Annotated in this window: 47 protein-coding genes and 2 tRNA genes (2 of these 49 cut by a window edge); 30 read left to right on the top strand and 19 right to left on the bottom strand. The window is 65.0% G+C overall.

The annotated features are described in order from the left end of the window. Positions 1 to 879: the 3' portion of an FAD-binding oxidoreductase gene (locus tag EEB15_RS12670; protein ID WP_141510213.1), read on the top strand. The gene continues 510 nt to the left of window position 1, outside the view; the window shows 879 of its 1,389 coding nt (coding positions 511-1,389); its start codon lies off the left edge, out of view; it ends in the stop codon at positions 877 to 879. A gap of 27 nt (positions 880 to 906) precedes the next feature. Then, entirely contained in the window at positions 907 to 2,502 is a 1,596-nt protein-coding gene (locus tag EEB15_RS12665) for a GMC family oxidoreductase (protein WP_141510212.1), read from the top strand. A 43-nt stretch (positions 2,503 to 2,545) separates the two neighbouring features. Here the strand turns inward: EEB15_RS12665 and EEB15_RS12660 are convergent, their stop codons facing one another. After that, a complete protein-coding gene (locus tag EEB15_RS12660) occupies positions 2,546 to 3,811 on the bottom strand; it encodes an ABC transporter substrate-binding protein (RefSeq protein ID WP_233259470.1) in 1,266 nt (421 codons plus the stop codon). A 145-nt stretch (positions 3,812 to 3,956) separates the two neighbouring features. Here EEB15_RS12660 and EEB15_RS12655 point away from each other — a divergent pair, with 145 nt between their 5' ends. Genes EEB15_RS12655 through EEB15_RS12645 form a run of 3 tightly spaced genes read left to right on the top strand, consistent with a single transcriptional unit; the run spans position 3,957 to position 6,412 of the window. After that, positions 3,957 to 4,979, top strand: a complete 1,023-nt coding sequence (locus tag EEB15_RS12655) for a LacI family DNA-binding transcriptional regulator (protein ID WP_141510211.1) — start codon at positions 3,957 to 3,959, stop codon at positions 4,977 to 4,979. A 46-nt stretch (positions 4,980 to 5,025) separates the two neighbouring features. After that, positions 5,026 to 6,141 carry an NADH:flavin oxidoreductase/NADH oxidase gene (locus EEB15_RS12650; protein ID WP_141510210.1) on the top strand — a complete coding sequence of 372 codons (1,116 nt, stop codon included), beginning with the start codon at positions 5,026 to 5,028 and terminating at the stop codon, positions 6,139 to 6,141. Positions 6,142 to 6,169: 28 nt separating this feature from the next. Continuing rightward, complete coding sequence (locus EEB15_RS12645; RefSeq protein WP_141510209.1) at positions 6,170 to 6,412, top strand: hypothetical protein; 243 nt, start codon at positions 6,170 to 6,172, stop codon at positions 6,410 to 6,412. Between the two features lie 14 nt (positions 6,413 to 6,426). Here EEB15_RS12645 and EEB15_RS12640 read toward each other — a convergent pair whose 3' ends face one another. Then, positions 6,427 to 7,848 (bottom strand): PLP-dependent aminotransferase family protein, encoded by a 1,422-nt coding sequence (locus EEB15_RS12640; RefSeq protein ID WP_141510208.1) that lies wholly within the window; start codon positions 7,846 to 7,848, stop codon positions 6,427 to 6,429. Between the two features lie 118 nt (positions 7,849 to 7,966). Between EEB15_RS12640 and EEB15_RS12635 the strand changes: the two genes are divergently transcribed. The 6 genes from EEB15_RS12635 to EEB15_RS12610 all read left to right on the top strand — a co-directional run bounded on the left by EEB15_RS12635 (position 7,967) and on the right by EEB15_RS12610 (position 15,585). Continuing rightward, a complete protein-coding gene (locus EEB15_RS12635) occupies positions 7,967 to 8,836 on the top strand; it encodes a CoA ester lyase (RefSeq protein ID WP_141510207.1) in 870 nt (289 codons plus the stop codon). Then, positions 8,833 to 9,591: a glutathione S-transferase N-terminal domain-containing protein gene (locus tag EEB15_RS12630; protein ID WP_141510206.1), complete on the top strand. Its 759-nt coding sequence runs from the start codon at positions 8,833 to 8,835 to the stop codon at positions 9,589 to 9,591. Before EEB15_RS12635 ends, EEB15_RS12630 begins: the two co-directional genes overlap by 4 nt. 97 nt (positions 9,592 to 9,688) lie before the next feature. Further along, positions 9,689 to 10,657, top strand: coding sequence for a tripartite tricarboxylate transporter substrate binding protein (locus EEB15_RS12625; RefSeq protein WP_141510205.1), 969 nt, complete (start codon positions 9,689 to 9,691; stop codon positions 10,655 to 10,657). Next, the gene (locus tag EEB15_RS12620) at positions 10,654 to 12,951 is read left to right on the top strand and encodes a molybdopterin guanine dinucleotide-containing S/N-oxide reductase (RefSeq protein ID WP_158290091.1); all 2,298 of its coding nucleotides are present in this window, start codon (positions 10,654 to 10,656) and stop codon (positions 12,949 to 12,951) included. Before EEB15_RS12625 ends, EEB15_RS12620 begins: the two co-directional genes overlap by 4 nt. A 13-nt stretch (positions 12,952 to 12,964) precedes the next feature. After that, positions 12,965 to 14,161, top strand: a complete 1,197-nt coding sequence (locus tag EEB15_RS12615; RefSeq protein WP_141510204.1) for a mandelate racemase/muconate lactonizing enzyme family protein — start codon at positions 12,965 to 12,967, stop codon at positions 14,159 to 14,161. 17 nt (positions 14,162 to 14,178) lie between these two features. Next, positions 14,179 to 15,585: an FAD-binding oxidoreductase gene (locus EEB15_RS12610; RefSeq protein WP_141510203.1), complete on the top strand. Its 1,407-nt coding sequence runs from the start codon at positions 14,179 to 14,181 to the stop codon at positions 15,583 to 15,585. A gap of 88 nt (positions 15,586 to 15,673) precedes the next feature. Here the strand turns inward: EEB15_RS12610 and EEB15_RS12605 are convergent, their stop codons facing one another. Both EEB15_RS12605 and EEB15_RS12600 read right to left on the bottom strand, forming a co-directional pair. Beyond that, positions 15,674 to 16,453 (bottom strand): GntR family transcriptional regulator, encoded by a 780-nt coding sequence (locus tag EEB15_RS12605; protein WP_141510202.1) that lies wholly within the window; start codon positions 16,451 to 16,453, stop codon positions 15,674 to 15,676. Between the two features lie 103 nt (positions 16,454 to 16,556). Further along, entirely contained in the window at positions 16,557 to 17,774 is a 1,218-nt protein-coding gene (locus EEB15_RS12600) for a porin (RefSeq protein ID WP_158290090.1), read from the bottom strand. A 185-nt stretch (positions 17,775 to 17,959) separates the two neighbouring features. On the opposite strand from EEB15_RS12600, the gene EEB15_RS12595 reads away from it, so the two are divergent. From EEB15_RS12595 to EEB15_RS12540, 12 genes are all read left to right on the top strand, one after another. Beyond that, on the top strand, positions 17,960 to 18,937 hold the full coding sequence (locus EEB15_RS12595; protein WP_158290089.1) for a tripartite tricarboxylate transporter substrate binding protein: 978 nt from the start codon (positions 17,960 to 17,962) through the stop codon (positions 18,935 to 18,937). After that, positions 18,934 to 19,662, top strand: coding sequence for a class II aldolase/adducin family protein (locus tag EEB15_RS12590; RefSeq protein ID WP_141510199.1), 729 nt, complete (start codon positions 18,934 to 18,936; stop codon positions 19,660 to 19,662). Before EEB15_RS12595 ends, EEB15_RS12590 begins: the two co-directional genes overlap by 4 nt. Then, complete coding sequence (locus tag EEB15_RS12585; protein WP_199236520.1) at positions 19,659 to 20,456, top strand: 2-keto-4-pentenoate hydratase; 798 nt, start codon at positions 19,659 to 19,661, stop codon at positions 20,454 to 20,456. The genes EEB15_RS12590 and EEB15_RS12585 overlap by 4 nt, the downstream gene beginning before the upstream one ends. After that, positions 20,453 to 21,394 (top strand): acetaldehyde dehydrogenase (acetylating), encoded by a 942-nt coding sequence (locus EEB15_RS12580; RefSeq protein WP_141510198.1) that lies wholly within the window; start codon positions 20,453 to 20,455, stop codon positions 21,392 to 21,394. Before EEB15_RS12585 ends, EEB15_RS12580 begins: the two co-directional genes overlap by 4 nt. 14 nt (positions 21,395 to 21,408) lie before the next feature. Further along, positions 21,409 to 22,434, top strand: coding sequence for a 4-hydroxy-2-oxovalerate aldolase (gene dmpG, locus EEB15_RS12575; protein WP_141510197.1), 1,026 nt, complete (start codon positions 21,409 to 21,411; stop codon positions 22,432 to 22,434). Between the two features lie 202 nt (positions 22,435 to 22,636). After that, a complete protein-coding gene (locus tag EEB15_RS12570; RefSeq protein WP_141510196.1) occupies positions 22,637 to 24,730 on the top strand; it encodes a hydantoinase/oxoprolinase family protein in 2,094 nt (697 codons plus the stop codon). A gap of 13 nt (positions 24,731 to 24,743) precedes the next feature. Continuing rightward, complete coding sequence (locus EEB15_RS12565) at positions 24,744 to 26,933, top strand: hydantoinase B/oxoprolinase family protein (RefSeq protein ID WP_158290088.1); 2,190 nt, start codon at positions 24,744 to 24,746, stop codon at positions 26,931 to 26,933. Continuing rightward, positions 26,930 to 27,694, top strand: a complete 765-nt coding sequence (locus tag EEB15_RS12560; protein WP_141510194.1) for a dienelactone hydrolase family protein — start codon at positions 26,930 to 26,932, stop codon at positions 27,692 to 27,694. Before EEB15_RS12565 ends, EEB15_RS12560 begins: the two co-directional genes overlap by 4 nt. Beyond that, on the top strand, positions 27,691 to 28,518 hold the full coding sequence (locus EEB15_RS12555) for a hypothetical protein (protein ID WP_141510193.1): 828 nt from the start codon (positions 27,691 to 27,693) through the stop codon (positions 28,516 to 28,518). Before EEB15_RS12560 ends, EEB15_RS12555 begins: the two co-directional genes overlap by 4 nt. Then, positions 28,515 to 28,769 (top strand): hypothetical protein, encoded by a 255-nt coding sequence (locus tag EEB15_RS12550; RefSeq protein ID WP_158290086.1) that lies wholly within the window; start codon positions 28,515 to 28,517, stop codon positions 28,767 to 28,769. The genes EEB15_RS12555 and EEB15_RS12550 overlap by 4 nt, the downstream gene beginning before the upstream one ends. A gap of 18 nt (positions 28,770 to 28,787) precedes the next feature. Next, positions 28,788 to 29,651, top strand: a complete 864-nt coding sequence (locus tag EEB15_RS12545; protein ID WP_141510191.1) for an alpha/beta fold hydrolase — start codon at positions 28,788 to 28,790, stop codon at positions 29,649 to 29,651. A gap of 7 nt (positions 29,652 to 29,658) precedes the next feature. Then, on the top strand, positions 29,659 to 30,039 hold the full coding sequence (locus tag EEB15_RS12540) for a RidA family protein (RefSeq protein WP_158290085.1): 381 nt from the start codon (positions 29,659 to 29,661) through the stop codon (positions 30,037 to 30,039). 654 nt (positions 30,040 to 30,693) lie between these two features. Here the strand turns inward: EEB15_RS12540 and EEB15_RS12535 are convergent. The 6 genes from EEB15_RS12535 to EEB15_RS12510 all read right to left on the bottom strand — a co-directional run bounded on the left by EEB15_RS12535 (position 30,694) and on the right by EEB15_RS12510 (position 34,824). Beyond that, positions 30,694 to 30,769, bottom strand: a tRNA-Lys gene (locus tag EEB15_RS12535). A gap of 23 nt (positions 30,770 to 30,792) precedes the next feature. Continuing rightward, positions 30,793 to 30,868 (bottom strand) — tRNA-Ala (locus EEB15_RS12530). Positions 30,869 to 30,959: 91 nt separating this feature from the next. After that, positions 30,960 to 31,829, bottom strand: coding sequence for an NAD(P)-dependent oxidoreductase (locus tag EEB15_RS12525; protein WP_199236519.1), 870 nt, complete (start codon positions 31,827 to 31,829; stop codon positions 30,960 to 30,962). Positions 31,830 to 31,889: 60 nt separating this feature from the next. After that, positions 31,890 to 33,248 (bottom strand): NAD(P)H-dependent oxidoreductase, encoded by a 1,359-nt coding sequence (locus tag EEB15_RS12520; RefSeq protein ID WP_141510189.1) that lies wholly within the window; start codon positions 33,246 to 33,248, stop codon positions 31,890 to 31,892. After that, complete coding sequence (locus EEB15_RS12515; protein WP_141510188.1) at positions 33,245 to 34,141, bottom strand: phytanoyl-CoA dioxygenase family protein; 897 nt, start codon at positions 34,139 to 34,141, stop codon at positions 33,245 to 33,247. The genes EEB15_RS12520 and EEB15_RS12515 overlap by 4 nt, the downstream gene beginning before the upstream one ends. After that, positions 34,138 to 34,824, bottom strand: a complete 687-nt coding sequence (locus EEB15_RS12510; protein ID WP_141510187.1) for a GntR family transcriptional regulator — start codon at positions 34,822 to 34,824, stop codon at positions 34,138 to 34,140. Before EEB15_RS12510 ends, EEB15_RS12515 begins: the two co-directional genes overlap by 4 nt. 101 nt (positions 34,825 to 34,925) lie before the next feature. On the opposite strand from EEB15_RS12510, the gene EEB15_RS12505 reads away from it, so the two are divergent. Both EEB15_RS12505 and EEB15_RS12500 read left to right on the top strand, forming a co-directional pair. Further along, positions 34,926 to 35,795 carry an alpha/beta hydrolase gene (locus EEB15_RS12505; RefSeq protein WP_199236518.1) on the top strand — a complete coding sequence of 290 codons (870 nt, stop codon included), beginning with the start codon at positions 34,926 to 34,928 and terminating at the stop codon, positions 35,793 to 35,795. Positions 35,796 to 35,806: 11 nt separating this feature from the next. Next, a complete protein-coding gene (locus tag EEB15_RS12500; protein ID WP_141510186.1) occupies positions 35,807 to 37,129 on the top strand; it encodes a S41 family peptidase in 1,323 nt (440 codons plus the stop codon). Positions 37,130 to 37,153: 24 nt separating this feature from the next. On the opposite strand, the gene EEB15_RS12495 is transcribed toward EEB15_RS12500, so the two are convergent. Then, positions 37,154 to 38,131: a GMP reductase gene (locus tag EEB15_RS12495; protein WP_141510185.1), complete on the bottom strand. Its 978-nt coding sequence runs from the start codon at positions 38,129 to 38,131 to the stop codon at positions 37,154 to 37,156. Between the two features lie 239 nt (positions 38,132 to 38,370). On the opposite strand from EEB15_RS12495, the gene EEB15_RS12490 reads away from it, so the two are divergent. Both EEB15_RS12490 and EEB15_RS12485 read left to right on the top strand, forming a co-directional pair. Next, on the top strand, positions 38,371 to 38,835 hold the full coding sequence (locus tag EEB15_RS12490; protein WP_158290084.1) for a type II toxin-antitoxin system Phd/YefM family antitoxin: 465 nt from the start codon (positions 38,371 to 38,373) through the stop codon (positions 38,833 to 38,835). Further along, positions 38,832 to 39,377, top strand: coding sequence for a DUF6036 family nucleotidyltransferase (locus EEB15_RS12485; protein ID WP_141510183.1), 546 nt, complete (start codon positions 38,832 to 38,834; stop codon positions 39,375 to 39,377). Before EEB15_RS12490 ends, EEB15_RS12485 begins: the two co-directional genes overlap by 4 nt. Before the next feature lie 33 nt (positions 39,378 to 39,410). Here the strand turns inward: EEB15_RS12485 and EEB15_RS12480 are convergent, their stop codons facing one another. Next, the gene (locus EEB15_RS12480) at positions 39,411 to 42,368 is read right to left on the bottom strand and encodes a VIT domain-containing protein (RefSeq protein WP_141510182.1); all 2,958 of its coding nucleotides are present in this window, start codon (positions 42,366 to 42,368) and stop codon (positions 39,411 to 39,413) included. Between the two features lie 814 nt (positions 42,369 to 43,182). Continuing rightward, positions 43,183 to 43,884 carry a hypothetical protein gene (locus EEB15_RS12475; RefSeq protein ID WP_141510181.1) on the bottom strand — a complete coding sequence of 234 codons (702 nt, stop codon included), beginning with the start codon at positions 43,882 to 43,884 and terminating at the stop codon, positions 43,183 to 43,185. 33 nt (positions 43,885 to 43,917) lie between these two features. Between EEB15_RS12475 and EEB15_RS12470 the strand changes: the two genes are divergently transcribed. The 3 genes from EEB15_RS12470 (at position 43,918) to EEB15_RS12460 (ending at position 49,484) form a co-directional block, all read left to right on the top strand. After that, the gene (locus EEB15_RS12470) at positions 43,918 to 46,305 is read left to right on the top strand and encodes a UvrD-helicase domain-containing protein (protein WP_141510180.1); all 2,388 of its coding nucleotides are present in this window, start codon (positions 43,918 to 43,920) and stop codon (positions 46,303 to 46,305) included. Positions 46,306 to 46,387: 82 nt separating this feature from the next. Further along, complete coding sequence (locus EEB15_RS12465) at positions 46,388 to 48,322, top strand: LodA/GoxA family CTQ-dependent oxidase (RefSeq protein ID WP_158290083.1); 1,935 nt, start codon at positions 46,388 to 46,390, stop codon at positions 48,320 to 48,322. A gap of 16 nt (positions 48,323 to 48,338) precedes the next feature. Beyond that, a complete protein-coding gene (locus tag EEB15_RS12460) occupies positions 48,339 to 49,484 on the top strand; it encodes an FAD-dependent monooxygenase (RefSeq protein ID WP_158290082.1) in 1,146 nt (381 codons plus the stop codon). Between the two features lie 30 nt (positions 49,485 to 49,514). Here EEB15_RS12460 and EEB15_RS12455 read toward each other — a convergent pair whose 3' ends face one another. From EEB15_RS12455 to EEB15_RS12435, 6 genes are all read right to left on the bottom strand, one after another. Next, complete coding sequence (locus tag EEB15_RS12455) at positions 49,515 to 50,633, bottom strand: NAD(P)/FAD-dependent oxidoreductase (RefSeq protein ID WP_158290081.1); 1,119 nt, start codon at positions 50,631 to 50,633, stop codon at positions 49,515 to 49,517. Positions 50,634 to 50,656: 23 nt separating this feature from the next. After that, the gene (locus EEB15_RS33650; RefSeq protein WP_158290080.1) at positions 50,657 to 52,495 is read right to left on the bottom strand and encodes a LodA/GoxA family CTQ-dependent oxidase; all 1,839 of its coding nucleotides are present in this window, start codon (positions 52,493 to 52,495) and stop codon (positions 50,657 to 50,659) included. 27 nt (positions 52,496 to 52,522) lie between these two features. Then, positions 52,523 to 53,752 (bottom strand): ferritin-like domain-containing protein, encoded by a 1,230-nt coding sequence (locus tag EEB15_RS12450; RefSeq protein ID WP_141510177.1) that lies wholly within the window; start codon positions 53,750 to 53,752, stop codon positions 52,523 to 52,525. Position 53,753: 1 nt separating this feature from the next. Beyond that, positions 53,754 to 55,118 carry a heme-binding protein gene (locus EEB15_RS12445; RefSeq protein ID WP_199236517.1) on the bottom strand — a complete coding sequence of 455 codons (1,365 nt, stop codon included), beginning with the start codon at positions 55,116 to 55,118 and terminating at the stop codon, positions 53,754 to 53,756. A 105-nt stretch (positions 55,119 to 55,223) separates the two neighbouring features. Beyond that, positions 55,224 to 56,750 (bottom strand): tyrosinase family protein, encoded by a 1,527-nt coding sequence (locus tag EEB15_RS12440; RefSeq protein WP_141510176.1) that lies wholly within the window; start codon positions 56,748 to 56,750, stop codon positions 55,224 to 55,226. 35 nt (positions 56,751 to 56,785) lie between these two features. Beyond that, positions 56,786 to 57,671, bottom strand: the 3' portion of a protein-coding gene (locus EEB15_RS12435) for a multicopper oxidase family protein (protein WP_141510175.1). The gene runs 833 nt beyond the window's last position; only the last 886 of its 1,719 coding nucleotides appear in the window; its start codon lies off the right edge, out of view; its stop codon occupies positions 56,786 to 56,788.

The following is a 57,671-nucleotide window of genomic DNA, read 5'->3' as shown; positions in this document are numbered from 1 at the left end:
GTCGTCACCGCTGACGGGCAGATCGTTGACGGCATGCGCCAACTGCGCAAAGACAACGCCGGCTACGACTGGAAGCAGTGGTTCATCGGCACCGAGGGCACGCTGGGGATCGTCACGCGCGCCGTGCTGCAGCTCGCGCCCATGCCGCGCTATCGCGTGACCGCCTTGTTGGCCGTGCCTGCCACTGCGGCGGCGCTCAACGTACTGCGTGCGGCCCGCCAGGCCATCGGGGACACGCTGACTGCGTTCGAGTTGATGTCGGGCGCGGCACTTGAGCTGGTCGCCCGCCATCAGCAACTTCGCTTGCCGATGGGCGACTCTTCCTGGTTCGTGCTCCTGGAGGCCAGCTCATCTCTTGCGGGCTTGCGCGATGCCGTCGAGGCATTTTTGGGGGAGGTCCTGGAGCGCGGGGAGGTGAGTGATGCGGTCGTGGCCGAATCAGAGCGCCAGGAGGCCGAACTGTGGGCGCTGCGTGAATCCATTACCGAAGCGGAGTCCAAAGAGGGGCCGTCCATCAAGCACGACGTGTCGGTGCCCATCTCCCAGATTCCCGCATTCCTGATGGCCGCCGATTCTGCCGTCGTCCGCGAGTTTCCGGGGACGCGTGTGAACGCCTTCGGGCACGCTGGCGACGGCAACATCCACTACAACCTGCTCGTGCCGCCGGGCACGGACAGCAGCGCTGTCAATGCATTGGTGCACGACGTGGTCGTCGCCCATGGCGGCAGCATCTCCGCCGAGCATGGCGTGGGGCAGTACCGGGTGGGCGAGCTGCTTCGCTGCAAGTCGCCCGCCGAGATCGCGCTGGCCCAACGAATCAAGAAGGCACTGGATCCCCGCAACTTGCTGAATCCCGGCAAGGTGCTGCCGATCCAGTGACTTCGCAGGGAGCATGAGAAATTGAGCATGGATTCATTTGACTACATCATCGTTGGCGGCGGCACCGCGGGCTGCGTCCTGGCGAACCGGCTGACTGCATCCGGAAAGCACCGTGTGCTCATGCTCGAAGCGGGCGGTGAGCCGAACGGCATGTGGATTCCGATACCGGCAGGCTTCAGCAAGCTGCTCACCAACCGCAAATACAACTGGCGATTCGAGACCACGCCCGAGGCCAACACGAACAATCGTGTCATCGCCGTGCCACGCGGCAAAGGCCTGGGCGGCTCTACGCTGATCAACGGCATGGTTTACGTGCGCGGCCAACCGCAAGACTACGACGCCTGGCGCGACGGCGGCGCCAGGGGCTGGGGCTACGCGGACGTCGAGCCCTACTTTCGCAGGCTGGAGCGCTATGCGCCAGGCGGAGCCTTCCGCGGCACCGACGGGCCGATGAATCTTGAGCAAGTGGGCGAGCGATTTCCGATCGCCGAGGGATTTCTGCATGCCGCAATGCAGGATGGCCATGCGCTGATCGATGACTACAACGGGTCCAACCAGGAAGGCTTCGGCTACTACCAGGTCTGCCAGCGCAATGGGCGGCGCTGGAGTGCTTACGACGCCTATCTGGCGCCGGCCAGGACGCGCGAAAACCTGGCGATCGCGACCCATGTCCAAGTGACTTCCCTTGAGCTGGAGGGCAGTCGCTGCGTCGGTGTCACTTACCGGGAGGGTGGGCGCGATGTGATGGTGCGGGCCAATGTCGAAGTGATCCTTGCGGCCGGCGCCATCCAGTCGCCGCAGCTCCTGGAGCTGTCGGGCATTGGCCAGCCCGAGCTGCTGCAATCTGTCGGCATTCCTGTGCGCCACGCGCTCAAGGGTGTGGGCGAGAACTACATCGACCACTTCGCCACGCGCATGAACTGGCGCGTGAAAAACACAGTCACGCTCAATGAGATGTCGCGGGGATGGCGACTCGTTCGGGAGGTGATGAACTACTACACGCGGCGCAAGGGCATCCTGACGCTGGGTACCGGGCTGGTTCACGGCTTCGTCAAGTCACAGCCGGACACGGCAACGCCGGATGCCCAGTACTTCTTTGTCCACGCGAGCTACGCCAACGCGGCCGAGCGCATCCTCGATCGCAAACCGGGCATGACCATCGGCGTCACGCAACTGCGTCCGGAGTCGCTGGGCAGCATTCACGTGCGTTCACGCGATCAGCTGATGGGCCCGGCCATCCGCCCAAACTTTCTCGACAGCCCGGTGGATCAGCTTTGCATGATCAGAAGCATGCAGTTGGCCCGGCGCATCGTCAATCAACCGGCGATGCGTCCGTACATCGACTTCGAGATGAACCCAGGCGAGGGCGTGAGCAGCGATGAGGACTGGCTGAGTTTCGCGCGCCAAAACGGCCAAAGCATCTATCACCCGATCGGTACCTGCCGGATGGGCGAAGATGATTCGGCCGTGGTCGACCTTCGCCTGAAGCTGCGTGGGTTGGCGGGCCTGCGCGTGGTCGATGCGTCTGTGATGCCCAAGATGGTCTCAGGCAACATTCAAGCCGCCGTGATGATGACAGCCGAGCGCGGAGCCGATCTCATCCTGGAAGACGCCAGGTGCTGAATGGCACCACAGCCATCAGCTACGGTGCGCCCCCAGAGACTTGTCAACGGCCAGCAATAGGCTTGCCGGTTGCAACAGAGGGCGGATAGACCGTGACTGGAAGGCCCCTTTGCCACTGCATCAGGTTTGCCGTAGCCAGCTGGTTCTGTCCGTTGTCGGCGAACTGGAAACCCCATCCGGTCGCTGTGGTGCCCGGCGCTTTCTTGTAAGCCAGCACAGCTTCTCGAATCTTTTCCTTGTCGGTGGATTTTGCGTTTGCCAGGATGTCCAGAAATGCCTTGGCGCCAACATAGTTCACAAGGCTATGTCCGGAGCGCGGGGCCATGAAGTACTGCCGCACATACGAGATCACGAAGCTGCGCAGGCCGGGGGCACCGGCCTCACCCATCGTCGCTTGGGGGAAGTCGACGTTGAACACGCCTTCCATGGCTGTACCCAGCGCACTCGCGGTGTCATTGAGCGAGTACCCGCCGCCGGCGCCGATGAAGGCCTTGGGTTTGAATCCAGCCGTGGCCGCCTGGCGAAAGAAAAGGATCGTGTCATTCTTGTACGACGTCTGCAAGACAATGTCTGCGCCGGCGCCCTTCAGCCGCTGGACGAGCGAGGCCAGATCCAGGCTTTTTGCGGAATACGACTGGCTCTCGACAACAGTGAGCCCCAGTCGCTTTGCCTCTTCTTTTTGGTAGCCGCCTACAAGGGTGCCATAGGGCCCATCTTCGTAGATGATGGCCAGTTTCAAGGTCTTCGGGTTAACTCGAAGACCCGGTGCGACCACTTTGACGACGGCCTCGATGGTGCGTTCGGCAAAGTTTTTGGCCGTGGCGTTGCTTCTGAAAACATTCCTGAATCCCCGGCCAGTGACGGTGTCGGCAACCGCGCCCAGCTCGAAGTAGGGCACGCCTGCCGGGTCGGTCACCTGCGTCGCCGCCAGCGAAATGCCGGACGCATAGCTGCCGAACACGGCAGTCACCTTTTCCGTGGAGATGAGGTGTTGAGCTCCGATCGCTGCCTGTTCGGCATCGGCAGCATCCGCCTTCACGAGCACGATCTTGTTGCCGTTGATGCCCCCTGCGGCATTCCTTTCTTCCACGGCAATCTGCAGGCCGCGGAAGCTCTCGTCACCGAGCTGCGCCAGGCCGCCGCTGAAGGGGTATAGCGCGCCGATCTTCACGTCCGCTGCATGCGCCGCCCCTAAACCAAGCGCTGCGGCGCCGAATGCGACAGCGGCAACCCGGAGAAGCCTGAGCATCTGGGTCTTCCTAACGCGTGGGCGTGTCACTTCGGCTTGAGTTTTTGTGAAGCGTTTCATAAATACTTTCCTTGGTGCTAAACTGAGAAAATTGGATTTAAAGAAATGAAGCGCTTCAATTGTGCGGGCGTCGCCCGTGCGTATGACGGGTATTTACCCTGAGATACGATGCCCCGGCGCTTTGCATGACCATCAACTGTTGCCAATGTCCGTAGATTCCCGCCCCACACTGGAAGATGTCGCTCGCCTCGCCGGTGTCTCGTTGGGGAGCGCCTCGCGCGCGCTTTCGATTCCGGACCAGGTCAAGCCCGTCACGTTGGAAAAGGTACAGCGCGCCGTGGAGCAATTGGGTTACGTGCGCAATGGCGCGGCCCAGGCGCTGGCTTCGCGTAGGACCCGAACCGTCGCGGCCGTGTACCCGACGCTGGACAACCCGATCTTCGCGGTCTCGATTCAATCCTTGCAGCGCACACTTTGGACCCTTGGCTACCAGCTGCTGGTGGCCAGCCACGAGTACAAGCCGGAACGCGAGGCCGAGGTTCTGAGGGCGATCCTCGAGCGCGGGGTCGATGGCATTGTGCTTGTCGGCACCGATCACGCCGACGCCGTGTTCGACCTGGCTCGACAGTACCGGTTGCCCTATGTGATGACCTGGTCGACCGACGAGCGTGGAACCCGGGACTGTATTGGGTTCTCTTACTACGACGCCGCCTACGAAATGGCCAGCCTGGTCGCGCAATACGGGCACTCACGCATAGCACTGTGCAGTGGCGTGGCCCAGGGCAACGAGCGGGTGCGGGCCCGTATCGCCGCCACTCGGGCAGCGCTCAAAGCCGCCGGTCTGGAACTGCGTCCTGAGTGGATGGAGGAGCAGCCCTTCACCTTCGATGGGGGCCGGCAGGCTGTGCGAAACCTCATGACTTTCAAGACACCACCGACCGCGCTTATCTGTGGCAACGATATCCAGGCCGTTGGTGCCATGGGCGAGTGTCGGGACCGCGGGCTGCGGGTTCCCGACGACCTGTCTGTGACGGGATCAGACGACGTCGAATTGGCTAATCTGGTGGAGCCTCGGCTTACGACCGTTCATGTTCCGACCGTCGAGATCGGGGTGCGTGCCGCAAGGCGCATCGTGGAGCTGATCGAAGATGTCGAATCGCCCGCTGAGTCCGATCTGGTAACGCGCCTCGTCGTGCGCGAAAGCTTGCGCAGGCTTTCTCCGGGCTAAGGCGACGTTGAACGCTGCGCTTCTGCTCACATAGGAAGTATCAACAATGAGCCGTCTCTTCGAGTCTTGGTCGTTGAACGATCTGCGCATGCCCAACCGGATCGTGATCGCTCCGATGTGCCAGTATTCGGCCACAGAAGGGTCCGCCACCGATTGGCACATGATCCACCTGGGCCACTTGGCACTCTCGGGCGCCGGACTGATGATTCTGGAAGCGACTTCGGTGTCGGCGCGTGGCCGCATTTCGTCGCAGGACCTGGGCCTGTACTCTCATGAGAACGAGGCAGCTCTGGCCCGCGTGCTCGGCGCTATCCGGGCCTATTCACCCATCGCACTGGCTATCCAGCTCTCGCATGCCGGTCGCAAGGCGTCCAGCCAGGCCCCGTGGAACGGTGGCGCCCAAATCGCAGCCGATGAACCGGGCGGCTGGACAACCGAAGCGCCCAGCGCTGTGCCGCACGCGGACGGCGAAGGCGCGCCGATGGCGCTGGATGCGGGAGGACTGCGCCGCGTGCGCGATGACTTCGTTGAGGCGACACACCGCGCCGCGCGCCTGGGATTCGACGGTATCGAAGTGCATGGCGCGCACGGCTATCTGCTGCATCAGTTCTTGTCGCCCATCGCCAACAAGCGCGACGACGCGTACGGCGGCAGCCTGGAGAACCGCATGCGCTTTCCGCTGGAGGTGTTCGACGCCGTGCGTGCGGCGTTCCCGGCCGAGAAGCCGGTCTGGATGCGCATCTCCGCCACCGACTGGGTGCCGGGCGGATGGGACATCGAGGGGACGGTAGCGCTGTCGCACGCCCTGAAGGCGCGCGGCTGCGCCGCCATTCACGTCACCACCGGCGGCGTTTCACCTGCGCAGGCCATCAAGCTCGGCCCGGGGTACCAGGTGCCGTACGCGCAGAAAGTCAAGGCCGAAGTAGGCCTGCCCACCATGGCCGTGGGCCTGATCACCGAGCCCGAGCAGGCCGAAGCGATCATCGCCAACGGCGAGGCGGACGCTGTGTCACTGGCCAGGGCGATGCTGTATGACCCGCGCTGGCCCTGGCACGCGGCCGCGAAGCTTGGCGCGCATGTCCTTGCCCCAAAGCAGTACTGGCGCTCGCAACCCCGCGAGCACAAGGAATTGTTCGACGGGGTGAACTTCGGGCAGCGCTAAGCGCGCGGCGCGGTCCTAAGGAGCTTGGATGATCGATCTTCGTCAGGTACTCGTTCACATGCGCGCGGGCCGGTGGATAGATGCCCACAACCTCGTGCAAAGCGACGATTCCGATTCTCAGCAGGCCGCATGGCTGCACGGCATCCTGCACATCCAAGAGGGTGACCTGGAAGATGCCGAATATTGGTACGGCAAGGCCAACCGTAATTTCCGCAGCCGTGGAACGCTTGATGAAGAGTTGCAGCGTTTCGAGGCGGAGTTGACTGTTTAGCTCATCACCGGTGATCAACGGTCGCGGTGCAGGCCCGCCACGGTCTGCCCGAGCCAAAGCAGGGTGCGGTCGAGTGATGCCGACCACGGGTGGCTGCAATTGAGGCGGATGAAGTTCCGGTAGTCGCGGCGGGCGGAAAAGATGGGCCCCGGGGCGATGCCGATATCGCGCGATGCCGCCTGGTCGAACAGGGCAAACGAATCGACGGATTCCGGCAATTGGACCCACAGGACGTAGCCGCCCTGCGGCCGCGTGAATCGCGTGCCCTCCGGGAAGTGCTGCGTGACGGCTTGGGACATCCGGTTCACTCCGTCCTGCAATCCTTGGCGAAGCCGCCGAAGGTGCCTCTCATACGCATGATGCCGCAGGTAGTGCGCGATGGCGGCCTGTGGCGGCACGGAGGTGCCCAACGTGGTCGCGAACTTGCGATTGACGATGGCTTCCCGAAAGCGCCCGGCAGCGACCCAGCCGATCTTGAAACCCGGTGCAAGGCATTTCGTGAATGATCCGCAATGCAGCACGATGCCTCGCTTGTCGAAAGCCTTCGCGGCCCGGTTGTGCCGAAAGTCGAACTGCAGCTCGGTGTACACGTCGTTCTCGACCATCGGTACGTCGTGGCGCTGGAGCAGCTTGACCAGGGCTCGCTTCTTTTCCTCCGGCATCGAGAATCCCAGGGGGTTCTGGCAATTCGTCATCAAGAGGCAGGCCGCGACCTTGTGGCGGTGCAGCGTCTTGTCCAGCACGCCGAGGTCCAGTCCATGTCCGGCGTCGGTGGGCATCTCGATCGCGCCCAGCCCGAGCTGTTCCATCAATTGCAATCCCGAAAAGAACATCGGAGAGTCGATCAGCACAAGGTCGCCGGGCTTGGTCACGGCCTGCAGCGACAAGCTGATGGCTTCCATGCCGCCGCATGTGATGACGATCTCCTCCATGGGAACCACGTAGCCGAGTTCAAGGTAGCGCTGGGCGATCGCACGGCGCAGTTCGGGCAGCCCCAATTGCAGGTCGGCCACGGTATTCGCGTAGCTGCTGTGCCGGCTGCTCGCTCCCAACGCTCGGTTGAGGGCTTGCAACGGAAACAGGGACGGGTCCGGAAACGACGAGCCCAGCGAGGTCACGCGCGAGCCCACAAGGTCGCCGAGGGTGTCGCGCACGCGTTCGCGAGCGCCGATGCGCACGACCTTTGGTCGCATCAAGCCCGCGCGCGGCAACGGTCCGACGGCGTCGGCACGCGCCCGGACGTAGAAGCCTGACTGTGGTCGTGCTTCGACCAGGCTGCGAGCTTCAAGCACCGAGTACGCCTGGATCACCGTGCCCTTGCTCACCTTGCACTGCGCCGCGGCAACGCGCACCGACGGAAGCGCATCGCCGGGGAGCAGTGACCCGCCGGCGATGAGGTCGGAAATGTCCTCTGCGATCTCGAGGTAACGGGTCATTGAGTTGCTGTTCGTTCGCGCCCAACTGTACCAGTCCGATACTCAACCAACTGTCACTGTACCGTTTCCGGCCCGTTTCCTACAGTTGCCTGGCATTGCCGAATCACCAGGAGACACCATGGAAGTTGCCCACCCTGTTCCCCGCCGCAGCCTGCTGTTCGTCCCTGGTCTGCGGCCCGACAGATACCTCAAGGCCATCGTTTCGGGCGCGGACGCCGTGTGCGTCGATCTGGAAGATGCCGTGGCCATCGACCGCAAGGACGAAGCCCGTGAACTCACGCTGCCGCTGTTCGCCGGCGCCAACCCCAATGGCTGCGAACGGGTCGTGCGCATCAATTCGCTGGACACCGCGCACGGCCTGCGCGACATCGAAGCACTTATCCGCCTCGCTCATGTGCCTGACGCCGTCATGGTGCCCAAGGTCCGCTCCGCGGCCGAGATCAAATTGCTGGACGAGCTGTTGCAAGGGGCGGCGGCATCCATCAGGTTCTACGCGATTGTCGAGACCAACCAGGGCCTGGAGAACGTCTTCGAGATCGCCGGTGCGAGCCGGCGCATGGTATGCCTGCTGTTCGGCGAGGTGGATCTTTCAGCCGATCTGCGCTGCCGGCGCACGTCCACGGCCCTGCTGTACGCGCGCTCGCGGACGGCGCATGCCGCGGCCGCTTTCGAACTCGATGTGATGGATGTCCCGCACATCCACCTCGAAGACAAACAGGGCCTGCACGTCGCGGCCGCGCATGCGGCCGAACTGGGGTTCACGGGAAAGGGTTGCATCCATCCCACCCAGGTTCCCGTCGTGCACGAGTACTTCACGCCCAGCGCCGCGGAAGTCGCCCGTGCCGAGCAGGCCGTGGCCGCGTTCAAGGAAAGCGGCGCTACGGGCCTGGCGATGCTTGACGGGCTGATGCTGCAAAAGCCCGTGCTGCGATCTTCGCAGCGCATCCTGGCCCTGGCGCGCCAGAGCGCCGCAATGGCTACACAATGAGCAGCGACATCATCCTCTACGAACTAGCGGCCGCGGACGATACCCGGTTCAGCCCGTTCTGCTGGCGTACGCGCTGGGGCTTGCGGCACAAAGGCTTGGCGTTCAAGTCGGTCCAGATCGGGTTTCCGGACATCGGCGAGCTCGGGGGCTCACGCCGCACGGTCCCGGCGATTCGCATCGGAGGCACGTTCGTCGAAGACAGCTGGGACATCGCAGAGTTCCTCGACGAGCGTTTCCCGGACCGGCCGCCGCTGTTTGGCTGTCCGCTGGGCAAGGGAACGGCGCGATTCGTGGAGTGTTTCACCGACAAGGTGATGCATCCGGCCATGTTGCGGCTCGTCTCGCGCGACGTGTTTGAGTTGATGAATTCCCATGATCAGGCGTACTTCCGCAAGACGCGCGAAGAGATGCTCGGCTGCACGCTGGAACAAGCGCCGATTGGGCGCGAGCAGCAGGTGCTGGCATTCAGGAAGGCGATCCATCCGATTCGCCTTACCCTGAACAGGCAGCCCTGGTTGGGGGGCAACGCACCAGGCCATGCCGACTACATCGTGCTCGCGGCCTTCCAGTGGGCTCGCCTCGCGAGCCCGTTCAAGGTGCTGGAAGACGGCGATCCAATCGCGCAGTGGTTCCGCCGCGGTCTGGATCTGCATGAGGGCTTTGGCCAGAAGGTCCACCCCGAGCACGGCGGCCCCGGCTTCGCGGGTACCGGCGTATGGAAGCCCGAGATGCTGCTCAGGGCGTGGGGCGGCTGACACAGCGCGGCCAACACGCCCACGACGCGGCTTCTCGCAGTTGTGAATTTCTAGCAGCGGCGCATCCCCGCGCCGCGCGAAAACCATGGAGACAGTCATGACCTCTCGCCATCGCATCTTCGCGCTGCTCGCGTTTTCCGCGGCACCGTTCCTGGTCCACGCGCAAGCCAAGGACTATCCGAACCGGCCCATCACACTTATCGTGCCCTGGACCGCCGGCGGCTCGACGGACGTCGTGATGCGCGCGGTAGCCACTGCCGCGGCCCGCAAGATCGGCCAGCCGTTCGTTGTGGAAAACAAGCCGGGGGTGGCCGGCACGCTGGGGCCCGCCACGATGGCCGCCACGGCCAAGCCGGATGGCTACACGATCGCGCAGGTCTCGATTCCGCTGTTTCGGCTGCCGCTGATCCAGAAGGTGACCTGGAACCCGGAAAAGGACTTCACCTACATCGTCAACCTGATGGGCTACACCTACGGCATCACGGCCGGAGCGCAGACACCGTTCACGACCTGGGGAGACGTCGTCGCCTATGCGAAGAAGAACCCCGGGCGGCTGTCTTACGGCTCGCCCGGCCAGAGCACGACGGCGCACCTCGGAATGGAACAGATCGCGGCCTTGGACGGCATCGAGTTCGTGCACGTTCCGTTCAAGAGCAGCCCCGAGAGCAACGTCGCTCTGGTCGGCGGACACACGGACCTCCAGGTGGACGGGGCCGGATGGAAGCCCATTGTGGAGAGCGGCAAGGCACGGCTGCTGGCGGTGTGGACCGACAAGCGCACCAAGCGGTGGCCGGATGTGCCCACGCTCAAGGAACTGGGTTACCCGCTGGTGATTGACGCACCGATCGGCGTGGCGGGCCCGAGGGGAATGGACCCCAAGATCGCGGCGAAGCTGCACGACGCGTTTCGCGCGGCATTGGACGACCCCGAGGTCCAGCGGGTCATGGCCGACTTCGAGATGGTCCCGAACTACCTGGGGCCTGTGGAATACCGCAAATATCTGCTCGAGCAACAGGCGCGGGAAAAGGTGCTGGTCAAGCGCCTGGGACTGGCGATCGAAAAGTGACGCAGCCCGCATTTCAAACCCACAGCGCGCACTGGGGTGCCTTTCTGGCGCAATGGCGAGATGGCAAGCTGGAGGTGCGGCCTCATCCTGGCGATCCGGATCCCAACCCGCTGATCGACAATTTCCCGGATGCCTTGCAGCATCGCGCAAGAGTCGCGATGCCTGCCGTCCGCCGCGGTTGGCTGGAACGCGGGCCCGGTCCGGATTCGAAGCGGGGCCGAGACGAGTTCGTGCCGATGGCCTGGCCGCAGGTGCTGGACCTGCTCGCCCGCGAACTTCAACGAGTGAAGAGCGAGCATGGTCCGGCCGCCGTTTTTGGCGGCTCCTACGGGTGGTCCAGCGCCGGCCGATTTCATCACACGCAAAGCCAGGTCCACCGTTTCCTCAACACGGTGCTGGGAGGGTATGTGCGTTCGGTGAACAGCTACAGCGCCGGCTGCGCCGAGGTTCTGTTGCCTTACGTGTTCGGCTCATACGAAAAGGTGGTGCGGCGCAACGTGACGTGGGAACAGGTCGTGGACCACACGGATGTCGTCCTGGCCTTCGGGGGCATGGCGCTGAAGAACTCGCGCGTGGCGGGCGGTGGCGTCAGCCGTCACATCGAGCGCGACTCGATGCGCCGCGCGGCCGAGCGCGGCTGCCGATTCGTGTGCGTCTCTCCCTTGCGCTCCGACCTGCCGCAAGAGGCCCGCGCCGAGTGGCTGCCCGTCACGCCCGGCACGGACGCGGCGATGATGCTGGGGCTGGCGCATACCCTCGCGGCCGAGGCGCTGCACGACCGCGATTTCCTGGCGAGCCATTGCGATGGCTGGGACGGGTTCGAGGCCTACCTGAGCGGTCGCAGCGACGGCGTCGCGAAGAGCGCTGACTGGGCGGCCGCGATCTGCGGCATTGCGCCCGACGTCCTGCGTTCCCTGGCGCGTTCGCTGCGCGGACGTCGTGTGCTCATCACGGTCGCGCACTCGCTGCAACGCGCCGAGCACGGCGAGCAGCCTGTGTGGATGGCAGCGGTACTGTCCGCGATGCTCGGCCAGATCGGGCTCCCGGGTGGCGGCTACAACTACGCGCTCGGGGCCCTGGCCCACTATGGCCGCCGTAACAACGCCGTTCCGTCTCCCGCCTTGCCCCAAGGCGCCAACAGCGTGAAGGAATTCATCCCGGTCGCACGCATCGCCGATATGCTGATGAACCCCGGCCAGCCGTTCGACTACAACGGCCAGCGACTGGTGTACCCAGACATCCGGCTTGCCTACTGGGCCGGCGGCAATCCGTTCCACCATCACCAGGACCTGCCGCGGCTGGCGCGAGCCTTCGCGCGGCTGGAAACCTTCGTCGTGCACGAGAGCGTCTGGACCGCGACGGCACGCCACGCCGATATCGTGCTGCCCGCAACCCTGACCCTGGAACGCGAGGACATCGGGACAACGCCCACCGATCCGCTCATGATCGCGATGCATCGGATCGCCGAGCCCCACGCGCAAGCGCGCGACGATTACGAGATCTTCTGCGAGCTCGCACGTCGTTTGGGTGGGCTGGATGCGTTCAGCGAAGGACGCACGGCCCGCGACTGGCTGCGGCATCTGTACGGCAAGACCCGCGATACGCTCGCCGCGCTGGGGCTGGATCCGCCAGATTTCGAGACCTTCTGGCAGCGCGGCGAATTGAAGCTGCCGCAGGCCAGTGACGACGGCGGTATGCTGCGCGCCTTCCGCGAGCAGCCGGAGTTGCACCCGCTGCAAACGCCCAGCGGCAAGATCCAGATCAGTTCGCCCGCCATCGCAAGCTTCGGCTATGCGGATTGCCCCGGGCACCCGGTATGGCTGCCATCGACTGAGGCGCCCGATGCAGACCATCCGCTTCGTCTTATCTCCAACCAGCCCGCGACCCGGCTGCACAGCCAGTTGGATTTCGGCGGCCACAGCCAGGCGCACAAACTGCAGGGGCGCGAGATTTGCACAATGCACCCGGCGACGGCGGCCGAGCGCGGCATCGCCGAGGGCGACGTAGCGCGCCTGTTCAATGCCCGGGGCGCTTGTCTGGCGGCGGTGAGGCTGTCTGGCGACATGCTGCCCGGTGTAGTGCAACTGGCCACCGGGGCCTGGTACGACGCGGTCGATGACGACCATGGCGGCGTCCTGTGCGTCCATGGCAATCCGAATGTCCTGACCCGCGACATTGGCACCTCCCGGTTGACACAGGGCTGCACCGGCCAGCTCACGGTGGTGCAGGTTGAACGTTTCCAGGGGGAATTGCCACCGGTGCGGGCTTATGAGCCGCCGGCCCCAAACAACTGATCCAGAGGTTTCAATGAAAGTCACAAAAATCGAAGTGCTGGAGGCGGACCTGTCGGGCCGCGACGGCACGGCTTCCTGGCGCCACGTGATGGCGCGCGTTCATACCGATGAAGGTGTCAGCGGCCTGGGCGAGGTAGGCATGTCCTACGGCACCGGCGCACCGGCTGCCGCGCCGATGATCCTCACATTGGGCGAACGCTTCATCCTCGGCGCGGACCCGTTCCATACCGAGACGGTGTGGGAGCACATGCTGCGGCGCACCTTCTGGGCCGAAGGTGGCGGAGGGCCCGTGATCTTCGGCGCGATGAGCGCCATCGATACCGCGCTGTGGGACATCAAGGGCCAGGTGCTCGGGCAGCCGATCCATCGGCTGCTGGGGTGTGCCACACCGCCGCCGCTGCGCTGCTATGCCAGCCAGCTGCAACTCGGTTGGGGGCAAGAGGCGGCTTGGCTGTCGGCGCCGGCGCAGTACCGCGAGGTGGCGATTCAGGCGCGCGAAGAGGGTTTCGACTGCATCAAGGTCGATCCGGTCATGCTCGATGCGCAGGGCAAGCGGGCCGTGGACTTGCGCGGCATCTTCACCCCGGCGCAGCGCAAGCTGATCCGCCAACGAATGGAGGCGACACGCGATGGCCTCGGCCCGGACGTCGACATCATCGTCGAGCTGCATTCGCTCACATCCACGGCGGGTGCCTTGCAGATCGCCGAACTGGTGCAGGACCTCGGCATCCTCTTCCTGGAGGAACCGACGCACAACAACAACGCGCACGCCCAATTGAAGATGGCGCGCAAATCGCCGATTCCCCTGGCCACAGGTGAGCGGCTCTATACGCGCTGGGGTTTCCTGCCCTACCTGGAAGCCGGCGCCATCGACATGATTCAGCCCGACGTGGGCTTGGTGGGCGGCATCAGCGAGGCCTGGAAAGTGGCCCAGCTGGCCCATGCCTACGACGTCGGGGTGCAGGCGCATGTGTGTGGCTCACCGCTGGCAACAGCCGTCGCCCTGCAATTCGAGGCGGCCATTCCCAACTTCGAGATCCACGAGCACCACGCCTATGCCCTCAGGCGCTGCAACCGGGAGTTGTTCGAACAGGACCTGCAGCCAAAGGATGGACATTTCGTGGTGCCGACCGCGCCTGGTCTGGGCATGACGCTGCGTCCGGAGGCCGAGCGGCAGATGATCAAGACGAGCGTGAGTCTCTCGAAATAGCAAGCAAGGACCCGAGCATGACAACAGTCACCCGCCAACGCCGCACGGCGCCCGCCGCCCTGATCCAGGACTTGAAGCTTCTCCTGGGCGAGCGTCTGTCCACCGCGGCTGCCGTACGCGAGCAGCATGGGCGCGACGAATCGGCTTTCGATGTGCCCGCCCCGGACGCGGTGGTGTTCTGTGAAACGGCAGAAGAGGTGACAAGGGTTGTCACGTGCGCCGCCGCGCACCGGGTGCCCGTCATCGCGTTCGGCGCGGGCTCGTCGCTCGAGGGGCATGTTCTGGCGACCGAAGGCGGCATCACGCTGGACCTCGCCCGCATGAATCGCATCCTGAAAATCTCGCAGGAGGACATGACGGCGACAGTGCAGGCCGGGGTCACGCGCGAGGAACTCAACCGCGCGCTGCGCGCCATGGGCCTGTTTTTTCCGATCGATCCGGGAGCGAACGCCACACTGGGCGGCATGGCTGCCACCCGTGCCAGCGGCACGAACGCGGTGCGCTACGGAACCATGAGGGAGAACGTGCTGGGGCTCACCGCAGTGCTGCCGGACGGCAGGGTGCTGCGCACCGGAACGCGCGCGCGCAAGTCCAGTGCCGGATACGACCTCACGCGCCTGTTCGTCGGCAGCGAGGGCACGCTGGGCATCGTGACCGAACTGACGGTGAGGCTCTATCCCCTGCCGGAAGCAGTCAGCGCGGCCATCTGCCACATGCCCAGTGTCGATGCCGCCGTGCGAACGACGATCCAGATCGTGCAGATGGGGATCCCGATCGCGCGCTGCGAGCTGCTCGACGAGCGGGCGGTGCGCGCTGTCAACAAGCACGAGCGCATGCAGCTGCGTGAGCAACCCATGCTGCTGATGGAGTTTCACGGCAGCGACACGGGCGTGCGCGAACAAGCGGAGCTGGTCCAGCAGATCGCGCAGGAGAACGGCGGGCAGGACTTCGAATGGGCCGACACCCCGGAAGAGCGCACGCGCTTGTGGACCGCGCGCCATCATGCGTATTTTGCGGGGTTGCAAACCCGGCCGGGTTGCCGATGTATCGTCACCGATGTCTGCGTTCCCATCTCACGCCTGGCGGATGCGATCGGCGAGGCCATAGCCGACGTGGAGGCCTCAGGCGTGCCCTACTATGTCGTCGGACATGTGGGGGACGGCAACTTCCACATGTGCTACCTCATCGATGGTGCTGACGCCCGCGAGCGCGCGGTAGTCGAAAGGCTTGCGACCCAACTCGCACAGCGCGCGATCACCTTGGAAGGGACCTGCACGGGAGAGCACGGCATCGGCTTGCACAAGCAGGACCTGCTCATCGAAGAGGCGGGAGCGACGGGGGTGTCCTTGATGCAGGCGATAAAGGCCGCGCTGGATCCATCGAACATCATGAATCCCGGCAAGATATTCCAGCTCGCGCCATGAAGACCCTTGTCCCCATCAAACGGTTGGCGATTCCAACCTGAACCTTCGCGAACGTCTGCGGGGGCGAGGTTGCGCGGACGACGCTGACTCAGCCAGGCCCCTCCCGCAGGACGTTGTGGACCCGAACGAAGTCCGCCCGGAAGATACCCGTTGACTCGTAGAGCACGACCTTGTCCAGATCCATGACGGTTCGTGACACGACCATCACCGGTGCGTGAATTGCCAGCTGCAGCAGCGTGGCGATCTCCGGGTCGGCGGTCGTCGCGGAGATCGTTTGCTCCGCGCGCCCGAGGCGGTCGCCTGCGTGCTTCTGGAGGACGCGCATCGGTGCCGGCGTATTGAATGGCTTCTTGCCGATCTTCTTGAAGAGCCTCTGCTCAAGGTAAGAGATGCCAAGAAAGTACGGAATCTGGTTGTGCCGCTGCAGCCGCCGGAAGTATTGGTAGCCGTGCGGGGAAAGCACGCCACCCGGATGAGATACAGGGATACCTTCCGCCACCGTCGCGGTCGCTATCCACTCGATGTCGATGTCCGGTATCTGTTCACTGAGCGTTTCCCAGTCTGTGGGGATGTTGTAGAACACCTCGCTGACCGGGCGCTTTAGCACGAACGTCCCCCGGCCGCGGTAGCGGCCGATCAGGCCTTCGCTCTCCAGGAAGCTCAACGCGTGCCTGACTGTTGCGCGGGCAGCGCCCGTTTCCTCGACCAGCGTCTCCAGCGACGGAATCTGCTTGTCGACGGGCCACTCGCCCGACTCGATCCGTCGCCGGAATCGCATGAGCAACTTCACATAGGTGGCCGTGCCGATGTCCAACGCGCTGGTCAGGGACCTCGAACTTATCGTGGGCACGTCATTCAGTGGCTTCATCAGGGTCCTTTGAAGTTCGGCAGGTACACCCGGTTCGGTTCCGCCTGCTTCGTGAGACGCTGATGGTACAGAAAATGCCAAAGTGGTTCGTTGGGATGAACGATCAGAAGTTGTGGATGACACCGATCGCGATGATTCGGGGATCGGCGCCTGGACTCAGACTGGGGACCGCGTTGAGCGCCATTCCGGTGTAATCCAGCGTCGCGTTGGCGCGGTTTTTCACCTGGTTAAGCGATGCATAGACAGCGGTGCGCTTGGAGAGCAGATAGCGCGCGGCGACCATGTAGGAGGTGGCCCCCGTGTTCTGGCATCCGCGGCCCGCAGCGCCGGCAACCACCGAAGTGCAGCCACGCGCGTCCTGGAGCACGCCCGCCGACGCCAGCGCCTGCACGTTCGGCGTGATCATGTGTTCCCAGGCGATCCCCCACCCGAACTGGCTCAGGTCGTCGCCGCGCCCGGCGAAACCTGCCATGGGGACGGCCAGGTCCTTCAATGCGACACGTACGCCGATGACGGAAACCTGTCCGCCGGGCGTGTAGCGCCACCCCGCCATGGCCTTCAGGCCACTACCGGTTGGGCGCAAGCCGGCGACCGCATCGGATGACGTGCGTTTGTACGCGTAGTCCACCTGCGCCGCGAACGGTGCGCCTTGCCAGCGAAAGGTCGCACCGTAAAGCCGCGCGTCGCGAGCCGCGCCGGGCGCGACTGTCTCGCTATCGACAAAACCCGGCCCGGGCGTCGTCGTGGGCGAGATCGTGAAGCTTGCATTCGCGCCCGCGATCGACGGTGTCGTGTACATGACGGAGTTGTTCACCCGCGAAATCAACAAGGGCAGGCGGCCGGTGCTCACGCCCGTGAAGAAAGGGACATCGGCATTGATGTAGAAGTTGCTCGCCGGCACGATGAAGCCGTTCTGCCAATAGACCGATTGGCGTCCCGCAGTGACGCGGCCGTATGGGCCTTCAAGGCCGACGAAGGTGTCGCGCAGGAAGAAGCCGACGTTCGGGTTGACCGTGCCGTCCTGGGCGCGATCGCCGCCAGTGTCAAAGTTCACGCCGGCCTCGAGCTGGAACAGGGCCTTGTAGCCGCCACCCAGGTCTTCCGTACCACGGAAGCCCAAGCGCGAAATCGCGTCATACACCCGCGTCTGGTGGATCGCCGGACCGGCCGTTGCGCCGGGAGCGTCATACCGGTCCAGGCCAACATTTGCGCGGCCATAGATCTGCACGCCTTCTTGCGACCACGCGCATGAAGCCGTGAGCACAAGCACGGCTCCTGCGGCCAGCCGCGGCATGTTGTGCCAATGACTCTTCCTAAGCATTCTGTTCTCCAGTTTGGGGCCAGCGGGTGTCCCGCGGGCTTGGGTTGTAGGGACCGACCTTTCGGAATGGGGAGTGTCGGTGGGCAGGTTGTTAAACGTACATAGGGATAAACGACTAGACGTTTGAGATTTCATCCATTAAGATGCGGCGCATCATCGGCAATCGCCCCAAGGAGACAGATTTCATGGATCGCAGAACAGCGCTCAGCGCTATTGGCGCTGCTTGCGCTTCCGGAATTTCGCCGCTCGTGCACGCACAGGCTTTTCCCGATCGGCCGGTCCGCATCATTGTCCCGTTCGCAGCCGGCAGCACGCCCGACGTGGTCGCGCGCATCCTCGCCGCCAAGCTCACGCCGAAGTGGGGCCATCAGGTCGTCGTCGATCCGAAGCCCGGGGGAAACGGCCTCATCGCCATCGCCGCCTTGAAGGCCGCCCCGTCCACTGGACATGACCTGTTGCTCGCCAGCAGCTCGCACCTCGCCGTGAATCCTCACCTGTTGCGCAACGTGACGTATTCGGTCGAGAGAGACTTCGTTCCAATCTCTTTCGTCTTCCATACGCCGTTCTTCGTTGTCACTTCCGCGGCTGGCCCACTGCAGTCGATGAAGAGCGTTATCGCCGCCGCCAAGGCGTCTCCCGGGAAATTGAATGTCGGCGTGCCCTATCTTGGCAGCCCACCGCATCTCGCGGTGGCAATGCTGGAGAAAGCCACGGGGACGCGGATGACGATCATCCCCTTCAAGGACGGCCAGCAGATCTATACGGCTATCGCCAGCGGCGAAGTGGACCTGTCGCTCGCGACGATCGGATCGACTCTCCCTCTCGTGCAGGCCGGCAAGCTCAAGTTGATCGCCATCGCCGCTCCGACCCGTCTCGCGCGGCAACCCGACGTCCCGACGGTTGGCGAAGACGGTGGGCCTGCTGGCTATGACGTGAATACCTGGGTCGGGCTTGTCGCACGAAGCGGCGCTCCGCAACATGCGATCCAGAAAATTTCCGACGACCTGGCAGAAGTCCTACGTGACCCTGAAGTTATCCAGCAGTTCACCAGGGTGGGAATCGAGCCCGAGTCGTCATCTCCCGCAGGCATGCGAGCGCGCATGACGAGCGACACCGCGAAGTACGCCGAGGTCATCAAGCGACTGGGCGTCTCGCTCGAATGAAGGAGCGTCTGCACACTGAAGTGGCGCAGGCCAACCGCATCCTCGCCCACCTCGGCATCCTCGATGGCTATGGCCACGTCAGTGCGCGGCTTCCGGGCCACGCGAGTCGGTTCCTGATCTCGCGTTCGCTGGCGCCCGCGCTTGTCACGGTCGACGATTTAATGGAGCTGGACCTCGACGGCAATCCGGTGGGCAATGACCTTCGCAAGCCCTACCTCGAGCGATTCATCCATGCAGAGATCTACCGTGCGCGGCCGGATGTGAGCGCCATCGTGCATAGCCACGCTCCCTCGGTCGTTCCATTCTCGGTGTCCAGTGTCAGGCTGCGGCCAGTCTGCCACATGAGCGGTTTCCTGGGGGCCGGGGCGCCAGTGTTCGACATCCGCCATCGTTTCGGGTGTACCGACATGCTCGTGCGAAACGGCGAACAGGGGGCCGAACTTGCTGGCCAGCTCGGAAAGAATGCCGCCGCACTGATGAGGGGACACGGCTTCGTCGTGGTGGGAAGTTCGGTGCCCGAGGCGGTCTTTCGGGCTGTCTACACGGAATGGAACGCCCGCTTGCAACGCGAGGCGATCCAGCTCGCGGGAGAAATTACGTATCTCACAGAAGAAGAAGCGTCGCTTGCGGAGGCGGCGAACGCCGCAACCGTCGAGCGGCCGTGGCAACTCTGGCTGCAGGAGTGCGGCCTCGACAACGAACAAGCACCAAGGAAATCACCATGATCCGACAAAACATCATCTCCGCAGCCGATGCGCTGCATCGCGCCCGCAAGGACCGCGCTCCCATTGCGCCTGTTTCGACGGCTTTCGATATCGCGAGCGCTGCCGACGCGTACGCCGTGGCATCCGTGAACACGCGGCGCCATCTGGACGCGGGTGCGCGCGTCGTCGGCATGAAAGTCGGCCTGACGTCGAAGGCAGTCCAGCAGCAACTCGGCGTCAACCAACCCGATTTCGGCGTGCTGCTGGATGACATGGCCTACCTGAATGGCGACACCATCCCGGCCGGCCGCTTGATGCAACCCAAGGTCGAGGCCGAAGTCGCTTTCGTGATGGGTCGCGAGCTGAACGCCGCTCGCCCTTCATGGGGTGAATTTCTTTGCGCCGTTGCTTACGCCTTGCCTGCGCTCGAAGTCGTGGACAGCGCCATTGCCGACTGGAAAATCACGTTCGCGGACACAGTGGCCGACAACGCATCTTGCGGCGTCTTCGTGCTGGGCGACCAGCCTGTCGCCATCGGCGGCATCGAGCTGCGCGAGGTCGGAATGCAGCTGTCGAAGAACGGTGAGATCGCTTCCGTCGGCACCGGCGCGGCCTGCCTGGGCCACCCGCTGCGGGCGGCCTACTGGCTTGCCTGCACCATGGCCGAGCGGGGAGAAAAGCTGGCTGCAGGCGCGATCGTCCTCTCGGGCGCCCTGGGGCCCATGGTCCCGGTGAGTCCCGGTGACCTCGTGCACGCGGACCTGGGCGCGCTGGGGTCGGTGTCCTGCAAATTCGAGCCCAAAGGCCAGCCATGACACGGAAGATGAAAGCCGCAATCATCGGCAGCGGGAACATCGGCACCGACCTCATGATCAAGATCCTGCGGCAGGGCAGGCAGGTCGAGATGGGCGCCATGGTCGGCATCGACCCTGTCTCGGATGGCCTGTCGCGCGCGCAGCGGATGGGGGTCGCCACGACGGCCGGTGGCGTTGAAGGTTTGGTCAAGCTCCCCGTCTTCGATGACGTCGATATCGTCTTCGATGCCACCAGTGCGGCCGCGCACGTGGCCAACGATGCTTTCCTGCGGGAGTGGAAGCCGAACATCCGGATGATCGACCTGACCCCTGCGGCCATCGGTCCCTATTGCATTCCCGTAGTGAACGGTGAACAGCATCTCACGGCAAGAAATGTGAACATGGTGACATGCGGCGGGCAGGCGACGATCCCGATGGTCGCGGCCGTGAGCCGGGTGGTGCCGGTGAGGTACGCCGAGATCGTGGCCAGCATCTCCAGCAAGAGCGCCGGGCCGGGCACGCGCGCCAACATCGATGAGTTCACGCAGACCACTGCGCGTGCGATCGAAATCCTCGGGGGTGCCAGCAAGGGCAAGGCCATCATCGTCATGAACCCGGCTGAGCCGCCACTGATCATGCGCGACACGGTCTACACCTTCAGTGCCGACGGCAGCGAAGAAGCTATTGCCGCATCGGTGCAGGAGATGGCGGCGGCGGTACAGCGCTATGTTCCGGGCTACCGGCTGAAGCAGGAAGTGCAGTTTGACAGGGTCGTGGACCTGAAGATCCCCGGCGTCGGGAGCGGCCTGTCCGGATTGAAGACATCGATCTTCCTGGAGGTTGAAGGCGCGGCACACTACCTGCCGGCTTATGCGGGCAACCTCGACATCATGACAAGCGCCGCGCTCGCCATCGCCGAACGCATGGCTGCGAACGAAAACACGGCCGCGTACGGTTGAAGGAGGGCGCGCAAATGAGCACCAGAAAAATCTACATCTCCGACGTGACGCTGCGCGACGGCAGCCACGCGATTCGCCACCAGTACAGCGTGGCGCAGGCGGCGCAGATCGCCGCGGCGCTGGACGGCGCGGGCGTCGACTCCATCGAGGTTTCGCATGGGGACGGCCTGCAGGGGGGCAGCTTCAACTATGGGTTCGGGGCGCACACCGATCTCGAGTGGATCGAAGCCGTCGCTGCCGTGGTGAAACACGCGAAAGTCGCCACACTGTTGTTGCCGGGCATCGGCACGGTGCACGACCTGAAGGCGGCCTACGATGCGGGCGCGCGGGTCGTCCGCATTGCGACTCACTGCACCGAAGCCGACGTGTCGAAGCAGCACATCGAGTTTGCCCAACGCCTGGGCATGGACACCGTCGGCTTCCTGATGATGAGCCACATGATCGACCCAGCCAGCCTCGCTCGCCAGGCGAAACTGATGGAGAGCTACGGCGCAGGGTGCGTGTACGTCGTGGATTCGGGGGGCGCGCTGAACATGAACGACGTGCGGGATCGATTCCGCGCCTTCAAGGACCTGCTTGACCCCGAAACGCTGACTGGCATCCACGCGCACCACAACTTGTCGCTCGGCGTCGCCAACAGCATCGTGGCGGTGGAGGAAGGTTGTGATCGCGTGGACGCCAGCCTTTCCGGCATGGGCGCCGGCGCGGGCAATGCGCCCCTGGAGGTGTTTGTTGCCGCCGCGGACCGCATGGGGTGGAACCACGGCTGCGACGTGTTCCAGCTGATGGATGCGGCCGACGACATCGTGCGTCCTCTGCAGGACCGACCCGTCCGCGTCGATCGCGAAACGCTGTCTCTGGGGTATGCAGGCGTGTACAGCAGCTTTCTTCGTCACGCCGAAGCTGCGGCGAAGAAGCACGGGCTGAAGACGGTCGACATCCTGGTCGAACTGGGACGCCGCCGCATGGTGGGCGGGCAGGAGGACATGATCGTCGACGTTGCGCTCGACTTGCTGCACAGCAAAGCCGCAACGGCCTGAGTCAGGCAATTCCGAACCCGCAAGGGGGCCGCAAGGCCCCCTTTTTTTGCTCTAACCGGCGCCCAGGGGAAAACCCTAACGAATAAACATCTAAACGTTCTATCGGCTATCCCTTTGATCTGTTCAAATACGAACTGCACTTCGATTCATTGCTCACCCAGCCCAGCCGCAGCGCGTGGGCACTACCTGGAGAAAACATTTCGTGAACTACATCGGGACCGACATCGGTGGCACCTTCACCGACCTTGTCTACCTTTCTGACGAAGGCGACGTCCGCATTTTCAAGGCACTGACGACCCCGGATGACCGGACCCAGGGCGTTATCGACGCGATGCGTCTCGCGGCGGAAGCCGATGGCATCAGCCTCGAGCAGCTCATAGCGCGGCTCGGCTATTTTGCCCACGGCACGACTGCCGCCACCAACGCGTTCATCGAGCGCAAGGGTGCGGTGACGGGTCTGCTGACGACCCGCGGCTTTGAAGACACTCTGCGCATCCAGCGCGCCATGGCGGGCTGGATCGGTCTTCCTTCCCATGAGATCTCTCACTTTTCCAAGCGGCACGTCCCCACGCCGATCATCCCGATCGATCTGACCGAGGGGATCGTCGAGCGCGTGGACTACAAGGGCGACGTCATCGTCGCTCTCGACGAGCACGCGGCACGCAAATCCATCCGCGCGTTGATTGAAAAGGGCGTTGAAGCGATCGCGATTTCCCTGCTGTGGTCCTTTCGCAATCCTTCCCACGAGCAGCGCCTGCTGGAACTCGTGAAGGAAGAGGCGCCGCAGATGTTCGTCACGGCGTCGTCGAGCCTGGTTCCCATCATCGGTGAATACGAACGCACTTCGACGACGGCCATCAACGCCTATCTCGGGCCGGTGATCCACCGTTACATCAACGGCCTCGAAGCTTCGATTCGCAAGTTCGGATTCAACGGACCGATCTCCATCATGGAGTCCGGCGGCGGTGTGCTTCCCGCATCGGAAGCGGCGTTCCAGGCCGCGAACCTGATGACCTCGGGCCCTGCAGGAGGCGTGCTCGCGTCGCAGAAGCTCGGCGAACTGCTCGGCTATCCGAACGTGCTGACCGCCGACATGGGCGGCACGAGTTTCGACGTCGGACTGATCGTGAACGGGCAGCCCCTGTTGGAATCCGTGCGCGAGGTCGGGCGGTTCCATATCGCGCTCCCTTCCATCAAGGTGACGGCCATTGGCGCCGGTGGTGGTTCGATCGCGCGCGTGCTCGATGGTCATCTGCATGTGGGGCCCGAGAGCGCGGGCTCCACGCCAGGCCCGGCGTGCTACGGCCGCGGCGGTGTCGAACCCACGATCACGGATGCGGATGTGGTGCTCGGCATCATCGATGCGAAGTACTTCCTCGGCGGACGTATGAAGCTCGACGTCGAGGCGGCTCATGAAGCGGTTCGCAAGTACGTGGCAGAGCCGCTGGGACTGACCATCGCGCAGGCAGCGGCAGGCATCCGCGAAGTTGCCAACAACCAGATGGCGGACCTGTTGCGCCGCGTGACTCTGCGCGCAGGCTACGACCCCCGTGACTTTGTGCTCATGGCCTACGGCGGCGCAGGCGCCACGCATGCCCACCAGTACGCGGAAGTCGCCGGAATCGGAAAGGTGGTCATCCCCAGCACCGGCCCGGCGCACTCGGCCTTCGGCGCCGTCACGGGCGACCGGCACCGCTCCTTCTCGCTGGCGATCGGGCAGCATGCGCCGGCCCGTTTCACCAGGGCTTCGGATCACGTGGACCCGGCAGTGCTGAACCGCGGCTTCGACCAGATCGAGGCGAGGGCAAAGGAGGCGCTCGCCGAGGACGTGACCATCCATCGCTTTATCGGCATGCGCTTCCGCCAGCAGGTGCACGAGATCGGCATCCCGGCACCTTCAGGCGTCCTGCAGGCCAAGGACGTCGACGCGCTGGTGGACACCTTTGAAGTCGAGTACGAGCGCATTTACGGGAAGAACACGGCGCTGCGCGTGTCGGGTGTCGAATTCACGGTGGTCCGCGTCGAAGCGACCTCGCCGGTGATCCGTCCGACTCCGCGCCATGTCGACGCAGCAGGTCGGTCCAACAAGCCGTGCGGCAAGCGCCAGGTCTACTTCTTCGGCTCCGACTTCGTGGACGCCGACATCTACCGCAGCGAAGACGTGGGACCGGGCCACGCCATCGTCGGACCCGCCATCGTCGAACGCCCGGACACCACCATCGTCGTCGGGCCCGGCCAGGTCGCCGAGATGGAGCCCTACGGCAATTTTCTCATTCGCATCCACAACAGCCACTGAACCCCGAGGTCCCATGAGCAACGTATTCGAATACCAGAAGAAAGACGTCGATGCAGTCACCTTTGAGGTGATCCGCCACCGGCTGATGTCGATCACCGACGAGCAGGCCAGCACGCTGGCTTCCGTGTCCGGCTCCGCACTTGTGAACGAAGCCACCGACTTCAATACAGGGCTTTATCGCGCGTTTGGCGAGGTGGTCACGATGGGCAAGACGGTGACGTTCCACGCCGCGTCGCTGTCCCTGATGGTCAAGCACGTCATCGCGGACTGCGAGCAGACGGTCGGCATCAACGAGGGCGACATGTTCATCGTGAACCATCCCCACAAGGGGGCGCTTCATTGCCCGGACATCGGCGTATTGGCCCCGATCTTCATGGATGGCCGCCGCATCGGCTGGACCGGCGCTTGCGCACACCAGCTGGACGTGGGCGGCATGGTCCCGGGCAGCTTCGCCTCCATGGCCAAGGACATCCGCCAGGAAGGCATGCTGATCCCGCCGGTGAAGCTGGTCGATCGAGGAGAGCTGCGCACAGACGTGCTGAACTTCATCACTGGCATGTCGCGCCTGCCAATCAACATCAGCCTCGACCTGAAGGGCTTGATGGCGGCCAACCACATCGGCGTCAAGAGCGTGCTCGACACCGTGCGCAAGTACGGTGTCGATACCGTGCTGACCGTCATGGACGGCATGATGGACCTGTCTGAAGCCAAGATGCGCAAGCGCCTGCTGGAACTGCCCGACGGCGTGTTCCGTGCGCAGGCCTTCCTGGACCACGACGGCTTCGAAAACAAGATCTACAAGATTCACGTCGAGCTGCGCAAGCAGGGCGAGAAGATCGTCTTCGACTACACGGGCTCTGACGCGCAGGCGCCCGGTTTCGTGAATGCCACGCGCACCGGACTGCTCGCCGGCATCTACGCGGGCATCCTGCCCATCATTGCCTACGACCTTCCCTGGAACGACGGCCTGCTGCGGCCCCTGGAAGTGCTCGCCACGGAGGGCTCGATCGTCTCGTGCAAGTTCCCGGCGCCGTGCAGCCAGGGCCCGCTCGGCGCCATGTGGCTGATCGAGGTCACGACCACCGAAGTGATGTCCAAGCTGATGGCCACCCACCCGGAATACCTGCGCGAAGCGCAGGCGGCGCCGGCGAGCGGACCTGACCTGTTCCACATCCACGGCCTGAACCAGTACGGGGAGCCGGCCACGGCGCCCATCCTCGAGGTCATGCTTTCCGGGGGCGGCGCATACGCCCATCGCGACGGCATTACAGTGTCGGGACAACGGAACATCACGGCCGGCAAGGCGCCCAACGTCGAGGCGACCGAGTTGAAACTGCCCGTGCTGTACCTGTACCGCCGGATCATCACCGACAGCTCTGGCGCGGGGGCCACCGTAGGCGGCCAGGCCGCGGGCGCGGCCTTCGTGCTACACGGCGTGGACGAAGTCGAGTCGCTTGTTGCATGCCACGGCTACGAGTCGCCCACCTCCCGCGGTCTTTTCGGTGGATACCCCAGCGGGTGCAATCACCGCCGGTTGCTGCGGAATTCCAACATCCGCTCGCTGATGCGGGATGGCATCTTCCCCGATCGCCTTGACGACGTGCTGGGCGACGACACGGTATTCACCGCCAAACCGCCAGAGTTTCCGTTCCACAGCGACGACGTCTACGAGTGCAACCCGACCGCCGGTGGAGGCTGGGGAGATCCGCTTCGCCGCGACCCCTCGCTGGTCACGCTCGACGTGGTGAACGGCGTTTTCTCCGAAGCCGTGGCCAAGACGATTTTCGGCGTGGTCGTCGCTAACGGGCGCCTGGACGAGCGCGCGACTGCAGAGCGCCGCCGCTTCATCCGCGAGTCGCGGCTCCAATGGAGTGCGCCACGTGCATTGCCGATGAAGCGGCAGTTCGACAAGAAGGAAGGGGTGAAGGCGATCGTGGGCGATGTGGCCCGGTTGCAGCGGGGCGTCGACGGCGCCTTCTTCGTCTGTGAATCCTGCGACACTGCGGTCGCTCCGGCGGACGAGAATTGGAAGGACTACGCACGCCAGCATGTCGCGCAGCCTTCCGACCTGGGCCCGCGCGTGAAGATTCACCACGACCTCGAGGTCGTTGAACATGCCTGCCCCCACTGCGCGCAGCTCCTCGACGTGGAAGTGCGACGCAAGGGCGAGGCGTCGCTGTTCGACATTCAGGTGGCCGTATGACGCCGCGCGAGACCACGGCCCGCTGGATCTCGTTTCCACGTGGAAGCGAACAGATTCGCGGTTATCTCGCGGAGCCAGTAGGGGCCGACATCGTCGGCGCCATCGTTTGTGCGCCGGAGAACCTGGGGGTGACGGAACACCGGCAGGCGGAGACGCGGCGCATGGCGGCAGAGGGATTCATCGTGCTGACCGTGGATCCTTACAGCCGCATCGGTGGCCGCCCGCCGCAGGACTACACGACCGCGGAAGAGCGGCGCAGCAAGGCGTTCATCGCCGCGAAGGACGAGACGGTTGTGCCCGATTGCCAGGCGGCACTGGAGTGGCTGCGGACCCAGCCGCGCGTTGATGCCCAGAGGATCGGCGCCGTGGGCTACTGCTTGGGTGGGGGGACGGTGCTCGCCTGGGCAGCGCAGACCAAAGACCTGGCTTGCTCAGTCGTTCTCTACGCGCTCCCCGTTATCCCCGCCGCCTATACGCCCGATGGACGGCCACGCTCACGGATCGACCTGGCGCCGAAGATCACCGCACCCATGCAGTTGCACTTCGGTGAGGCCGACGAAGCGATCCCGCTGGAACAGGCGCATGCGCTGAAGCACGCGCTGGAAGCAGATGCACCCGTTCCCGTTTCGTTCCACCTCTACCCCGGCGCACGCCATGCGTACATGGACAGTACGCTTGATCGCTACTCGCCGCTGGCAGCGCAGCTGACATACGAGCGAATGGTCGCCTTCTTCGGGACCCGTCTGGGGGCGGGCGCATGACAGCGTCGATCGTGTGGGGCGGAGTCTGCTCGCACACGGGCGCGATGATGCGCGCGCCGAAAGTGGGGGAGGGCGAAGGTGATCGTGTCGCCCGGGTCTTTTCTGCGTTCGATGAACTCGCAGCGTCGCTACACAAGTCGGGCGCCCAGGTGCTCGTGACGATTGCCACTGACCACTTTCTCACCTTCGACTACGCCAACCTTCCGGTGTTCTCCATCGGGACCGGAGCAAAGTTCCGCGGACACGGCGAGTTTGGAGTTCCACAGCGCGATTTCGACGGCGTCGAAGAGCTCGGCGAAGCCGTCCATGCGTCTCTCGTGCGCGGGGGCTTCGATGCCGCCAGTGCCCGGGCGATGCCTCTCGATCACTCGTTCTCCTGCCCGTTGCAGCTGATGTTCAAGACCCGGTCCATGCCCGTGCTTCCGATCTATGTGAACTGCACGGTGCCTCCGCTGCCGACGCTCGAGCGGTGCCTGGCATTCGGCAAGGCGCTAGGCCAGGCGCTTCGCGCGCAGAGCGTGGTAGACCGCGTTGCGGTCGTGGGGACCGGCGGTATCAGCCATTGGGTCGGAATGCCGCAGACGGGAACGATCAACGAGGAGTTCGACATGCGATTTCTCGACGACTTCACGCATGGCCGTTTCGAAGATGTCGCGAAGTACGACTCGGAAGACGTCATCCGGAAAGCCGGCAACGGCGCGGCGGAGATCCGTAATTGGCTTGTTGCCGCCGGCGCATGCAATTCGCGCGCTGCCCGGCAACTTGCGTATGAACCTGTGCACGCGTGGAGCACGGGCATTGGCGTGCTGGAGATGGTGCCGTGAACCGGCACGCACTCGAACGCTTCCTGTTCGATTTCGACAAGGACGCCCGGCTTCAGGAAGCGCTCCGTGACGACCCCGAGGCGGCTTTCCAGCACTACGAACTGAAGAGCGAAGAGAAGGCCGCGATCGCCGCGAAGGACGTGGCGACGCTCTACGAGTGGGGCGTCCATCCGCTCCTGATTCGAAATTTCTGCGGAACCGTGGGCATCCGCTATGTCGCCGAGTACGCCAAGCGCGGCTTGAACACCTGAACAAGAAAGGCTTTATCCATGACAGAAAACAAAGTGCGTTCCCGCTGGGTCCTCGCCAACGGAGTGCGGACCCACTATTCAGAGGCGGGCGACGGCGAGCGCAGGGTGCTCGCCCTCCACGGTGGTGGCGCCGGATCGTCAGGCGCCTCCGGTATGGGCCCTGTCCTCCCGCTCCTGGGCAGTGATTTTCACGTCCTGGCGCCGGACTCCATTGGCGGCTTCGGCCTGACCGACGTCAGTGCGCCCACACCCTACGGCTTGATCAGCCGGGCGAAGCACATGGCGGACTTCATCGACGCACTCGCGATCGACCGCTGCAGCATCATCGGCAACTCGCAAGGTGCATGGGCCGGTGTGTACTATGCGATGCTGCATCCCGATCGCGTCGAGAAGCTGGTGATCGTGTCTTCGCTCACCATCGCAGGCTCGATGGGGATCAAGCAGGCTCCGAATGCCGCGATGAAGGCGCTCATGGGTTACGACGGGACGCGCGAAGCCATGAAGGCGCTGCTCGAGGCGCTCATCATCGACAGGTCTCGCATCACCGACAAACTGGTCGATGACCGACAGGCGGCCGCGACCCGGCCGGGTGCCCTAGAAGCTTTCCGGCGCATGGCGGCAGGAATCGACTACGTTCGAAACGATCCCGTGCTGTCCCTGCAGACGCAATGGCAGCGCGCGCTTCCGATCCTCACGCAGAAGATTCCGACCTTGATCCTGTGGGGCAAGAAGGACACGTTCGCAGTCCCCGAAACCGGCCTGGCGCTGGCGGAGATGCTGCCGGCTGCGCGCATCGAATGGGTGGAGGGCGCGGGTCACCAGGTGCAGACCGACGCTCCGGATGCATCGGTGAAGATCATCAGGGACTTCCTTCATGAATAGGTCAACCATGCCCCAATCCGATGCCGCACCCGAGCGCATGCGCGGCATGGTGCCCGGTGTCCGCGCCGGAGGCTTCCTGTTCCTGTCCGTGATCCGCGGCCGGGAACCGGGGACGGGCCGCTTTCCGGAAGATCCACTAGAGCAGGCGCGCATGGCTCTCAAGAACCTTGCAGAGGTGCTCAAGGCTTCAGGTGGCACGTTGGCTGATGTCGTGAAGGTCACCCTCTACCTGGGGGATCTGCGCCACCGCGACGCGTTTCACCAGGCCTGGATGGAAACTTTCCCGACCGATCCCCCTGCGCGCACCGCAGTTGGAGTTGCGGATCCCAATGCATCTCCGGGTGGCGGAGCACTGTTTGCGCTGGATGTGATCGCACTGGCGCGTTGATGTGTGATCCGGTCCGCTGCTCCACGAGCGCTGGGCAGTTAGGCGGGTAAACGTCGTATTGCCATCCGCTTCCAAATGGCCGCCGCCACGGACGATTCGCCGCTCGTCTTCCAGGAGCCTGGCCGCCTTGATCCAAAGGAGACGCGCCTGAGAAACGTCGCCATGCCGCCGCGTGACAACTGCTTGAGCCATATGTCCCCTAGGTAAGCGGGAACATGGGACCAAACGGCTCGCGCCACGTCTCGAAATCCCATTGCGGGCCACCACTCCGTATTTTGGCGGACGGCCGCTACCAAAGTGCCGAGTCCCGCATTCCCTCGACCTTTCGCCTTTGACGCCTGCGTACCAGCAGAGCCAAGCGAGCCAGCGCCGCGACTATCAGCAGGGCGACAGCTGCGAACTCCGCGCCTGTCAGTACACGGCCCAGTGCATACGGTGCAATGACGGTGACCGCAGAAGCCGCTGCAAGAGACGCGAGGATAAAAAGAAGAAGACTCTTCAAGTTGATAGCCCCGGAGATGCTCTTGCCACTTTACACAGGGGTTGCACGGCGAAGCATTTTTTTTCGATGCAAACCGCTTACATGGCGATTACATGGACCCAATCGTGCAAAGGCCGGTTAGCTGTTGCTAACCGGCCGTGCAAGGCAGTGGGTGGTGGGCCCTGAGTGACTCGAACACTCGACCTACGGATTAAGAGTCCGCTGCTCTACCAACTGAGCTAAGAGCCCACTGAAATCGAAAAAAGAGGCTGTGGTGGAGAGGAGGAGGATCGAACTCCCGACCTTCGCATTGCGAACGCGACGCTCTCCCAGCTGAGCTACCCCCCCACAGCAGCGCGTATTTTACTCAAAAATACGAAGCCGGTTTGGGGCGAAGACGCAATTATGCCAAAACTCGCGAGGGGTTTTCTGGCGAGGCTTATTGCATGCCGTTTCGGCTCGCCAATTCGACGAAGAGTCCCGCATGATCGAGGTCGGCCAGGCCGTGCTCAACGCTGTCCGCGTAGAGCTTTTCGAACAGCGCGGTGACGGGTGCTTCGAAGCCCACTTCCTCGGCAGTGGCGAGCGCATTGCGCATGTCCTTCAACTGCACTGTCATGCGCGCGCGCGGTGTGAAGTCCCGCTCGACCATGCGCTGGCCATGCACTTGCAGAATACGGCTGTCGGCGAAGCCGCCGGTGATGGCCTGCTTGACCTTGCTCATGTCTGCGCCGCCTTTCTGGCAGAGCAGCAGTGCTTCCGCCACGGCACCGATGGTGATGCCGACGATCATCTGGTTCGCCAACTTCGTGAGCTGGCCTGTGCCGTGCGGGCCTACGTGAGTGGCGCGTCCGAAGACTTCGAACACCGGCAGCGCCCGCTCGAAGTCGGCGGCTTTGCCGCCCACCATGATGACGAGTGCGCCTGCCTCGGCGCCGCCCGTGCCGCCGGATACCGGCGCATCGAGATGGCTCACGCCGAAGTCGCCCAGACGCGCGGCGTGGTCGCGCGCTTCTCGCGGCTGGATGGATGCCATGTCAACGAACAGGGTGCCACTCGCCATCGCCTTCGCCGCGCCCTGATTGAACAGAACGTCTTCGACGACGGGGCCGGTCTCGAGCATGCTGACGACCACGTCGGCGACGCTGGTGGCGGACGCGGGATTCTCGTGCACGATGCCGCCGAAAGGAGCGACGCGCTCCGCCTTGTCGCGCGAACGATTCCAGACATGGACGATGTGCCCGGCTTCGCACAGTCGCCGCGCCATTGGAAACCCCATGGCACCGATACCCAGCACGGTGATGATCACAAGCGCCTCCCTTGGTTGATGGAACGAGCCATCATCGGACGGGGCGGCTGCGGATTGCTGTCAGGCGGCTTTCAACACCGGCGCGTTGAACATCGCTTCCATCTCCTTGCGGATCTTGTAAGCATGTGTTGACGTGTCCATGGCCACATCGGCCCAGCACAGGCTCTGGCCTTTCTTCACCGGCCGCACGACTTTCACGTCGTGTGCCAGGCCCAACGGCAAGCCGCCGATCTGCGTCGACTTCTTCGATGGCAGCAGTTTGCCCCACACCGTGTAACCGCCTTCGCCGTCCAGCATGTCGCCGGGCACCAGGTCGCGCTTGGCAGTTGTCACCACGTCCGCGTTCCAGCAGGTCGCAACGCCCGTTGCCTCGCCGCGCAGCGCGACGCTCGCCACCGATATGCCGACTTCCAGGCCGATCAGGTGCCAGCGCTTGTACAAGGTGAAGTAGCGCCCGGTCGGGTCGGTGTGCGCGTTGTATTCCTCGAAGCAGTTCTTGATGTATTCGGTCTCAGCTTCCACCGTCACCCACACGCCCATGCGGATGTCGTACGGAATCTGGCGGCCGTTCGCTTCCAGCGACGAGATCACCTCGACCATGCCCTTGCGTTCCAGCACACCGCCTTCGCTGATGGGTCGCGTGACGAACGGGATGTCTTCGACGCTGGCCGGCGGGTACAGAAGCCCGTTGGAAGGAACGGTGAGGCCGGTGGCGTTGGCGACGGCCGTGCTTTCGATCGAGGGCTTCGAACCGTCGAGGAAGCTGTTGAACATCTTCGGGTTGAGGCCGCCCCGCGTGGCCTGCTCGGGCGTGAGGCCGTAGTAGCCCCATACAGTTTCCGGTGTCGATTCGCAGAAATGCGGCAGCCACTTGTGGCCGCGCCCGGCCGCGACCACGGGAAAGCCGCAGGTTCGCGCCCAGTCCACCAGGTCGCAGATCAGCGCCGGCTGGTCACCGAATGCGAGCGAATACACGACACCTGCCTGCGCTGCTCTACGCGCCAACAAGGGCCCGCAAAACGCGTCGGCCTCCACGGTGACGTTCACCACGTGCTTGCCGTTGGCGAAAGCTTCCAGGCAGTGGTCCACGGCAGCGATCGGGTGGCCGGTGCATTCGACCACGACGTCGATAGCCGGGTGCCGCACGAGCGCCTGCCAGTCTTCGCCGATGTGTGTCGTACCGGACTGGATCGCCGCGTCCAGCGAGGCCGCCTGGGTCCGCGCGGCATCCCATCCCACGCGGGCCAGGTTGGCCCGCGCGCCGTCGGGCGAAAGATCGGCGATCCCCACCAGGTGGACGCCGGGTGTGCGCGGGACCTGCGCGAGGTACATCGAACCGAACTTGCCGGCGCCGATCAGCCCGATGCGGATCGGCTTGCCTTGCGCGGCGCGTTGCAGAAGTTTCGCGTGGAGACTCATAGGACTGTCATTGCGGGTTCGACTCGCGATCCATCGAACGGCACATCGGTGGTCTGCAGTGCACTGGCTGGAATGCCGTCTTTCCACGGCAGGTCCACCGGATAGTCCTTCAGCAGGCAATCGTCCGGCAGGCACTCGATGGGCGTGAAGTTGCGGTGCGCGATGTACTCCGGGCGCTTGAAGCGGCGGATGTGGTTGCTGACCGCGCACAGGCTCAGATAGACGCTCACGCGGTTCCACGGCGACAGGTTGCTGCTGGAGGCATGCACGAGGCAACTGTGGAAGAGGATCATCGAGCCGGCCGGGCCCTTGGGGCTGACGATGCCGCCGTTCTTGCCGCCCGCGCGATCCACCAGCGTCGCGATCAAATCGTTGTCCACGGTCCACAGCGGGTAGCTGGTGGTCGTGAGGTCGTGCCTGGCCTGGACCACGCCCTTCTTGTGGCTGCCCGGAATGAACATCAGCGGGCCGTTGTACTCGTTCACGTCGTCCAGGAAGATGGCAACGTTCATCGCCCGCTCGGTGGGCATCTGGTCGTCGTTGAGCCAGGTGCCGTAATCCTGGTGCCACTGCCACACATCGCCGTCGAAAGCCTGTTTGCCGTTGATCTTGAACTGGTGCATGTACACCTGCTCGTCGAACAGGTCCATCACCGGCTGCACCATGCGGGGATGGCGCGCCAGCTTGGCGAACGGCTTGCTGTACATATGCGCCGCAAAGTTGGTGCGCACCGCATCCTTGCCTTTTTCGCGGACGTTGCAGGCCTCGCGCCGGGCGTAGAGCTGCGGCACTTCATCGGTCAGCGCCCGCATCTCATCACGCGTGAACTGGGCGGGAAAGAACAGGTAGCCTTCGCGGTCGAACTGTTCGAGTTGTTCGGGGGTCAGTCTCATGATGCATTGTCTCCTTCACGGGTCTTCAACACATGGGACAGCCGCTCGGCCAGGTTCTCGCTGGCGCGCTGGCCGTGCTGCTCGATGAGGCGCGCGGCGCGGTCGGCGTCGCCCGCGGCAATGGCCTTGGCGATGGCCTCGTGCTCGTCCCATACCGTTTCACGCTGCTTCGATTGCTGCAGCGCGGCGCCCATCACCCGGCGCAGGTGGCGCCAATGCTGCATGGCGCTGCGTTCGATCAGCGGATTGTTCGAGGCTGCGTAGATGGCGCGGTGGAATGCCAGGTCGGCATCAATCATGGCCTTGACGTTGCGGCCCCGCGCTGCCTTGCGCCCTTGTTCGATCAGCCGCGGGTCGAGCCGGGCGCGATGGGCCGCGGCCAGCCGAGCCGCCAGTGCGTCCAGCGCCGCCCGCACCTGGTAGATGTGGGCGACGGCATCGGCGTCCAGTGGCGCCACCAGCACACCACGGCCCGGCGCGTCCAGCACGAAGCCGTCCTTCTTCAGCAGCCCCAGGGCCTGCAGCACCGGCTGGCGAGACACGGCCAGCTTCTCGGCGATGTCTTCCTGCGTGATGCGCCAGCCGGGCGCAAGCGAGCCATCGCTGATGGCGTCGAGCAGGCTGTGATAGACCTGCTCGACCAAGTCGGGTGCGGCTTCGAGTTTGACGAGATGAGCGGTCATGGCTGGATTCTGTATTCAGAATACGCCCAGCGGCACCGGTTGACAAGCGAAGGGGCAGGGCGGCCGGGAGCCCCGTCAGCCTTGTGACAAGATCGGCCACGATGAAAAAAGAATCCGCAAGCAAAACCTGGGACGGCGCCTGGCTGGACCGCATGTACAACAACCGCGAACTGGTGCCGGCGCACCCGGAGCATCTGCGCCGCTGGGCCGCAGCGTCCAACGATGCCATGCGCACGCTGCCGCGGGAACTCGACGTGCGTTATGGGGGCGGCCCCAACGAGCACCTGGACATTTTCCCCACATCTCAAGCCGACGCGCCGGTGCTGTTCTTCATCCACGGCGGCTACTGGCGCGCCCTGGACAAGCGCGACCATTCTTTCATCGCCTCCGCTTTTACGCGCGAAGGCGTGTGCGTTGTTGTCCCCAATTACGCGCTATGCCCGGCGGTGACGATTCCGCAGATCACGATGCAGATGGTGCAGGCGCTGGCCTGGACCTGGCGCAACATCGCCAAGCGCGGTGGTGACCCGGGGCGGATCACGGTGGCAGGCCATTCCGCGGGCGGGCACCTGGCGGCGATGATGATGGCGTGCCTGTGGCCGGTGTTCGGCCGCGACTTGCCGCCTAACCTCGTGCGCAACGCGCTTTCGATCTCCGGCCTGCACGATCTCGACCCCATCATGCACACGCCGTTTCTGCAGCCCTCGCTGCAGCTCACGCGCGGCCAGGTGCGCCAAGCCAGCCCCGCATTGCTGCCTTCGCCCGCGCAGGGTACCCTGTACGCGGTCAGCGGTGCTGACGAGAGCGAGGAATACTCGCGCCAGCGCCGCCTGATCCAGGCGGCCTGGGGCGAAGAGCGTGTTCCGGTGTGCGAAGCACTCCCGGGCTTGAACCATTTCAGCGTGCTCGAGTCACTGATCGAGCCCGGCCAACGCCTCAACACGCTGGCCAAACAGTTGCTGCATCCTTGAGGAATTCATTCATGAAATGGTTGCCACTGGCAGCACTCGTCCTGCTGCTGCAGGCTTGCGGCGGGGGATCCGGATCTTCACCTTCCGAACCGTTGCCGCCCCAGGCGTGCACCGCCCTGGAACAGCGCCAGTCGATGCGCACCTTCCTGAACGACCAGTACTACTGGTACGCCAACCTTGCCACCGCCGACAGCAAGGCGGAAACGCTCGACGGTTATTTCCAGTCGATGCTCTACAAGCCGCTGGATCGCTACAGCTACACGCAGTCGACCGCGGAGTACACGTCCACGTTCACCGAGGGCCGCCGCACCGGCTACGGCTACACCGTCGTGTGGCAGGATGACACGCACACGGCGGTGCGCGTGCGCAATGTGGAGCCGTTCGGCCCGGTCGCGCGCGCCGGCATCATGCGCGGCGACACGTTCCTCTCCATCGACGGCGTCGGCCCAGAGGGCATCATCGGCGGCAAGCTGCCCACTGTCACCACCGAGGGCGTGCTCCGCACCATCGTCGTCCGCGACGCGGCCGGCGTCACGCGCACCGTCCGGTTGATCTCGGAAGACTTCGCCTTGAGCCCGGTGGCGGCGAAGAGCACGTTCGACGTCTCGCGAGCGGGGGCGCCCGTGAAGGTCGGCTACCTCGCGTATCACCAGTTCGTCACCTACAGCAAGGGCGACGTGCGCCTGGCGTTCGAGGAGTTCGAGAGTGCCGGCATCAGCGAGCTGGTGCTGGACCTGCGCTACAACGGCGGCGGCAGCGTCACCATGTCGCGCGACGTCGCCAGCATGATCGGCGGCCCGCGCCTGGCCGACCAGATGTATGCGTACCTGCGTTTTAACGACAAGCAGGTCGGGCAGAACCAGCGCGTCCCGTTCAACAGCGCCGGCACGCCGCTGGCCTATCCGTTGCCTGAGGGCCTGTCGCGCGTCGTGGTCATCACGTCGCCGGGCACTGCATCGGCAAGCGAGCTCTTGATCAACGGCCTGAAGCCCTTCATCGACGTGGTCGTGGTGGGCGAGACAACGTACGGCAAGCCGTTCGGCTTCATCCCGCGCAGCGAGTGCGGAACGACGTACAACGCCGTGCAGTTCGAAACGCTGAACTCGCTGGGCTTCGGCAAGTACACGGCGGGGTTCACGCCCGACTGCGTGGTGCCGGACGACCTCGATCGGCCGCTCGGCGACCCCAACGAAAAACGGCTGAAAGTGGCGTTGGACTATGTCGCCACCGGTCGCTGCACGAGCGCGCAGGCGCCGATGAGCGCGAGGATCAGCCCGAAGGCGGCGGCCCGGGCCTATGGCGAGACGGTGCCCGCGCAGATGTTCCTCGACTAGGGCCGGTCAGGCCCCGGCAGGGCCTCACATCAGCAGGTGTTCACCCGCGTTGTCCCCGCCCAGGATCACGTAGTTCACCTTGCGGATGTCCATCAGCTTCTTGCCGCCGGCGTAGCTGATGGAACTCTGGACGTCTTCTTCCATTTCGCGCAGCGTGTCGGGCAGCTTGCCCTTCACCGGCTCGAGGATGCGCTTGCCTTCGACGTGCTTGTACTCGCCCTTGTTGAAGTCCGACGCACTGCCGTAGTACTCCTTGAAGAGCTTGCCGCCTTCGTCCACGGTCTGGCCCGGCGACTCCTCGTGGCCCGCCAGCATGGAGCCGATCATCACCATCGTCGCGCCGAAGCGCACGCTCTTGGCGATGTCGCCGTGCTCGCGGATGCCGCCGTCCGCGATGATCGGCTTGGTCGCCACACGGGCGCACCACTTGAGCGCCGACAGCTGCCAGCCGCCGGTGCCGAAGCCGGTCTTCATGCGGGTGATGCAGACCTTGCCCGGGCCGATGCCGACCTTGGTCGCATCCGCGCCCCAGTTCTCCAGGTCGATGATGGCCTCGGGCGTGCCCACGTTCCCTGCGATGACGAAGGTCGTGGGAAGTTTCGCCTTGAGGTGGGCGATCATGTCGCGCACGGTGTCGGCGTGCCCGTGCGCGATGTCGATCGTCACGTATTCCGGCACCAGGCCCTCGGCGGCCAGGCGGTCGATGGTTTCGTAGTCCGCGGGCTTCACGCCGACCGAGATTGACGCGTACGCGCCTTGCGCCTGCATGTCGCGCACGAACTTCACGTTGTCCAGGTCGAAGCGGTGCATCACGTAGAAGTAGCCGTGCTGCGCCAGCCAGAGGCAGATCTTTTCGTCCACCACGGTCTTCATGTTGGCCGGCACCACCGGGATGCGGAAGGTGCGTGCGCCCAGCTCCACGCCGGCGTCGCATTCCGAGCGGCTTTGCACCCGGCACTTGCGCGGCAGCAGCAGGACGTTGTCGTAGTCGAAGATTTCCATACCAAGCTCCAGAAAATTCGTTGAAGAACGAGAGAGCGCTTGGACTGTGGCCCGGTGGTTCCTGCACGGAGGCAAAAACGCAAACCGGGCCGCAAATGGCTTGGGCCCGGTGCTTGATTTTACCCGCCGCCGCCGCGAGCGCCATGGCTGCACGGCGATAGCCCTCATAACGCAATCGATCTGGTTGGGCTGGATTTCGAGAATATTGTCTAAAAATGCAATTTTGTCTAAAATGGCCCATGGACACGGTCGCTGCTTCGCACGTCAAACAGAACTTCGGGGAAGTGCTTGCCCGGGCCGCGCAAGGGCCGGTTGGTGTCGAGCGCCACCGGAAGCTGGTGGCCGCCATCGTGCCGCCCCACTGGTTGTCGCAGCACGGCGCAATGGACGAGCGCCGTGCGGCTCGCGCTGCCCAGCAGCAGGTCGAATTGAATCGCCTGATGGCCCACCAGCAACTGGGCATCGAGCTGCTTTGCGCCGAATCGGCCCAACTGCGCAAGTACATCGACGCCGCGCGCAGGGAAGTCGATCGCTGGCAGGACCGGCAGTTGTGCAGTGCCGACTACATCGAGCGCTGGCGCGCCTGGTTGGCGCTGCCGGTCAAGCAACTGGTCCAGCGGATGTGCTCGGAAGCCGAAGGGTGGGGCCGCGCCATGCGGCAGAACTCGCCATTCACGGCCGCCGGCCTCCAGGGCGGCAAGTGAACCTCGACGCGCTGTTCGATCTGCTGCGAGCGGCGCAGGGGTTGTGCGGCCACAAGGAATACGTCGTCGTCGGCAGCCTCTCGGTGCTCGGGCTGGCCGAGGTGGCCGCCATTCCTGTGGACATGACGGTGTCGATCGACGCCGATTGCTATACGAAATCGGACCCCGCGCGAATCTTCGACCTGCAGGACGCGCTCGGCGAGGGCAGCTCCTATCACCGCGAGCATGGCATCTACCTGGACCCGGTATCACCCAAGCTGCCGACACTGCCCGATGGCTGGGAGCAAAGGCTGATCCGGCTGCTGCGCGATGACGTGGTGGCGAGCTTTCTCGAGCCGAACGATGCCGCCGTGTCCAAGCTCGCGCGAGGCGAACCGCGCGATGTCCGTTGGGTTCGCGCGGGCCTCAAGGCGGGCATCGTTTCGCTGCCGGCGGTGCGCTTGCGAATGCGAAGCACGAACTTCCTGGACGCCGAAGAAGAGAAAACGGCGCTGCACTCACTGGAAAGCCTCGGCCAGCCCAAGGCACGCAAGAGCCGTTGAATCGACTTCGCGCACCGGCGGGCCCGGCCTGCGCTACTTCACTTCCACCTCGCCGACACGCACGGTCTCGCTGCCACGCGTGAGGCGCAGGGTCAGCCACTCGTCCCTGGCGGCCGCGGTGCCGAAGCCGGTGGTGACGCGCACCATGACCGTCGTTCCCGCCGACAGCACCTGCTGGCGGTGCCCGTAGAACTGGGCCTGGATGACGTACTTGCCCGCCACCGCGCGCTTGACCGCGTACTCCTCGGGCCCGTAGCCACCGGTGGCGTCCGGGCTCACGGCGCCGCCTTGCCGGGTGAGGCGGTTGCCGTAGTCGGCCTTTTCACCGCCGGGCTCGGTGACCCACAGGTCGATGTCGGTGTCGTCGGTGTCCCAGGCCATCACCACGCGCAGGCCCAGCGGCATGTTGCGCCGCAGCCGCGTGTCCACCCGGGCCAGGTCCAGCGGCGGTCCGTCGGCTTGGGCTTGAGCGGCGACCGCATTGAGCTCGGCCAGCGCGATCATTCCCACACCCTGGAAGCGGCCGTGCCAGGGGCGCGACACCACTTCCCACAGCGCATTCACGGCACGCTGGTGCTGGCCGGTCTCGGCCAGCGCGAGGCCCAGGTCGCGCCACGACTGCGGCTCGTTCGGCGCGAGCTCGCTGATGCGCTCGAACACCGGCACGGCCAGGTCGTTGCGGCGTGCCTGCACCAGTCGATAGCCGTAAAGGCGCAGCAGCTGGCGGCTTTCCAGGTTCATCTCGGCCAGGTTGGAGAGGATGCGAAGCGCGAGATCGGCCTGGCCGCGGTCGAAGAACAGGGCGGCCACGTCCATGTAGAACGCGCTGCTGTCCTTGTGCTGCGTGCGCTCGTCCAGGTACACGCGGTACAGGTGATCCTTGCTCGCGTCCTGCAGGCGGCGCAGGTAGGGCGCATCGGGCGTCCACGCCTGCAGGGCGATGGTGGCCTGCCCGCCGGCAGCCTGCTGCGCCAGTTTCGTGTCGGCGTCGGTCCGCTGGCGAGCCATTGCCGGAGCGGCCGGCGCTGCGGACGGGGCTACGACCGGGGCCGCCGATCGTGGTGGCCCCGCAGCCGCATCGCGCGCCCCGCCCGACTTCTGGCTGGCCACTTCGCCCAGCGCGCCGGCAATGGGCTGTTCCTCCTTGCGCTGCTGCGTCTTGCGCGCTTCTTGCGCGAAGTCGCGCTCCCACCAGCGCTGGCGCTCGTCGAACTGCCGCACCATGGCTTCCAGGTGGGCGTGGCGTTCCTGCTGCGTGCGTTGCTGTTGAAGGTGCGCCAGCCGCGAGACCTCGTCGGCGAGTTCGGGCGGCGCGGGCAAGCCGTACTGCGCGTAGTCTGTCGCCAATTCCAGCACGATCAGCGAGCTGTTCGGGCCAACCACGCCGTGGGCGGCCGCGATTTCCTGCAGTTCCGCGCGATGCAGTGCGGGGTTTTCCGCGAGCTCGGTGCCGCGCCATTGCGCCCACTGCTGCGCCGGCCAGCGGCCCGCATCGCTGCGGCTGTTCACGTCCAATGCGACGGTGCGCTTGCGTCCATCCGGATGTGCCAGTTGAACATCGATGCGTGCGGCGGCATCGGCCAGTTCGCCGGCCAGTGCGATCCGGCCGCCGTGCACGCGCAGGCTGGGCGTGACGAGCTTGTCGGCCGCAGGGCTCGCCAAGCGCTCGACGCGCCAGCCGTGGAGTTGCATGGCGCGCACCGCGCCTTCGACGCCGAGCAGGTTCACGTCCACCATCGCGCCACCGGTGCGCTCGGCCAGGCGCGTGAGGCGTGGCACGTCGGTCGCCGCAGCGCCGCTGATCGCAAAAACGGGCGCCTTGTGCTGGTATTGGATCAGGCGCTTGCCGTCGGTCGCCAGGCCATCGGTTACCAGCAGCGTCGCATCGGCATCGGCGGGGATCGGCAGTTGGTCGAAGTTGCTGGAACCGTCGAACGGCTCGGCGCGCAAGGCCTGCATCAGCTCGCCCCACTGGCCGCCTGCGACTTGAAATCGCCGAGTTGGCTCGACCTTGTTGCGCACCACGAGCAGGCTGACCTGCACCGGCCGGCGCAGGCTGCGAAAGTACGCGTCCAGCACCGCGAGCACGCGGCCCTGACCGGCGGCGGACGCGGACGCGTCCCAGACCAACGCGATGTGGGCCGGGTCCGCGCGGCGCACGGGCTCGTCGGCGAAGGGCAGTTGCCCCGCGAAGAAGCGCTTGCCGCCCGACTCGCCGACCATCACCTGCGGCGCGGCGGTGGTCCGCAGCGCCAGCTGCAGCCAGCCCGCCGGGCCGCTGCCGGCCACCCACTGTTCCTTCTCGAACCGCAGGCCGGTCCCGCCCTGGTCGGCCGTCAGTTCGGCCCCTTGAGGCGCTTGCACCAGCACGACGTCCTTGCGGGCCAGGCCATTGGCATGCACCTGCACCTGCAGTTGGCCGACCGGCGACGAAAACACCAGCGGGATCCGCAGCATGGCGCTGCCCCGTTGCACGGGCAGTGTTTCGGTCACGATCAACTGCACGCGCCGCTCGCCTCGTGCGGGAATCGGGTAAATGCGCAGCTTGTACTGGTTGCCGGCGGTTGCTTCCAGCAGCGCCGGGTCGACCCGGCGGCGGCGGATGTCCTCGAAGATCTCCTGGCCGCGCGCCTTGGGCACGGGCACGGCGTCGCGCAGCCGCCCGTTCACATCCAGCGCGAACCCGCTGACCACCTGGCCCTCGAGCAGCGGAAACTGCAGCTCGCCTTCCAGCATCCGCGCATTGGGGTTGAACACCCGCATCTCGATGCGCGAGCGCGCCTGCCCGGCGAAGACTTCGGTGGAGATGCTCACGGCGCGCAGCTGGATGGGCTGCGCCTGCGAACTGACCGCCACGATGGGCGGTCGCCAATCGGGCGGTGGCGCGAGTTTGGATGGCGGCGGCATGGGACTCAATGCCAGGGCCGGCGCCACCAGTGCGCCGGCGGCCAGCCAGGCCAGAATGCCCTTGTAGACGGATGCGATGCGCATAGCGGCTTCCTCTCGTTGTTGTTGCGGACAGGGCTTCTACGGGGCTGGTGGCGCGACGGGGTTAAGCCTGTGGCATTTTTTTCTTCGCCGAAGTCCCGGAGTGCGGTTTGTTGTTTCGCATTCCTGGACCTCGCGGCGAAGCTGTGCGTGGGCGGGCTGCGGCGCGATGGCTACGGCGTTCGGCTTCGGTGCTTCGCACCTCCAGCCGAATCCCCTGCGCCGGGCGACCCCGCGGCCCAGCGCGGCACAACTCACGGCGCAAGCGCCGTTCAGACAGGTGCCGCGAGCATGAGACGGTCGCATGGCTCGATCCGCGCGCTTTGCGCGCTCCTCGTAGCCATGCTGGGCCGCGGGGTCACCCGGCGCAGGCGCCTGGGCTTTATTCGCGCCGCAGCCCGCCCACGCACAGCTTTGCACCACCCTCTGAGCGCGCCACCGGCGGAGTGCCATTGCGCCGCCGTCTGCCCGGAGTTTCGGCGCGCCACCGCTGGCCTGCCACTCGCTCACTGCAACGCCGCACACGGCTGGGCCGCGGCGCGAGTAAAGCCCAGACGCCCGCGGTGAATGGTCTTGCGGCCCAGCGTCGCTGGCGACGCGACCGTCTCATGCTCGCGGCGCCTGTTTGAACCCCGCAAGGCGGGGTGAGTTGCGCCGCGCGGGCCGCAAGACCGTTCAGCGCGGGGATCCGGCAGGAGCTTGCGAAGCAAGCGATGCCGGACGTCGTAGCCATCGCGCCGCGGCCCAGCCGTGTGCGGCGTTGCCGCGAGGTCTCAGAGCGCAACTCCTCAGGCGCGGCTGAAATCAGCGAAGAAGCTCATCTCCCAGCGGCCGTACAACGCGAGACCGCAGCGGCAACAACGTGCCCCCGGGCGTCCTCCAGCACCCCAATAACGCGCAATCGCTGCGGGTTGGCGCCTTCAGGGATGCTCATGGGCCGGGACTCGAACAGCCGTAGTTGCTCCGGTTTCGATAGCGAACCCGCGCCATCCCAGGCCGTCTGCAAGACGTTTCGCACCAGATTGCGCTCGACCGGCGAGCCTTCCGTGCCCGCGGGTACGGTTTCCACCAACAGCAGCCACGCTCTCCAGGGGCCGCGGGCGCCGGGTTTCAACTCGATCGATGCGCCCACGTAGCCGTTGAAGGCGAGGCCGTGCGCCACCCGGAGTTGGCGGCCGTTTGCGGCGATCCGGTGCTTCGTGGCGTCGGCCTGTGCCGGCGCGGCGCGCTGGAGCGCTTCCAGCCGGGCCAGGCTGTCGCGGCTGGCTGCCGCCGACAAGGGCGCGTCATCGCCTTTGCCTCCCGGCACGATCCAGTCCACCGCCAGTTCACCGCGGCCGGCGCGCGGCGTCGCCGGATCGGCCCAGCAGGATTCGCAGTCGGCGCTGATGAATCGCTCGAGCAGCGCCACCGGCCGTGGCTGCTTGTCGCTGTCGCAGGACGACTGGGCGTGAGCGCCGGAAGCAGCCAGGACGAGCAGGCAGGCCGCGAAGCGCGAGAGTGGTGACAGTTTGTTCATCCGTGGGGGCCGGTTCGGTTCCTACAATGCCGTATGTTCCCAGAAGTCGACGCGGCGTCCCCGCTCTTACAGAATCTCAACCCGGAGCAGGCGGCCGCCGTCACTCTGCCCAATGAGCATGCGCTGATTTTGGCGGGCGCCGGGTCGGGCAAGACCCGCGTGCTGACCACGCGCATCGCCTGGCTGCTGTCCACCGGCCAGATTTCGCCCGGCGGCGTCATGGCCGTGACCTTCACCAACAAGGCGGCGAAGGAAATGATGACGCGGCTGCAGGCGATGCTGCCCGTCAACGTGCGCGGAATGTGGATCGGCACCTTCCACGGCCTGTGCAACCGCTTCCTGCGTGCGCACTACAAGCTGGCCAACCTGCCGTCGACGTTCCAGATCCTCGACACGCAGGACCAGCTGTCGGCGATCAAGCGGTTGATGAAGCAGCACAACGTGGACGATGAGCGCTTTCCCGCAAAGGAAACGCAGTGGTTCATCGCCGGCTGCAAGGAAGACGGCCTGCGACCCAATGTGGTCGAAGTGCGCGGCGAAGAAGACCGCAAGAAGGTCGAGATCTACCAGCTCTATGAAGAGCAATGCCAGCGCGAAGGCGTGGTCGACTTCGGCGAACTGATGCTGCGCAGCTACGAACTGCTGCGCGACAACGACCCGATCCGCGAGCACTACCAGCGACGCTTCCGGCACATCCTGATCGACGAGTTCCAGGACACCAACAAGCTGCAATACGCCTGGATCAAGATGCTCAGCGGGGAAGGCAGCAGCGTGCTGGCGGTGGGCGACGACGACCAGAGCATCTACGCATTCCGCGGCGCGCGGGTGGGCAACATGGCGGACTTCGTGCGCGAGTTCCAGGTGCGCCACCAGATCAAGCTGGAGCAGAACTACCGCAGCCACAGCAACATCCTGGATTCGGCCAATGAGCTGATCAGCCACAACAAGACGCGCCTGGGCAAAAACCTGCGCACCGACCAGGGGCCCGGCGAGCCGGTGCGCGTGTACGAGGCGCCGACAGACCTGGCCGAGGCGCAGTGGATGGTCGAGGAAATGCGGCACCTCATCCGCAACGACGGCCCCGACGGTGGGTTCGAGCGCAAGGAAATCGCCGTGCTCTACCGCAGCAATGCGCAGAGCCGGGTGATCGAAACGGCGCTGTTCAATGCCGCCATGCCCTACCGCGTCTACGGCGGGCTGCGCTTCTTCGAGCGCGCGGAAATCAAGCACGCGCTGGCCTACCTGCGCGTGCTGGAGAACCCGAACGACGACACAAGCTTCATCCGGATCGTCAACTTCCCGCCGCGCGGCATTGGCGCGCGAAGCATCGAGCAGTTGCAGGACATCGCCCGCGCGGGCGGCTGCTCGCTTCATGACGCGGTAAAGTCTGCGACCGGCAAGGCAGGCGCCAATCTCGCAGCTTTTGTGAGCAAGATCGACTCGCTGCGCGAGCGCACCATCGACCTGACACTGCGCGAGATCATCGAGCTGGTGCTGCAGGAGTCGGGCCTCGTCGACCACTACAAGACCGAGCGCGAAGGCGCCGACCGCATCGAGAACCTGGAGGAATTGGTCAACGCGGCAGAGAGCTTCGTCACGCAGGAAGGTTTCGGGCGTGACGCCGTCGCGCTACCCGTGGACGAACTCGGCCCCGGCACGCCCCGCCAGTCGCCCGCGAGCCAGGGGCTGGATCCGAGCCAGCCTGAAGTGAACGAGCCGGCGCCCGACTACGTGCCACCCGACGCAGAAACCGGCGAAACCTTGTCACCGCTCGCCGCGTTCCTCACGCATGCCGCGCTGGAGTCCGGCGACAACCAGGCACAGGTGGGGCAGGACGCCGTCCAGTTGATGACGGTGCACTCGGCCAAGGGGCTGGAGTTCGATTGCGTCTTCATCAGCGGCCTGGAAGAAGGCCTGTTCCCGAGCGAACGCTCCATGACCGAACGCGAGGGGCTGGAGGAAGAGCGCCGCCTGATGTACGTCGCGATCACGCGTGCACGCAAGCGCCTGTATCTCAGCTATTCGCAGACGCGCCTCCTGCATGGCCAGACCCGCTACAACGTCAAGAGCCGTTTCTTCGAGGAATTGCCAGAGAGCGCGCTCAAGTACCTCACGCCCAAGAACCAGAACTTCGGCGGCTCGGCTTTCGGCTATGGCTCCGGCTACCCGACGTCGCGCAGCAACTACTCGGGCGGCGGCTTCGCCAAGGAAACTTTCTCCAGCCCGCCAGTGCCGGTGCAAAAAGCGGAGCCTTCGCACGGGCTGCGCGCCGGCATGAAGGTGTTCCACACCAAGTTCGGCGAGGGCTCGGTGGTGTCGATCGAAGGGCAGGGCGCGGATGCGCGGGCCCAGGTCAACTTCCCCCGCCACGGGGTGAAGTGGCTGGCCCTGTCGGTGGCCAAATTGACGCCGGTGCCTTAGCGCCTCGCCTGTCATCTTTGACAGGTTGTGCGAGGGGGGCGTTCGGTGCAGACTCCGGGCGATAAACGCAGCGGAGGAAACCATGAGCATCACTTCGACCCCACCGGCCGACAGCACCATCGTGCGCGCGGCCATCCACCCCGGCATCGGCGTGGCGCGCGTCGGCAACAGCCCCGAGGGCTACTACATCGGCCCCGAGGTCATGGACCCGCCGCCGATGGCACCCGGCGAACTGCGCGACCCGCAGGGCGCGCTCAAGCGCGAAGCCGCGCGCTTTCGCATCTACGGCTACAACGCCGCCGGCGAAGTGGTGCGAGAGATCACCGCGCGCGAGGCCGAGATCGAATGGACGGTGGAGCTGGCCAACAAGAAGGCCGCCTGGTACCAGTTCCAGATCGCGCTGGACATCCCGGAAGCGCTCAACCCGAAGATGGCCGATCCCTCGTTGCTGCGCAACGCGAACGTCAAGGACCGTGCGAGCCTGGCCATCACGCCCGGCGCCCGCACGATCCGCGGCGCCGGGCAACGCGGCGCCGCCTACCAGTTCGACAGCGGAAAGTTCGTTGGCACACCGGTCTACCTGGGCGAGCTGCGCACCGACGAGGCCGGGCGCCTGCTCGTGCTGGGCGGCCACGGCAAGTCCGCCTCGGCCGATGGCAAGCCGGCAACCACTTTCGCCAACAATGACGGCTGGCACGACGACACGGCCGACGGGCCCGTGCGCGCGAGCGTCACGCTGGACGGCGCCGCCATCCCCGTCGACAGTGCCTGGGTGCTGGTCGCCCCGCCCAACTACGGGCCGCAGCTGCGCTCGGTGCGCACCATGGCCGCACTGATGGAGGACGTGTTCATCCAGGCCGGCATGATGCAGGTCCCGCCAGCTGTCTCTTTCTCGCGCGACATCCTGCCGATCCTGCAAAACCAGACCGGCCTGCAGTGGGCGAACAAGGGCTTCGCCGCGCAGTTCGGCTGGGGCGGCCCCTTCGACGCGCAAGACGCGGCGCTGGTCGCGAAGCTGGCCGATCCGTCGGACACCTGGCGCGAGCTGCGCCAGCAAGTGGCCAACGCCTTTCGCCAGTTCGAACGCGATGGCAAATCTCCGCTGCCCTGGCCCTGGAACTACGGCGACGCCATGGCCGTGCCCCCGGCCAACACGCCGCGCCAGAACGCGGCCGTCACCGATACGCAGTTGCTGATGCTCTCGCAGTGGGCCGAAGGCCGGTTCATCGCGGACTGGGACCCGGCCGCGCGGGGGCCCTCGCACATCGACCAGGTGCCGCTGCAGGCGCAGCCGGCCACGCTGGACCGCGCCGCCATGGACCACTGCCTGGCCGACGCCTTCCACCCCGGCTGCGAGATCACCTGGCCGATGCGCCACGCCAGCATGTACCGCGCGCCGTTCCGCCTGCGCGAGGCCGCGCCGGACGCGCCTGCGCTGCCCAACTACGGCACGCAGCTCACGCCGCAGGTCGCGCTCGCGGTCGGAGGCCCGCTGTATGCGCAGTCGGCTGGCGACCTCACGCGCTGGATGGCCGTGCCCTGGCAGACCGACACGGCCAGTTGCCGCAGCGGCTACTACGCCGGTTACGGCCCGCGCTACGACCCCTACGTGCCCAGCTTCTGGCCGGCGCGCGTGCCCAACCAGGTGCTGACCGAAGAGGACTACAGCATCGTGATGGACACCGAGAAGCCCCGCAGCGAAAGGCGCGCCGCTTTCAGCCGCCGCGCCTCGTGGTTCCGCACGCTGGGGCCGGGCGGCTACACCAGCCAGATCAACTACATGATCGACCACTTCGACCAGATGGGCGTGCTGGAGTTGCGGTCCGGGATTCCCGGCGATGCCGACTTTCCACCGCAGATGCAGGTGGAAAACCGCATTGCGCCCGTGCAGGCAGCGGTCGAGACGCTTCTGCGCCGCGAGGCCGCACCGGTCGATCCGGTCGACATGCCCGAGCCTTTCGACGCGCGCAACGAAGAGATGTTGTTGCTGCACGCGCGGCTTCGCCGGGCGGAATGAGCGCGCCGCTGTGAGCATGGAGCGGCAGCTCGACGTGCTCGTGGCCGGCGCCGGGCCGGCGGGCGCGGTGATCGCGGCGCAGCTGGCGGGCCACTGCACCGTGGCCCTTGCGGGCCGAACGCCTTCCGGCCGGCAGATCGGAGAATCGCTGCCGGGCGCCGCGTCCGTGCCGCTGCGCGATCTGGGCCTGTGGGACCGCTTCCTGGCACAAGGCCACCGGCCGGCGTGGTCGCATGCCTCGGCTTGGGGCCAAAGCGAGACGGTTCAACGCGACGCCTTGCTCGATCCGCAAGGCCACGGCTGGATCCTCGGCCGCACGGCATTCGACGGCCTGCTGCGCGATGCCGCGACCGAGCGCGGCGCCGAATGGCTGGCCGGCGCGATGTTGCGCGCGGCGCACCACGAGCCGGGCGCTCGCCATCCCTGGCTGTGCGAATTGCTCACCGCCGACGGCATACCCCTGCGGCTTCGCTGCCGCCTGCTGGTGGACGCCAGCGGCCGCAGCGCACGCGCAGCGCGCCTGGCAGGCGCGGCCGTCCACCGCACGGACAAGCTGGTGTGCCTGCATGCCTGGTTGCCGCCCGGCCGAGACACGGCGGCATGGGCCGGCGCCACGCTGATCGAGGCGGCCCCGCAGGGCTGGTGGTACAGCGTTCAGGTGCCTCATGGTGACACCGTGCTTGCGTTCCACACCGACGCGGACCAGCCGGCCGTGCGCGAGTGCAAAACGCAGGCTGGATTGCTCGCGTATGCGCGCGAGCAGACACTGCTGATCCGTGCGCGCTGCGAGGGCCTGGACGCCCGGGCCCAACCCGTGGGCATCGCGCCCGCATACAGCCAGTACTGCGCGGCCGCCGCGGGCGTGGACTGGATGGCCGTGGGCGACGCCGCATTGGCCTTCGACCCGCTGGCTTCGCAGGGCCTGTTCAACAGCCTGTGCACCGGCCTGCAGGGAGCGCAGCACGCCATCGCGCATCTGGACGGGAACGCGCAGGCGCTGCCTGCGTGGACGCATCATGTGGACGGTGTGCGCGCAGCTTATGCGCGCAACCTCGCCGCGTACTACGCCATGGAGCAGCGCTGGCCGCGGGAGCCGTTTTGGGGGCGTCGCTTGGAGTTGGCGAAGGCCGCTGCCGGCGCGCCGGCAATGGCGTACTCATAGGTCGGCGCCCGGGCAGCCGTTCCGGCTTTGTCACACCCCAACCGGGCCTGCGTGGCGGCGCGACCAAAACACACTATTCGGCCACCGTTGCTCAGCGCCGTACTGCCTGTGCAAGCCTTCGATATAGCGAATGAACGTGCGGTTGGCGCGCTCCGCGTAATGCCGGCTGGCGATGCTGTCGCCTGCCAACTGCCCCACGATCGCGGGAACCGCAGCCTCAGCGTCACTCAGCGCACCGGAGATGCCCGAGGACGTCAGAGGGTCGAAGGCCAGCAAGGCATCACCGACCGCAATCCAGCCCTGACCCGCAGCGCGGTCCAGGTAACTGCTGTGGGCGGCGAAAGTCTGGATGTTCGGCTGAAGCGTCTGGCCGTCCTGCTCTTGCGGCGGGCAGGGCGGGGCCAGTTCCGCGACTTTGGCCGTGGTGCGCCATGCCGACAGATAGTTGTGCCAATCCTGCAGGCACTGGCTACGCACGACATCGATGTCGCTCATCAACGTCACCACCGCCTGCCCATCGGGCAAGCAGGCGGCATACCACCAGCCGTGCTCAAAAGGCTCCACCAACGACATGCCGGCCAGTGCCGGGGTGGCCGTGGCCCGCGTCGCCAGCCCGACCAAACCGTCAAGCCGGCGCCGTTGCGCGCCCAGGCGCGTGGCCAAGGGCGCGCGCCTTCCGCCGGCGTCTACCAGCATGCGCGCCTGCACCCGCTTCTGCTTGCCGTCAGTGCTTGCCAGGTTTGCCTGCCAGACACCCTCCGACCGCGTGCACCATTTGACGCTGGTGGGGCACATCAGGCGCGCACCGCGATCCACCGCCTGCTGCAACAGCCAGGCATCGAACTCGGCGCGCTGCAGGTGCCATCCATGCCCGTGACCGCGTTGCAGAAAGTAGTCGGCCTGCGGTTTTGCATCGCCCCAGAGCGACAGGTTGCCGTGGTACGGCCGGTGCCCGAGCCGCCCCAGGTCGGTTTCCAGGCCCAGCCTGCCGAGCATTTGTGCAACATCGGGGGTGGCGGATTCACCGATCGCAAAGGGGCGCGCGCTGCCTCGGTCGACCAGCAGAACCTGCTCAACGCCCGCTGCCAACAGGCCCAGGGCTGTCGCGCTTCCGGCGGGCCCCGCTCCGACGATCAAGACATCGGCCACCTCTGCTGCGTCATGCGCCACCTTCAGCCCACGAACGGCCTCGGCAATGTGCGCTCGACCTCGACGAAGCGGTCTTCGCCGTCCACCTCTTTTTCCATGACAAAGCCGAGTTGCGCCCAATGCGTGACCATGTCGATGTCGGCCCCGAACTGGATGTACGAGCTGGCGTTCTGGTTGAAGTCGGTGCCGATCCACGGCACCTGCATCCCCGACTTGCGACTCGGCGCGGGTACAGCCGTCGCCGCCAGGACTGCCTGAGGCGGTTCGAGGTACACGTATTCGGGGCGCTGCGCGGGCCACCACCACAAGGTACGCCCATCGGTCGGTTGCGACGAGCATTCGTTGAAGTCCGCTTGCCACGGCAACGCCATGTAGCGAGAGATATCGCCCGGCTCCATGCCGCGTTGCGGGTTGAAATCAAGGCTGAGCGGGCCCACCTCCGCAAAGTGCGCCCGGATGCGGTACGGCTCGCTGTAGATCGCGGGATTTCTTGAGATCCAGCTCATTTCTATGCCTGGCGAAAAGGGACCGCCAACACAGTTTTCCAACACCCCGCGCGTCAGGGCCGAACCGGGTTGCTGCGGCCTTGACGCAGCGGCTTCGAACCAGCCGTCAGCCCATTGCTGCAGGCAGAAGAACTGCGTATCGGTCAGGCGCAGGTACTGGCTCATGGGCGCGTCGGGCAGCAGCGCGTTGTCGCCCGCCAAAAAAGGCATCATGGTGCTGCCCACCCCGCCCAACTGGCCAGAGCCTGTCTTGGTCTGGGTTTCGTAGCTCTTGACGATGACGTTCTCGCCACCGGGTGGGCGCACGAAATCGAACACGTACTGGCGCAAGCCCCTGCTGCTCGCCGCGCCCTGCAGCCGTCCGTCAATCGCTTCGACCGCGCCGAGCTTCTCGAAATCAAACTTGTGCGGCTTGGGCGGGATGGCCGCCACCCACGCATAAAGCAGCGGCCGTTCCAACAGGGGCCGGATCTCCGTGTCGAAATTGGGCCGGTAGCCATCCGGACCTTTCTTCCAGAATCCATCGGCATAGATTTCGGGATGGTGGCCGTTGCGCACCATCGTGTCGTGAATGGTGTCGTACAAGGTCACAAGGTTCGGCAGTTCCGGCGCAAAACTGGGCGGACCCACCAACACCCACGAGGGCGCAACGTCGATCACCGTGCCGTCGTCCAGCTCGATCCGCGCCTTGACCGGACCGTCCGATGTGTCGTCCCACCAGCCGTCGTTGTTGGCATATTGGCCGGCGGGGATATTCGGCTCCGCATACGCGGTGCCAGAGATACCCAGGCCGCCCAACACCAGCAGGCGCCCTTGGGCATCGGTGCGCAGTTCGCCCAGGGTGTCGATGGATTCCTCGGTCGGGTTCAACACGCCCGGGGGAAAGTGCGCGCCGCGGTAGCCTGGCGGGACGCTGGAGCGGTCGAACGCCACCCCCTGCTGGTTGGCGCCGCTGATCTGGCGCGGACCGGCGTCGATGACCAGTTCATGCCGGTTCGCGGCCGTGGGGTTGCGCAGCGGATGGTTGGGGGCATAGCCGTCTTCACCGAGCAGGCATTTGAAGTCATACCAGCTGGCCTTCTTGTTGGCCAGATGCGCGTGCCAGGTGATGGACTTGACGCCGGGCGTTGCCAACGTGACTTCCGTCTGCATGCCGTCTTCAACCTTGAAGACGTGAAACAGGGAGGCCTGCCGGCACAGGCGCTTCTGGCTGTCGCGGAAATCGGCTTGCGTGAACGGGCTGCCGTCGGGGTTGGTCGGCAAGCCACAGTATTTCTCGGGGCCGACATAGTATTTCTCTGGTGCGTTGCCGACACGTGCGACGCCAATGGCCGGGAAAATTTTGTATTCGATCATGGGTACTCCAAAGATGGCGGAACTGAGTCAGTACTGCGCGAGGGCGTCAAGCACGCTCTGCAGCGTTGCGCGTTCGTCCTTTTTCTGGTCCGAACTCAAGCCGGGGAGTTTCAGCAATGCGGCAATGCTTGCGTGCAAGCCACTGAGGCTGGCACCCGCTTGGTAGATCCAGGTCGGTGCGGCGTTGGGGCCCACCGAGTTGTCGCCGTTCTCATTGATTGGCGTGGTCATCAGCAAGCGCGCCAACACCGGCATGACGGTGTGCATCAGCGGCAGCACGACACCGAAAAAGCTGTCCTTGGCACCCGACTCGGGCTTGCGGAAGCTGGCCTGCAATTGGTCGAGCATGATGCTGTACGCCATGTCGAACGCCTCGGCCAAGCCTGCGGTCAATGGGTAGCAGAAATCGGAACGCTTGGGATTGGAAAGGATCGGGTAGGTCTGCGGAAAAGGGTCCGTTGCCAGGGCCACACCCAGGAACTTGGCGAAATGGGACATCTCGGTCGGACTGCCGATGATGGGCCCGTAGGTGCCATCGGAGCGGGGGCCATACTGGTTGTAGGTGCTCCAGGGTTCACTCGCCACCAGCGACTGGCCTGGCGGCACGCTGCCTTCGCCTTGTTGCGTGATTTCCCTGATGCCGTGCAGGGCGGTTTTCAGGTTGATCACTTCGACCGGCTTTCCGCCAAATTTTCCGATGTAGATGTCCAGGCGCTGCCTGCCACCGCTGGCTTGTTCGAACAGCGCCGCCTCGCCGTGTTCCTTCACGAACCGCTCCATGCCATGCTCCAACGCGTCATACAACTGGGCGATGGTGTCGTAGTTGTCGCCCTGCGCTGGCGCATGTGGCGGCGCAGGTTGCTCGATCGCGGCATACACGTTGTTGAAGACGTCCTGGGAGGCACGGAAGAGACCGACAAACGGGGTCGTGCTCTCGTTGGCGTGCGGCAAGTAGCATGGAAAGCGGGGAACCGCATCGCCCGTCAGATCGGGCAAGCCGCCAATCCCCACCAGCGTATTCGCGGCCTGGCTGAGGTGGAACATCTCTTCCATCACCACGCCGCGCAGTGCCTGGTACGCGGCAGTGTTGGGATCGATGATCGAGTACATCCCGCTCAGGTAGACCGGGATGGTCGTGAATTCGACCTGCAGGGCCAATTGCGCGGCTTTCTGCAGATGTCTGCGCTCAATCGTCTCGCCGTGGTAGATGTGGTGAAACAGGCCGGAGCCTGTTTCCTGGGTCTTTGCCAGCGTCATGTTATGCAACTTTCGTCAGCGTGTTGGCTGTGACATGCGGAAAGACGACGGTCTGGCCGCCGATCGGGATCTGCAAGGTGATGGTCTGGCTGTATTGCAGTTGAGTGAAGTTGTCGGTGCCGTCGAACGACTCCAGCCAGTAGTTGAAGTCGTACCGGCTGACGTTTGCGTGCTGCTGCTCGAAGCCGATGTTGGTGACCGCGCCCTTGCCGTTGGCGGAGCTGAGCGACAAGTTCAGAAAGTTGGTGCAGGGCCGCAGAGCGAGCGCATTGACAAGTACCTGGTTCGGATTGGCCGTCAGCGCCGGTTGCGGGTTGGTCACCGGGTCGTTCGCCGAGTACTGCTGCGTGTTCACGCCGGTTGGCAGCGGCGAGGCCGATGGAATAACCGGCTGGCCCTGGGTGCTGGTGCCGGCATAGTTGCCCAATGCAAGGATCGAATTGCCGTGCGGCACTGAGACTTGCTTGACCAGATTGAACTGCTGCGTGGGCGGCACGCTGTTCTGCACGACGAGGTTACCAAGCCCCGGCAGGTCGCCGTTGCCATAGGGGCCGAGCGGCTGGGTTTGGTCCAGCAGCAGAAGCAGCGAGCCGTTCTCGGCGTGGACGAGTGCGTCCTTGTTGGGCCCCTCGGCAAAATACACGCGCTGCGCATAGAACAGGGTGAAAGAAACTTGTTGGCCAACGCCCCCACGATTGGGCGCGGTGCCGTGGATCGCGGTGAAAGTGAGTTCCTCGTAATACGAGAAATTCTTCAGGATGTAGCCCGTGGGCGAGGAAGGGTCCACCTGCGGCAGCGGCATGACGTTGTAGGAAAACGGCGACTCGGGGCCGCCACTGGTGGTGCCCGGCAAATTCTGGTTCGTCCAGGTGCCGATGAGCGATTGCAAAAGACCCAGCTGCGCCAGCGGCACGCCAGGCGAAACCTGCGATGGCTCTTGCACCAGCGGGTTTGCGGTGTCTGGCGGCGTGTTGGTGCTGTAGATGAAGACAGTCAGGCTGCCGCTGTTGTCGGCAAGGCCCGCGCCATACTGCCCGGTGAGGTCGTCATTGATACACAGTTCCAGCGCGCCGCCGGTGGCTGACAGCACCGTGTAAGTGCTGTCGCCGATCAGGAACGGTGCACCGCCGGCTACTCTACCCACCAACGCACCCATCTGCACGCCGGTGATTGGATAGCTGGTCTGATTCACCGGCACGACCACGCCCGGGCAACCATTTGCATCGTAGGGCAGCCCCTCATTCGTGTGCGGATCGGCCGTCCACAGGCCTCCCTGCTGGTAGGCGATGGTCACGCTGACGCCGGACGGAATGGCCACCCCGGCGCTCTGCCATGACTGGTTGGCCTGAACAGTGGTGGTCTGCATGATGGCATTGGGTGCCGCGGTCATAGTCATATCGAATTCCCTCTCGTGTTAATTGAGTTGGTTACCTGAGCCTCTGTGGGCCGTGTCGGGCAAATCCGCGCGCCACTACTCCGTCCGCATCAAGAGATGCACTTCAATCGTCGGGTTGCCCATCAGCTTCTGCGGGAATCGATCGCCGACGAAGCTCTTGTTGACGGGCTCGACCCAGACGCTCAGGGTTCCGCCGAGAACTGCCGCCGCGGGTAGCTCGAAGTCGAAGTGAACGATGGCGTTGCCCACGCAGTTCGCGCACTTCTGCGCCTCGACCGGCTGGAACAGCGCGCTCGATGCGATGGTCTGCCCGTCCTTTTGCAGGTGAACGGAGAAGCTGCCGGGAATCTTCAGGCGATTCACGCCGCTCACGCGCACATTGACGACGCCCGCGTCGACCGAGAACCGCCGCGACGCGACGAGCGAGCGCTGCGTCTTGACGTTGAACTTCGTGCTCCTGGCCATGGGCGGATCCTGGTAGTCGACGTCGAGGCTGAGCGGGGAGTTGATGGTGCCGACGGCATCCAGCTTCAGCGGAGCCGCGCCGAACGGGTTCAGGATGCCGACCGCGGGGTTGGTGAACTCCTGGTAGCTGATCGGGTCGGTTTCTTCGTTGATGGTCGTGAGCAGGCCGTGCAGGTCGGTGGCCAGCATCTTCTTTTGCCACTCCCAGTACAGACGGTCCCAGTTGCAATGGAAGAACCAGAACACAGGGTCGAAGGCGGCCACGCCCTGGTCTTGCATCGTCGGGCCGATGGAGTTGTGGCCTTTGTCGTGCGCGGCAATGATCGTGTTGTAGGCGGCGCCGGACCAGAACCCGTGGAAGTCTTCCCAGTCGGTCTTCGACAGGGCCCGGTCGACGTCGGCGGTGACGCCGTATTTCAGCAGGTTCGCGGCGATCTGGTCGTAGGGAAACCGATTCGTGGCATAGCCTTTGGGATAGTCCGGGCTCGCCGCCTCTTGCAGAACGTAACGGTCGAAAGGGGCGCTCTTGAGCACGTCGGGGAAAGGCGTGGTGATATCCCAATAGGGCAGCGTGACGCTTTCGCAGCCCGGGACCGAGCGCAGCGCATTCTCGAAGCTGAGCACGTAAGCCCGGTGCCACGGGTTGTAGCCCGGCACGTGATGCATGCAGTAGGTTTCCGGGGCCGGGTACCAGTGGATTCCGGCCTGCGCGAAGTAGCTGTTCGGGTCGCTGGGATCCTTCGCGACGATCGCGGAGAACGCCTTCTTGAGCAGGTCGAGCTCACCTTTCGACAGCGCGGTGATCTCCTTGCGGAGCCTCGTCGCGCTGGGCGCGGCCGCGCGCAGGCTGGTTCGGGCAAGGAACGTCGGGACGGCCGGTGGCGTGCCCTTGGGGTAGCCGTTGGTCATCCAGTTGAGGAAGGTGCCCACCCAGTCGCTCGTCCAGGGAGAGCCCGGCGGCATGTTGCCCAGCGCCGTCTGCTGGTAGATGTCGCCCGCATGCTGGACGACCTGCGTGTAGCTCGCGAGGTCGAGGCCCTGCGCGCTCATGTGGGCCTGGTCGGTGGTCGTGAACATGTCGCGGATTTGCCCATACCAGGTGGGATTCGCAACGGGGGATGCGGTCGTGGTAGCCATGATGAAGTCCTTTGTGATGAATGAAGACAGGCGTTTCAGTGCCGATGGCCGGCCGGGCTGCCGTGCGCCACGCCGCTGCTTTCGTCGACGACTTCCACCACTTCCATCATTCCCAGGTCCTCGTGATCGAGGATGTGGCAATGCAGGACGAAGGAGCCGATGTAGTCGAGGTACTGCGTGTAGAGGTTGCGCGTCTGCCCGGAGGGGATCAGCAGCGTGTCCTTCCAAACCATCTGCGCCTTGCCGTCGGGGCCGGCGCGGCTGGTCTGGAACGGGTTCACGTGGATGTGGAAGACGTGCGGCAGGGGCGGGATGCCGTTGGGCACGCCGGGGGGATCGCCCACCGTGCTCACTGCCCACATGTCGGTGGCGTTCAGCTTGACCTGCCTCACGTGCTGCGGGTTGAACGCCTGGGCATTGACCTGGAAGTAGTTCTTCTTGCCCTGCATGTCCTGGCCGAGCTTGAAGTCCACCTGCTGCACGCCGTGGGCGGTCTTGGTCAAGTCCACGCCCGGGAAGGGAGCCAGCGCCGCCATCTCCTGCGACGTGGGCAACTTCATGTCGAGCATCGGGCCATCGACGACCACTTCCGCCAGAACATTCTCGGGCTCGGCCGCTCCGCGCACCGAAGTGGCGGCGGCGGAAGCGGCATCCAGCAGGCGGTACACGCCGGGCTTCAGGCTGGCCTTGACCAGGACATCGCTGCGATAGCCCGGTTGCAGTTCGACCGGCTGACCCGGTTGCCACGTGTCCACGCGGCCGAGGTACAGGCCATCGAGCGCGATCTCGTGCAGCTGATGCCCTTCGAGCACCACGTTGATCGTTTCGCGGAACCCCGTGTCGATCATGCGCCAGCGCTGCACTTCTCCGGGCCGCATGCGGATGCGCGGCACGATCTGGCCGTTGATCGTGGTGCGCCGC

This window comes from Ramlibacter sp. WS9, assembly GCF_003797765.1.
Lineage (GTDB): Bacteria > Pseudomonadota > Gammaproteobacteria > Burkholderiales > Burkholderiaceae_C > Ramlibacter.
Note: the sequence above shows the minus strand (reverse complement) of the source record. Positions and strands in the feature narration are given on the sequence as shown.

Coding starts and splice junctions, on each gene's coding strand:
- EEB15_RS12515 (WP_141510188.1), bottom strand. CDS start 34,141: ATGAGACTGACCCCCGAACAACTCGAACAGTTCGACCGCGAAGGCTAC.
- EEB15_RS12610 (WP_141510203.1), top strand. CDS start 14,179: ATGACAACAGTCACCCGCCAACGCCGCACGGCGCCCGCCGCCCTGATC.
- EEB15_RS12660 (WP_233259470.1), bottom strand. CDS start 3,811: ATGAAACGCTTCACAAAAACTCAAGCCGAAGTGACACGCCCACGCGTT.
- EEB15_RS12520 (WP_141510189.1), bottom strand. CDS start 33,248: ATGAGTCTCCACGCGAAACTTCTGCAACGCGCCGCGCAAGGCAAGCCG.
- EEB15_RS12460 (WP_158290082.1), top strand. CDS start 48,339: ATGGAGCGGCAGCTCGACGTGCTCGTGGCCGGCGCCGGGCCGGCGGGC.
- EEB15_RS12540 (WP_158290085.1), top strand. CDS start 29,659: ATGCCCCAATCCGATGCCGCACCCGAGCGCATGCGCGGCATGGTGCCC.
- EEB15_RS12650 (WP_141510210.1), top strand. CDS start 5,026: ATGAGCCGTCTCTTCGAGTCTTGGTCGTTGAACGATCTGCGCATGCCC.
- EEB15_RS12555 (WP_141510193.1), top strand. CDS start 27,691: ATGACAGCGTCGATCGTGTGGGGCGGAGTCTGCTCGCACACGGGCGCG.
- EEB15_RS12545 (WP_141510191.1), top strand. CDS start 28,788: ATGACAGAAAACAAAGTGCGTTCCCGCTGGGTCCTCGCCAACGGAGTG.
- EEB15_RS12500 (WP_141510186.1), top strand. CDS start 35,807: ATGAAATGGTTGCCACTGGCAGCACTCGTCCTGCTGCTGCAGGCTTGC.
- EEB15_RS12490 (WP_158290084.1), top strand. CDS start 38,371: ATGGACACGGTCGCTGCTTCGCACGTCAAACAGAACTTCGGGGAAGTG.
- EEB15_RS12590 (WP_141510199.1), top strand. CDS start 18,934: ATGAAGGAGCGTCTGCACACTGAAGTGGCGCAGGCCAACCGCATCCTC.
- EEB15_RS12495 (WP_141510185.1), bottom strand. CDS start 38,131: ATGGAAATCTTCGACTACGACAACGTCCTGCTGCTGCCGCGCAAGTGC.
- EEB15_RS12475 (WP_141510181.1), bottom strand. CDS start 43,884: ATGAACAAACTGTCACCACTCTCGCGCTTCGCGGCCTGCCTGCTCGTC.
- EEB15_RS12565 (WP_158290088.1), top strand. CDS start 24,744: ATGAGCAACGTATTCGAATACCAGAAGAAAGACGTCGATGCAGTCACC.
- EEB15_RS12640 (WP_141510208.1), bottom strand. CDS start 7,848: ATGACCCGTTACCTCGAGATCGCAGAGGACATTTCCGACCTCATCGCC.
- EEB15_RS12445 (WP_199236517.1), bottom strand. CDS start 55,118: ATGCAGACCACCACTGTTCAGGCCAACCAGTCATGGCAGAGCGCCGGG.
- EEB15_RS12470 (WP_141510180.1), top strand. CDS start 43,918: ATGTTCCCAGAAGTCGACGCGGCGTCCCCGCTCTTACAGAATCTCAAC.
- EEB15_RS12480 (WP_141510182.1), bottom strand. CDS start 42,368: ATGCGCATCGCATCCGTCTACAAGGGCATTCTGGCCTGGCTGGCCGCC.
- EEB15_RS12615 (WP_141510204.1), top strand. CDS start 12,965: ATGAAAGTCACAAAAATCGAAGTGCTGGAGGCGGACCTGTCGGGCCGC.
- EEB15_RS12510 (WP_141510187.1), bottom strand. CDS start 34,824: ATGACCGCTCATCTCGTCAAACTCGAAGCCGCACCCGACTTGGTCGAG.
- EEB15_RS12580 (WP_141510198.1), top strand. CDS start 20,453: ATGACACGGAAGATGAAAGCCGCAATCATCGGCAGCGGGAACATCGGC.
- EEB15_RS12595 (WP_158290089.1), top strand. CDS start 17,960: ATGGATCGCAGAACAGCGCTCAGCGCTATTGGCGCTGCTTGCGCTTCC.
- EEB15_RS12655 (WP_141510211.1), top strand. CDS start 3,957: ATGTCCGTAGATTCCCGCCCCACACTGGAAGATGTCGCTCGCCTCGCC.
- EEB15_RS33650 (WP_158290080.1), bottom strand. CDS start 52,495: ATGATCGAATACAAAATTTTCCCGGCCATTGGCGTCGCACGTGTCGGC.
- EEB15_RS12585 (WP_199236520.1), top strand. CDS start 19,659: ATGATCCGACAAAACATCATCTCCGCAGCCGATGCGCTGCATCGCGCC.
- EEB15_RS12465 (WP_158290083.1), top strand. CDS start 46,388: ATGAGCATCACTTCGACCCCACCGGCCGACAGCACCATCGTGCGCGCG.
- EEB15_RS12505 (WP_199236518.1), top strand. CDS start 34,926: ATGAAAAAAGAATCCGCAAGCAAAACCTGGGACGGCGCCTGGCTGGAC.
- EEB15_RS12630 (WP_141510206.1), top strand. CDS start 8,833: ATGAGCAGCGACATCATCCTCTACGAACTAGCGGCCGCGGACGATACC.
- EEB15_RS12450 (WP_141510177.1), bottom strand. CDS start 53,752: ATGACGCTGGCAAAGACCCAGGAAACAGGCTCCGGCCTGTTTCACCAC.
- EEB15_RS12635 (WP_141510207.1), top strand. CDS start 7,967: ATGGAAGTTGCCCACCCTGTTCCCCGCCGCAGCCTGCTGTTCGTCCCT.
- EEB15_RS12440 (WP_141510176.1), bottom strand. CDS start 56,750: ATGGCTACCACGACCGCATCCCCCGTTGCGAATCCCACCTGGTATGGG.
- EEB15_RS12605 (WP_141510202.1), bottom strand. CDS start 16,453: ATGAAGCCACTGAATGACGTGCCCACGATAAGTTCGAGGTCCCTGACC.
- EEB15_RS12600 (WP_158290090.1), bottom strand. CDS start 17,774: ATGCTTAGGAAGAGTCATTGGCACAACATGCCGCGGCTGGCCGCAGGA.
- EEB15_RS12665 (WP_141510212.1), top strand. CDS start 907: ATGGATTCATTTGACTACATCATCGTTGGCGGCGGCACCGCGGGCTGC.
- EEB15_RS12645 (WP_141510209.1), top strand. CDS start 6,170: ATGATCGATCTTCGTCAGGTACTCGTTCACATGCGCGCGGGCCGGTGG.
- EEB15_RS12560 (WP_141510194.1), top strand. CDS start 26,930: ATGACGCCGCGCGAGACCACGGCCCGCTGGATCTCGTTTCCACGTGGA.
- EEB15_RS12625 (WP_141510205.1), top strand. CDS start 9,689: ATGACCTCTCGCCATCGCATCTTCGCGCTGCTCGCGTTTTCCGCGGCA.
- dmpG (WP_141510197.1), top strand. CDS start 21,409: ATGAGCACCAGAAAAATCTACATCTCCGACGTGACGCTGCGCGACGGC.